The following is a 57671-nucleotide window of genomic DNA, read 5'->3' as shown; positions in this document are numbered from 1 at the left end:
TATTACGAGATTATTGGTAACCCGGTAACCAATACCGACTACCTGCGTTCGGCTTCGCCTGTTTTTCATGCGGACAGATTTAAATTACCCCTTTTCATTGCTCAAAATCCAAAAGATCCACGGGTAAATGTAGCCGAAGGTGTGCAATTTATTAAAGAACTTAAAAAGAGAAATGTTCCTGTGACTTATATTGAAAAAGAGGAGGGACCAAATCCAATTAAGAGGCAACAAGGTAGAACCGCCTTGTATAAAGCATTGGAAGAGTTTTTAAAAAATAATATCAGCAGGAAATAAGTTATGGCACTGGATAAGAAGAGTGGCTATCGCAAAAATTTCTCACTGGGTGTTACCTTTATCGTACTCATTTCGATCCTGTTTGTACTGTCTCTTTTTCTGGCTTTTAACTTCAGTAAGAAATCTATAGAGAATGAATTTGTATCAGAAAAGGTAAATGTGCTGGAACAAAGCATTAAGCCTTATAATGATTTTTTTCAGAACAAAATGCCTGAAATCTCTTATTACAACGGGTTTCTGGATTCTGCTACTGCATCCAAATTTGTAGATACCATAACACTTAAATATCCATTTGTATCAAGGGTAACTTTTTATGATACCGAAGTTAAAAACGTACCTGTAAAAGATGGTATGAATGTAGGGAAGTTATCAATCGGGCCTAAATCTATCTTTCAGTTTGGCAAAAATGTAGCTCCTGATTCTATCAGGTTGTTTTCTGAATCTGATACAAAATCTTTTAAAGTTGGTGACGATTTTAATGCGATGGCTTATAAACTGGTTACTTTTGTTGATCAGCTGGATACCCTTGCTGTGCCTACACAAGAAGAACTGTTTACTAACTTTTCTGTCGTTAATTCCAATAAAATTACCTACCTGAATATTCCAAGGAGAGAAGACTTAAAAGTTTATAAGGATATGATGCGGCGCAGGTTAAATCCTTCACCGGTTTACCAGCAGGATATGCTCGTTTTTCAGCTCAATCCAAATAAAATCAAGGTGATCAATACCAGGCCGCTGCTGTATCAGAAAATTCAGGTAGAGCCGTTAACATATGATCCAATTGATACTTCAGAAGAAAACATGACCACTGAAATTGCGTTACCAGGCGCTTTTTCTGATTTCAAGTTATACCTTACCAGTTCTAAATCTTACATTAAAAGGGAAATATTTATATACTTTATGCCTATTGCCCTTGTTTTGCTCCTAGTATATGGTGTGCTTCTTTTGGTTGCCTTTTTAATTTACCGTAACTTAAACATCAACAGTAAAATGTTTAAGCTGCAGTATGATTTTGTAAATAACCTTACACATGAGTTTAAAACTCCGGTAAGCGTGATTAAAATTGCAGGTAATAATATTAAAAGCGCCACTGCGCTAAGCCAGAAAGAGCAACAACTTTATGGTAAAATACTGGATGAGGAAGCCGATAAACTGAATGGTTTAATGAATAAGCTCCTTGCTTTTACGCAAATTGAAAATAAAGCCATAAAACTTAACCAGGAAACGGTTAATATTCGCGATTTTATTGAAAGTACCATTGAATCGCATACGTTAAAGCATCCGGATTTTAAGATGACCTACGAAGTGGTGGGTTTTAAAACCTTCATCACCGATCCCGTGTTATTAGGTAGTTTGTTTGATAACCTGGCAGAGAACGCATATAAATACTCGAAACCTGAAAATAAAAAGTTACATATGAGTGCCAAACTTATAAAAGGAGTTTTGGTATTCCGTTTTGCTGATAAGGGAATTGGGATTGCTTCAGGGGAATTGAATAATATCTTTAAAAAGTTTTTTAGAATACAGAACGAATATAATCAAATGGGAAGTGTTGGCCTTGGTTTGGCTTTTTGCAAGGAACTGGTTAACTTTATGGAGGGAGAAATCTCTGTTAAAAGTAAAGTTGGTTTGGGTACAGAATTTAAAATCGTATTGCCCTATAATAGTTAAAAATTGAATGTTGTAAAATTAAAATGTGATCATGTTGCCAGTAGCAACCTCAAAGCATTTAAACATTACCACCTTAATCACACATAGATGTCTAAAGAAGTAAAAATATTAATTGTAGAAGATGATGAAAATCTTCGTTTTTTAGTTGCACACCGTTTAAAAGCCGAAGGCTACACCGTTTTAGAAGCAAATGATGGAGAATCTGGTGAGCGGATTATTATTGCCGACCAACCTGATATTGTACTATTGGATTGGATGATGCCAGGTAAACAAGGTGCCGAAGTATGCGAAAATGTTCGTAAACAAGGCTTCGAGAACCTGATTATAATGATGACGGCAAAAGCCCAGGATGTAGATAAAATTGATGCGTATAATTTCGGCGCTTCTGATTATATCACCAAGCCTTTTAACATGGATGTATTAGTTGCCATGCTGGAAAGTAAGGTGAAGTTTATTGTAAATAAAGATACCGCTGAAATTCATCGTTTCGGCAATATGGAGCACCATCCCAACATTCATACCTTATTTAGAGATGGAAAGAAAATTGAGCTTACCATATTGGAAAACCGTATTTTACTGTACTTTTTGCGCAACCCTGGAAAAGTAATCAACCGTGATGAATTAATGCTGGTGGTTTGGGGTTACAACTCTGATGTGAACACCAGAACACTGGATATGCACATTGTTCGCTTACGTAAAAAGATAGAATTAAATCCTGATAACCCTCAGTTATTGCAAACCGTTAGAGGTGTTGGCTATCGCTTTAATGCGGGGTAAGTTTAATGAGTGAATGATTGAGGTTTGAATGATTGAATGTTTTGGCGTAATACCTTTCCATTCAATCAATCATTCCTTCAATCAATCATTCCTTCATTCAGTCATTTACTAACTCAGCCATTCCCTCATTTATTTCTTCAATCATTCTCCTATTAAGCTCTTTTCAAGGTGAATACCGTAATCTCTGGCAAAATTCCAACCCTTCCAGGATAGCCTAAAAAGCCATAGCCAACATTAACGTAAAGCTGTTGTTTTTGCTCCTGATACAATCCTGCCCATTCTTTATAAATATATTGTACCGGGCTCCACTGATATTCTTTAAGGCGAACGCCAAACTGCATTCCATGAGTATGCCCGCTAAACATGGCATCAATTTGCGGATACTTTTGTAATACCTCGCCACGCCAGTGTGAAGGATCGTGACTTAATAACAGTTTTACAGGTAAGTCATCGGTGTTTTGAACGGCTAATTCCATTTTTCCATATTTTGGAAAACGCCCCATTCCCCAGTTCTCTATGCCCAGAATCCCAATTTCTTCACCATCAACTTTAAGTCGGCGGTGATCATTCATCAACAAATCATAGCCCATGATTTTGTGTACATCTACCATGTCTTTCAGGTTTTTTACTTTCGCCGGAGATGACTCCTTCCCAAAATAATAATCACCATAATCATGATTTCCAAGGGAAGAATAAACCCCAAGAGGCGCTTTAACCTTTGAGAAAATATCCTGATAATCCCGAACCTCATTAGTAAGGTTGTTCACTAAATCGCCAGTAAAAAATACAAAATCAGGTTTTTCTGCCAACAGTAACTCTACGCCACCTTTTACAGCAGTCTTGTTGTAGAAACTGCCAGAATGGATATCAGAAATCTGCGCCATGGTAATACCATCAAAAGCTTTCGGGAGGTTAGGTAAAATCAAGTTTACTTTCCTGATTTGGTAATCATATGCGCCAGAAATAATGCCCCAGCTTAAAGATGTAAGTGGAACGGCCGCTGCAACTAAACCTGCCTTAACCAAAAATTCTGATCGTGAAATCTGATCAGTTTCGCTGATAGGCTGATCTTTAACTATTGTTTTTTTTCTAAAAACTTTGATAAAGAGCCTGCGTAAATCATCCAGCACTAAAAAAGGTAGCATAGCCATTTTGCAGGCAACTGTTAAAAAGAACGCCACCAAAATGATTGCCCTGAGGGTGAGAAAGAGATTGAGGTAAATGCCTGCAAAAACCCCTATAATAAGTAGAATGCTATAGGCCCAGTATAAAATGGAAAAGATTTTTTTAGTGGTAGGCTTCCACTTTTTAAAAACAGCAATAATTGCCCTGAAACAATAAATATCGAAAATGATGATGAAAATGCAGGCAGCTATGATAAAAGGTAATCTTCCCATGAGAAAAATTTGATAAAGAAAAAGCTTTGATAAATTCTCTCTCAGTGGAAAGAATTTGTCAAAGCTAAAAAATTATAGATTAAAATTATCTGAAATCATCTTCATCTTCTTCCTCATCAAATTCGGCATTAAATAAGCTGCCAAACATATCAGAAAAACCAAAGCCACCATTTAGGTAATTTTTACTCAGTTGAGAGTATTCTGCTAAACCATGTAATACAAATTCCATTAGCAGTAAGGTTTGATTTTCACTTAATTTTGGATGGAATTTTTTAACGGTATCATACAAACCCGGTACCAGCATTAAGGCTTTTTTATATTGTGCATTGCCTAAGCTATCTGTTACATCTACATTATTTCCCTCTGTAAACCACTCTGTAATTTCAGTGTATGGATTGGCTGTCTTTGTTTTCTTGGCTTTCTCAGGATCAGGAAAATAGCGGGCAAATAAAGTTTTAACAGCTTTACCAATTAAAGTTGTTGCCACATGTGCAGGACCTTCCAATTCACCTTCGTAAACCAGTTCTATCTTTCCGGTAATGGCAGGAATTATTCCAGCTAAATCTGATAAGCGAACAAATGTGTTTTTCTCGCCAGAGATAAGCATTCTGCGTTCAGCAGTACTGATTAAATTTTCATAAGCTGAGATGGTCAGCCTTGCTGAAACACCAGATTTCTGATCAATGTATTCACTTTTACGTGCCTCGAATGCAATTTGTTCGATCAGGTCTTTTAACAAACCATCTGCTTCAATAGTCGTTCTCTGAGCTTCAGTCAGTTTAGCTTCCTGAAAAGTAATTTTGCGTGAAATTTCAATACTTTTCGGATAGTGGGTTAAAATCTGACTTTCAATCCTATCTTTCAGAGGCGTTACAATACTACCACGGTTGGTATAATCTTCCGGGTTTGCAGTAAATACAAACTGAATATCTAAAGGTAAGCGTAATTTAAATCCACGGATTTGGATATCCTTTTCTTGCAGCATGTTAAACAAAGCTACCTGAATCCTGGCTTGCAAATCGGGCAACTCATTAATCACAAAGATACTTCTGTGGGCCCTTGGGATCAATCCAAAGTGAATTACACGCTCATCGTTATAAGTTAATTTTAAAGTTGCTGCTTTAATCGGATCAACATCACCAATTAAATCTGCAACGGTAACATCAGGTGTAGCCAGTTTTTCTGTATAGCGTTCGCTGCGGTGTAACCAGGCAATTTCTGTAGCATCACCTTTAGTGGCAATTTCATTTTTGGCATACCAGGAAATAGGATTTAATGGATCATCGAATATTTCGCTACCGGCTACATATGGCACATATTCATCCAATAAATTAACCATTAAACGTGCTATCCGTGTTTTGGCTTGTCCGCGTAAGCCCAAAAGCAGAATGTTGTGGCGGGAAAGAATGGCCGTTTGTAATTCTGGAATTACGGTTTCATCGTAACCAATTATGCCTTCAAATTCTGTTTTTTTATCTCTTAAAACTTTAATCAGGTTTTCTCTCAATTCTTCCTTTACTGATCTTGATTGATATCCTGTGGTTTTTAATTCGCCTAATGTGGTGTTTTGCATATAGTTATGTTACGTGTTATGAGTTACAAGTTAAATGTGAAATTGGTTAAATTTAGGAGCATAATAGATGTCTGCAACTCACCTCGTAACCCATAACTTATAACCCTTAACTCTATTTTACTGTTTTTCTTCTATTCTTAATGTAATCTTCAAAAATGTATTCACCCAATCCGTTTAATGAACTATAAAACGCCCGGCCACCATTTATTTCGGTAAACTGACGTACAAATTGTTGCAGATAAGGGTCTTTGGCAATCATGAAAGTCGTAATTGGGATTTTTAATCGTTTGCATTGGGCCGCCATATTTAGGGTTTTGTTAATTACCTTTCTATCCAGCCCCATGCTGTTTTTATAGTACTTTCCATTTTCTTTCAAACAGGTAGGTTTCCCATCCGTAATCATGAAAATTTGCTTATTATGTGTTTTCCGGCGGCGGAGTAAATCTGTCGCCAGTTCTAAACCAGCAAAAGTATTGGTATGGTAAGGCCCCACCTGGAGGTAAGGTAAATCCTTAACGGTAATTGGCCAGGCATCATTTCCAAAAACCACAATATCGAGTGTATCTTTTGGGTACTTGGTTTTAATCAATTCTGCTAAAGCCATTGCTACTTTTTTAGCAGGCGTAATCCGGTCTTCGCCATACAAAATCATAGAGTGCGAAATATCTATCATTAACACTGTAGAAGTTAAGGTTTTAAAATCCTTTTCTTCTACTTCCAGATCACGGTCGGTTAAAGTGAAATCACCTATACCATGGTTGATTTGTGCATTCTGAATCGATGCCGTCATATCAATCTGGTCTAAACTATCACCGAAGTTATATTCGCGGCGATCGGCATTTTTTTCTTCACCAATACCAGATTGATTGCTGTTGTGATTTCCACGGCCTGATTTTTTGAGCTTGCCAAAAATTTCATCTAAGGCAGATTTGCGAATGGTTTGCTCAGTTTTAGCCGTAATTTTAAATTCCCCGGATTGATTGTCTTCTGTTAGATAGCCTTTATCTTTCAGGTCATCAATAAAATTCCCGATACCATAATCATTATTGGTTAATTTATATTGTTTATCGAGTTCGTTGAGCCAGCTTAAAGCTTCTCCCGCATCACCCGCTGTGTAATTCAACAATTCGCTAAATAATTTTAACAACTCATCAAACCCACCCTTTGGCGTATCGCCAGGCTTATAATCAGAAAAACGGAAACCTCTCATGTGCTTGTATTAACGATTTATCGAAGATAAAAGTTTCGATTTGCATTAATTTAAGTGTGATGTCATATTTGGACGTGAAGCAGAAAGATTATAGTAGAAATTGAAGGATGGGGAATAGATAGTAGGAAATAGATAGTAGATAGTAGGAAATAGATAGTAGGGAGTAGGGAATAGATAGTATGGAGTAGATAATAGGAAATATATAATTGAACCGAAGCTACAAATGTTCTAAAATAAAAATAATCGCATGATTGCTCAAGGCTTCAAATTCTACTTGTGCTACATCCCAAAGTGACAAACCATCTCGGGCATGTAATAGCCTGCCTTCAACTTCGAAAGCACCATCAATAATAAAGCAGAAGAATTTGTTTTCCAGGTTTTGAAGTTGATAGGTAGTTTCTTCTCGTCCGGCAAAAATCCCTGCACTTAATTTAAATGATAATTTCGGGCTGGAAATGATTTCTATCAGCTGATTTGGATGTTTTTGGAAATCAAAATTGAACAGCATCTCGCTCGCCCGGAGTAAAAACAGATCTGTATTAAGCCCAATCTGTATATAATTCACTGTATCATCTGCATAGGGATTACTGATTTCCAAAACCTCGCCTTTCCCTAGATTTAAAACCTGTACCTGGCCAGTTTCAATGGAAAATTCTTTGCCATTCTGCACAATATCCAATCCACCGGTAACCGGAAAAAATAGCTGGTAAGAATCTTCTCTGGATAGAAAAAAGGTAAGTTTGTTTCCGGAAATAGATTCATCATTACACATAAACAGCGCTCCTGAAGCTTGCTTGTGTTCATTGTAATACTTTTCGAAGTTAAAAGTACTGTATCTTTTCGCAATTGAGGTTTCTATAAGCCCCCTTTGATCAGCAAGATATATTTTTCCCGAAGTGATGTCCATAATTATGAGATGTTTTTGATCGCATGAATGCTAACAAATGGTTGAATCTGAAACAGATTGGTAAAAGTTTCCTCTGCAGTTATTTCTTTAAATGGTGAAACCAGCAGGTATTGATCAATGCTATCGTGCCATAATAAGGGCCTGGAAAAGAAATTTATTGCCACCTTGTGTTTATCAATTTGATTAAAATCTGAATTGATAATTTCAAATTTAAAGTTTTCAAAAGTAAGAAAACGTCTGCCAAGATTATCCAGTACATCTGGAATAATTCCATTAAGCTGCTGCAGATAGCCCATAATTGAGGCGCTAACCAGGAAATGAAGTTTTTCTGAACCGGGTACATTTAAAATGATCTCGGCAAAAGTGCTGTATTTTCCTTCCTGATTATAGAACTGCGATTGCATTTTCAGCTCGGTAAAACTATCCTCATAAATAAATTTATCCCATGGATTTGTGGCTGTTGAATCGATAATTTTTCGATAACATAAGGTAATTACTTTTTGTGGCATGGCATAAAATTAAAAAAGACGCCGGGAGTTCCCAACGTCTGAACAAAATAAAGGGTTTAAAGCCATTATGCTTTAACATTTAACTTAAAATTTAATTCGAAACCTGCCGTTAAAGAACCTGTTACAGTAGCAATTTCAATACCTGTTTTATCATCACTAAAAACATTATCAGCATTATTATAGGTATATCCATTCATTCCCTTACTATAGCCATTTACCAAGGCTAAAGCAGTACCAGAGCCTTCTGGGAAAGCAATTTGTGTAATACTCAATGATGTTCCGGCGGTATTGTAAATGTGTACGTGAATGTGCGTAGCCCTGCCGCTATACCAGCCTGGAAAAATTGAAGTAAAGGTAACCAATCCGTTAGCATCAGTAGTTTGCCTGCCACGTAAAAAATGGACGGATTGATAGTTGGTTGATTGCATCCCTGAGCCACCATATTCAGAATAATTGCCTTCTGCATCGCAATGCCAGATATCTACAATTGCCCCAGCCAATGCAGCACAACTGTTATTAATATTTCCAATAGCGATTTTAGTGGTCAATTTATAACCTGTTTTGCCATCGGTAATATCACTGCGTACAAACGAAGCCGGAGTTTTGGTCGGAAATGGTCCTTCGGTTTCTGTAGGTGCCACCGTGCAAGATCCGTTTGTACTGGTTGTTGTTCCCGCAGTGCCTGAACCAGATGTTGTGCTGCCATCTGTACTGGTTTTTTTGCAGGCATCAATAATAACAGGAGTGGAGATTGCCCCAATCATTAAACTCCTGATAAAATTCTTTCTTTCCATAGCCTTTAAATGATGTTTTTGTTAGTTCAATAAAAGTGCTTAATATGGTAGCAACAATCAAACATGTGTCGATTAGCTAAATGGAAGTATCGGTAAATGAAAAACCTGTTAAAAATTGTTAAGGTTTAACTTTGCAATTGTTGCCAATCCTCAATAAAAGATGCATAAGTATTGCTGATGGGAAGGATTTCGCCATTTAAAAGTTGGGCTTTTCGGTTTAGTATAGATTTTACCTTGCTTACTGGTACTACATAGCTCCGGTGAATGCGTTTAAATTTGTCTTCAGGTAATTTTTCCAGTAACCTTTTTAAGGGCATTAAACTTAAGATCATTTTGCTGTTTTGGATATGTATTTTTACATAGTCTTCCAAACTTTCAATATACAAAATGTCTTTTAAGTCAATTTTAACCAATCTGTATTCGGAGTGCACAAAAATACTTTGTTCCACAACTTCCTTTTGGTTAGTTTGCTGATATTGATAAAAATCGATTGTTTTATTAATCGCCTTTTTAAAGCGCAGGTATTCTATTGGTTTAAGGAGATAATCTATAGCGTTCAGTTCAAATCCTTCAAAAGCAAAATTCTTATAAGCGGTAGTAAAAATAACCATAGGTTTCTGAATCAATGATTTATATAGATTAATGCCCGTGATATCAGGCATGTTGATGTCTAAAAACAATAAATCAACAGAAGTGTGAGTTAAATATTCAGATGCGGCGATGGCATCTTCAAAAACCTGTACCAATTCAAGGTTTTCATTAGCCATAATATAACTCTGAATCAGGGATAGTGCCAGAGGTTCGTCATCAACTGCAATACATCTTAAACGCATCATTTTTTAAAGGTGGATAGTAAGGTTTACGGTAAAAAAGCCATCATGATCAGAAACGTTTAATACATGTTTATCAGGATAAATATATTGTAAACGCTTTTTAGTATTCTCTAAGCCAATTCCTGTTCGCTCTGTATTTTTCTTATCGGGATAGAGCACATTTTTGCAATAAAAATTTATTGAAGTATCCGTTATGTTAATATGAATCACTAGATCGCCACATTTATGGTTGCTAATGCCATATTTAAATACATTTTCTACAAATGCCATTAATATTAAAGGCGCAATCTGCTGGTTTCCTATTAATCCTTCCAACCGATATTCCAGTGTGGTTTTTTTGGTTAGGCGTAATTTCTGTAAACTGATAAAATCGGTAATGCAGTCAATTTCATTTTGTAAACTCACAAAATCATGATTAGCCTCATCAGTAATGTACCGCATAATATTGGATAACTTCATAATAGATGGCCCGGTGTGATCATCTTTAATAATGGCTAATGTGTAAATATTATTTAGCGTATTGTACAGGAAATGCGGATTTACCTGAGCCTTTAAAAATGACAATTCTGCCTGTGCCTTCTCTGCTTCTGCCTGTAAGGCTCTTTTAGTGGTTTCCTGTAATTTCTTATTGGTTTCTTTAATTACACTGATCACAATAATTAAAAGGTAAAGAAAAACACTGATGATATCAGCTCTGGGTTTCATTGGGGGAGGAATACCTTTCTTTTGAAAATTCCATGGTGGAGGTGGCATTTCTCTGGGGGGCTGCAATCTGTTTTTGCGCAGCATGAAGGTATCAAATGGTCTTGTTACCATAAGAAAAATTAAAATAACAATCAGGCTTGAAAAGTATAATAAATATTTTTTCTGAAGATAAAGTTTTGGGAATAACAAATAAGCATGTAAGAAGTATATCCCTATAATGCAAAAGCAAAATAGCAGATGGGGCACTAATAAATCTGCTTGGCCAACTAATAATGAATCTTGTCTGGATAGCATTAAAAGTGGTAGCGACAGTATAAACAATGCCGCAATAAACTCTATTAAAATTTGAAAGACCGCTTTCTTAGACATGCTGCAAATAGAAAATAAACTAAATAAAAAAACGAATTGTATCGATAATATAAAGTTTTCTGTAGATGATTTGATTTATCACTAGCAATATAACTGATATTTTAGAATATATCCTTAATTTTAGCCACTAATAACTGCCAAACTGACTAGCACAATACAATGGCTTGGTTGTTGTAACACACCATTTTTTAAAATAAATACGATTTAAAACATAATGTTAGGATTTTTAGCGAAGGTTTTCGGAAGTAAATCAGAAAGAGATATTAAGGCTATTCAGCCATTGGTTGTTAAAATCAATGAACAGTACAGCAAACTTTCAGCGCTCAGCAACGATGAGTTGCGTGGTAAAACAATAGAATTTAAAGGTAGGATATCTGCTTTTTTAACCGAAATAGATGGTAAGATCTCTGCTTTAAAAGCTGACGCAGAAAGCGAAGCGCTGGATCTTCATCAAAAAACTGCCATTTACGATCAGGTTGATGCTTTAGGGAAAGATCGCGATACTGAATTGGAAAAAGTTCTCTTGGAAATTCTTCCAGAAGCTTTTGCCGTGGTAAAAGAAACATCACGCCGTTTAAGTGAAAATGATTACCTGGAAGTTACTGCAACACAATTTGATAGGGATTATGCCGCACGCAAAAGTAACGTTAAAATTGTAGGCGATAAAGCTCAATGGGCAAACCGTTGGGATGCTGCCGGAACTGAAGTGGTATGGAACATGGTTCACTACGATGTACAGTTAATAGGTGGTATTGTTCTGCATAGTGGTAAAATTGCCGAAATGGCTACAGGTGAGGGTAAAACCTTAGTGAGTACTTTGCCTGCATATTTAAATGCACTTGCCGGACAAGGTGTTCACATTGTAACTGTGAATGATTACCTGGCCCGTAGAGATAGTGAATGGAATGGTCCTTTATTTGAATTTCATGGTTTAAGTGTAGATTGTATTGATAAACATGAGCCAAACTCTGAAGAAAGAAGAAAAGCTTATGCTGCAGATATTACATATGGAACTAATAACGAGTTCGGTTTCGATTACCTGCGTGACAATATGTCGCAAACTCCAGATCAATTGGTTCAGCGCAAGCAACACTTTGCCATGGTGGATGAGGTCGATTCAGTATTAATTGATGATGCCCGTACACCATTAATTATTTCAGGCCCGATCCCTCATGGAGATCAACATGAATTTTATGAGTTAAAACCACGCATTGAGCGTTTGGTAAATGCGCAAAAAGCATATGTTTCTCAAGCTTTAAATGAAGCTAAAAAATTAATTAATGCAGGTAACAGCGGAACGGAAGAAGGTGAAGGTGGTTTAGCACTATTACGTGCTTATCGTGGTTTGCCAAAAAACAAAGCTTTAATTAAGTTCTTAAGTGAAAGTGGTGTTCGTGGTTTATTGTTAAAAACAGAAAACTACTATATGGCAGATCAATCTAAGAATATGCCTAAGGTAGATTCTGAATTGTTCTTCTATATTGATGAAAAAAATAACCAGGTAGAATTAACAGAAAAAGGTATTGAGTTAATTACCCAATCAGGTGAAGATCCTCACTTCTTTGTTTTGCCAGATGTAGGTACAGAAGTAGCAGAGCTTGAAAAATCAGACTTGCCTTTAGAAGAAAAAGTATCTACCAAAGATGCCCTGATGCGTGATTACTCTGTGAAAGCAGAACGCATTCACTCTGTAAATCAATTGTTAAAAGCATATACCCTTTTCGAAATTGATGTAGAATATATCATCGATGAAGGAAAGATCAAAATTGTTGATGAGCAAACTGGTCGTATCATGGATGGCCGTCGTTATTCTGACGGATTACACCAGGCGATTGAGGCGAAGGAAAACGTTAAGGTTGAAGATGCAACCCAAACTTATGCTACCGTAACTTTGCAAAATTATTTCCGTATGTATCATAAGCTCTGTGGTATGACGGGTACGGCGACTACTGAAGCTGGTGAGTTTTGGTCTATCTATAAACTGGATGTTGTTGAAATTCCAACAAACAGAAATATTTCCAGACAAGATCATCAGGATTATGTTTACCGTACGGTTCGTGAAAAGTACAATGCAGTTGCCGATGAAATTGTGAAGTTAACACAGGCTGGTCGTCCGGTATTAGTTGGTACAACTTCAGTTGAGATTTCGGAATTGTTAAGTCGTATGCTTAAACTTCGTGGAATTAAACACAATGTATTAAATGCTAAAATGCACCAGAGGGAGGCAGATATTGTTGCCGAAGCTGGTCAGGCAGGAACAGTTACCATTGCAACCAACATGGCTGGTCGTGGTACGGATATTAAATTAGGTGCAGGTGTGAAAGAAGCAGGCGGTTTAGCCATTGTGGGTACCGAGCGCCATGAATCGCGTCGTGTTGACAGGCAGTTACGCGGTCGTGCTGGTCGTCAGGGTGATCCGGGTTCTTCACAGTTCTTCGTTTCCCTTGAAGATAACTTAATGCGTTTATTTGGTTCTGAAAGAATCTCTGGTATTATGGTGCGGATGGGTATTGAAGATGGTGAAGTAATTCAACATTCGATGATTACCAAATCTATTGAGCGTGCTCAGAAAAAAGTAGAAGAAAATAACTTTGGTATTCGTAAACGTTTATTGGAGTACGATGATGTGATGAACTCTCAACGTACTGTAATTTATGCTAAACGTAAAAATGCTTTATTTGGCGAACGTTTAGACGTGGATATGAACAACATGGTTTTCGATGTTGCTGAAGATATTGTAACAGAATACAAAGAAGAAGCTAACTATGACGGTTTTAAACTGGAAGTAATTAAAAACTTCTCTTTAGATACCGCCATTACCGAGAAAGAATTTGCATCAACCAATATTGCGCAGCTTACTGAAAAACTATTTGATGAAGCAGAGGCTTTCTATGCCCGTAAATCAGAAGCAGTAATTCAGCAGTCTTTACCTGTTTTAACCCAGGTTTACGAAGAGCGTGGTGAGCATATTGAGCAAATTGTTGTTCCATTCACAGATGGTATTCGTGGGATTCAGGTTGCTGTAGATTTGAAGAAAGCTATCGATAATAAAGGAAAAGAGATTGTTCGTTCATTCGAGAAAACAATCGTTCTGGCCTTAATTGATGACAGCTGGAAAGAGCACTTACGTGAAATGGATGATTTGAAACAATCAGTTCAAAATGCAGTGTATGAGCAGAAAGATCCATTGGTAATCTATAAAATGGAAGCTTTTAACCTATTCAAAAACATGCTTAATGCAGTAAACAAAGAGGTTGTAAGTTTCTTATATAAAGGTGGTATCCCGGTTCAGCAAGAAGCTGAAGACTTGAGAGAAGCACCAGCACCAGTAAAACAACCTAAGTTACAAACCACCAAACAAGAGTTTGGCAGAGAAGAACCAGGCATTGAATTTGGTGATACCCGTGAAGCTGTTCCACAACAACCTATCCGTAAAGAAGCAACAGTAGGCAGAAATGAACTGTGCCCTTGCGGAAGTGGTAAAAAATACAAAAACTGCCACGGCGCAAATTTGTAAGATAAATTATATAGCACATTATTGAGGCCTTGACTTTCGTCAAGGCCTTTTTTGTACAAATAGGTTTTTAATGCTCAGATTTAATACTATATTTATTGACGTAGACTTTAACTCATCTACTTGTTCTAATCAACACAATCCTTAAACGTATTTACAAGCTATTGATCAATTTCGAAGTTGGTAGGCAACTTCTTTATGCTGTTAATATAAAAGCGGAGCTGAACCGTAAACAGGGCGGAACTGAAAAGCCATAAGAGTAGGGACACACAACACACACACACAAAATGAAAAAAGTATTTACCCTTGTTGCCATCTCGGCAACATTGCTGCTTTCGAGCTGCGCAACCATCTTCACCGGAACAAAACAAAACGTTCAGATTAATTCTACCCCCCCAGCTGCTGATATTGAAGTTGATGGTGTTAAAGTAGGTGTTACACCAATGGCAGTTCCATTGAAAAAAGGATTTTCAGGGCCAATGGTTAGCTTAAAACTTGATTGTTATGAAACCAAAACCTTTCAGCCAACGCCAGCATTCAATCCTGTTGCAGTATTAAATTTATTTGGGCTGATTGGTTGGGGAGTTGATGCCGCTACTGGCGCCATGATGAAATATGATCCTAAGGTTTATGAATTAAAGTTGGATCCTAAAAAATAATAGAAATAAATATCATTCATAAAAAGCGGCAATTTTTGTTACGAAAATTGCCGCTTTTTATTTATAGAGCTACTCTAAAGTTTTATTGCTCATAAACATATAACACTAACGATGATCTGCTCATTGCGGTAAATATCCCTAAACCATTTTTAATATTGGTTGGCGGATTTGTTAAATTCAATGAGCTGGTAGAACTGCTGTTCACAATGTTATTGTATTCTATATTAATGTGGTACAGGTAAACATTGTAATAACCAGAAAATTCAAAACTTCTGCTTTGCGTTTTGTAGGTAGAAACCTGACCCAAATATTCTTCTCTGTCTTGATACCCATTACGGCGGCCAAAACCACTTCCTATCCTGTTGGGTGTTTTATCGTGATTTTCAAAAACCATCAGGTAATAGCCTTTCTCATTGTTATTCCACGAAAAATCAACAGGTACAAAAGTTGTTGAAGTCGAGTCCGGATCAGGATTAGGTACGCCCTGCTGAAGAGCGGAAGCTGTAAAAGAAACCGGTGTGCTTGGAACTGAAGTTTCTCCTGATGTTGTTTTTCCATTATAAGCGAAATTAAAGGAACAGGTATTGCCTGCAATGATCAAATCCGTTTCTGAGCTGGTGTAAGTACCTTTAGAAGATTCCTGGAGTGTTATATTCTTAACGCCATTATTAAAGGTGATCGCTAATCCTGAAATGGCGGCACCGTACTTCGCCGTATCCAGCAGTCCTTTTTGCTCGTATACTTTAAGGCTTACCGCTTTCCCATTGGTGAGGTAAGATTCTATTACCGGACCATCTGCTATGGCATTGTCTCCGCCATCCTTTTTACAGGAAGACGAAACAATTACAAGAACCAGATAGAAGAATATTTTTTTTAGAGTAGTTGTTATTTCCATTTTAAGCTGAAGGTAATGTTAGGTGTAAAGCCCAGATAATTTACATTTGTAGTAATGACCTGATTGTTGTAAATGGTATATTCCTTATACCAAACATTGGTTCTGTTGTACACATTAAAGAGAGAGAAACTGATACTGCCTGTTTTTCTATTGTCGATTTTAATTAAATCCAGTGTTGCTGCAAGGTCTAAGCGGTGATAGGCTGGCATTCTTTCTGTATTTTTTCCGCTGATGGTTAAATAGGTTTGATTGTTTCCGCTGGCGTTATCAAACGTATAACTGGCTATTGGTGCAGTGTAAGGTTTGCCTGTTGCAAAAATCCAGGTGGCAGAGAATGTCCAGTTGCCAAGCTTGTACATGTTAACAGATTTAAATTCATTACGGGCATCCTGATTGGCAGAGTAATAACTTGCACCATAATCATCAAACTGATTGCGGGCAATGGCCATCGTATAACTGATCCAACCGGTATATCTTCCAGCTTTCTTTTGCACCAGAAATTCAATTCCGGAAGTATAGCCACGGCCGTTATAAAAATGTTCTTCTAAAGTAGAAGACATGAGATTGCCAGTTAAGCGTTGTGAGTATTCAGTTAAGCCATTCAGCGTTTTATAATAGCCTTCAACATCGAATAAGTATTTATCGGTTTCATAACTGAAGCCCGCTATATAATGGTTTGCGCTTCCAACCGGAATACTTGTTCCATTGGCTAATACCCAGAAATCCCGGCTGCCTGAAAGGATATCCTCACGCACAACGCGGTTAATAAACTGATAGAATTTACCTGTGGCCGCTTTTAATGTGAAGCGATCTGTTAAAGTGTATGTTCCTGAAAAACGTGGCTCAAAATATGTTTTTCCGGTAGGGGAATAATAAGTTTCACGAACACCACCCTTAAACTGTAGCTTTTCCCACGGACTAAATTCACCTTCTGCATAAGCGGTGGCGGTTTTAGCGTCTTTAGATTGATCAATCAAGGTGCTGGTATCGTTCTGACTGTATTTGTAAACTACATTTTGTGCAGATCCATAAGCGCCAAATAAAAACTTCACTTTATTGTTAATCTGATATTCCCAATCCGATTTGAAACTCCAGTCTTTCAGTCGGTTGCGCTCAATGGTGCCGGTACTCACTTCGGTTTCAGTTCCATCAGCATTCGTTACACCGATGGTGTTGGTTCGGTTTCTATCGCTGTGGTAGCTGGAATAGCTGACTAATGTATTGGAATATAAATCACTGTTCCATCTCCTAGACCATTTCAGGCTTGATCCTAAATTGCCGTAAGTTGTTTTATCTGTAATGGTTGGACTGATCGATGAACTGCTTGTACTAATAAACGATGGTATGCTAATGGTTCTGCTGTTATCAGTATCGTCATCACCCTGGTAAACGCTCAAAGCCAGCAAGTCTTTTTTACCTACGTTAACTGTATATTTTGCATTTAAATCATAGAAAAAAGAAGTTGGCGTAGTTGCTGCCTGCGCACTACCACCAAAACCTCTGCCACCGCCCATACCAGTGGTTACTTCGCTTGTTTTGTTAAACTGACTAAATATTTTGTTATAAAGCGGTCCCTGATATGATTTACGGGCCGCAAATAAAAATGATCCATTCTTTTTAACTGGTGTTTCAAAGTAAATGTTAGCAGAAAGTAAACTTAAATCACCGCCTACATTCCAATCTTTTTTGGTTCCTTCTTTACCTGTAATTTCTGTAACACTAGATAAACGACCACCGTATTTAGCTGAAAAGCCACCCTTAAAAAGTTGTACGTCTTTTATGGCATTACTGTTAAAGGCACTGAAAAATCCATAAAGGTGATCTACCTGATACACAGTGAAGCCATCAAATAATACTAAGTTCTGATCGGGGGTGCCTCCACGTACATAAGCTCCTGACGATGATTCATTACTCGCACTTACCCCAGGCATTAACTGAAAAGAGCGTAAAATATCTTTTTCTCCTAAATTAGGAAGTTCGGCAAGTTTGGCTGGTGATATTTGCAAAACACTTACTTTGCGCTTATCTGTACTCATAATGCCATCATTTTTGTTGCCTTTAATGGTGATCTCCTCCAGGTTATTTCTGGTAATGGTTAAACTAAGGATTAAGATTTTGTTCGGATCAATTGAGGTTAAAGCACGCCTGTCTGTTAAATAACCTACATAAGAAGTTGAAATGACACAGGTATCTGCCGGGATATTATTCAGGGTGAAAAAACCATCAGCATTAGTAGTGGCCCTTATGGTTGTATTTTCGATATGTACAACAGCTCCTGGTAGCGATTCGCCATTCATCTGGTCTATCACCTGACCTGTAAGTTTAAAGGCTTTTTGGCTGACTTTTCCGCCCCTTTTGATCGTGTCAATTTTTTCGGTAGTAACGGTTTTCAAAATTTGGCTAGCAGTTTTTTGCTTGTTCAGCTCTGATCTTTGCAAACTTCTTACTTCATCTGGTGTGCGCACAACATAAATGGTTCCGCTAGATTCTACCCAGTAATTTAATTCTGCCGACTTACATAAGGTTTTTAAGGCTAATTTAAGGGGGACATCATTAAAGCGCTCTGAGATGAGTTTTTTTTCGGCCAGATTGCGATCAAATATAATTTTCAACTGATGCTGTCTGATCAGCGAATCCAAAACCACATCTAAAGTGGTCGTGTAAAAGCCATTTATTTTTATGTCGCTTTGAAGCCGTTGCTGTGCATGGGCAAAATGTAGGAAAATAAAAGTAAATGCAAAGGGAAAGAGTATTTTTCTAATCATAATTGGCAATAAATTTAACAGCCTGCCAACTATTCCAATTAAAATATCGGTAGATGAACGGTTTCTATCGATAATTCCTATATGTTTTAACATTTTTTAAGAAATGCAATTTAATAACAGGAAATATTCTGCATTTCAGCATTAAAAACTTAAGAAATTCCAAATGAATTTCTCTTGAAAACTACCATTTGCACAACCCATAAAGAATGCCGAATTTTGCGGGGAATTCGGCATTCTTGTTTTTAAAACAATTTTCGTTTGTCTACTGTCATATCATCATGAAAATATTTTATACACTAATCTTCAGTTTCTTTTTTTTCAATATCGCTTTTGCTCAAAAGGGAGAGGTTATAGTTATAAAAGATCCCTTAATTGATAGTTTGATTGCCAAAAGAGTAGATGTATACCGGACATCAGGTGAGGTAAAAACCGGGAAACCTATTGTTTCATCATATGGATACCGTGTTCAAATTTTCTATGGTTCCGATCGGCGAGAGGTTTTTAATCAACAGGCACGCTTTAAAACATTATATCCAAGGCTAAATACTTACCTGATTTATAAAGAACCAAACTATTATGTTCGGGTTGGCGATTTTAGAACAAGATTAGAAGCCCAGCGATTAATAAGCGAAATCAGACCAACCTTCCCAACATTATTTATTTTTAGGGAAAAAATTAATGCACCACAATTAGATATGACTACTGATGATCAAAGATAAAATTAAGAATTTAGCGGCAACCATTTTTGATGATGTAGTAGGCTATCGTCAGCATTTACATGCAAACCCAGAATTGTCTTACCATGAATTTGAAACCGCTGCATTCGTTAAAGACAAGTTAACACAATGGGGAATTGAGTTTACCAGTTGTGCCAATACAGGTGTTGTGGCCTTGTTAAAAGGAGATTTGCCATCTGATCAGGTAATTGCTTTGCGTGGTGATATGGATGCCTTGCCAATTACAGAAGTAAGTGATAAACCTTATGCCTCTAAAAATCCCGGCGTGATGCATGCCTGTGGACATGATGTACATACTTCATCCCTTTTAGGAACTGCATATATTTTAAATCAACTGAAAAGTGAATTTGCCGGTACCATTAAGTTTATCTTTCAGCCTGCAGAAGAATTGCTTCCAGGAGGAGCAAGTATCATGATTAAGGAAGGTGTTCTGGAAAACCCAAAACCAGCTTATATTGTTGGTCAGCATGTAATGCCTTTAATAGATGCTGGCAAGGTAGGTTTCCGATCGGGAATTTACATGGCATCAACTGATGAGTTATATGTTACCGTAACCGGAAAAGGCGGACACGGTGCTCAGCCACATCAAAATATCGATCCGGTGGTTATTGCCTCACATATCATTATTGCGCTGCAACAAATCGTAAGTCGTAATGCAGATCCACGGATACCTTCTGTTTTATCCTTTGGTAAGGTAACAGCCAATGGTGCTACAAATATTATCCCGAACGATGTTAAAATTGAAGGTACATTCAGAACCCTTGATGAGGAGTGGAGAGCTGAGGCGCACGTACGCATGAAAAAAATGGCTGAAGGTATTGCCGAAAGCATGGGGGGAAGCTGTGATTTCGATATCCACAAGGGTTATCCGTTTTTAATTAATGAGGAAAAGCTAACCGCAAATGCTAAATCTTTTGCTGAAGATTTTTTAGGCAAAGAAAATGTTGTTGATTTGGATATCTGGATGGCTGCAGAAGATTTTTCATTCTATTCACAGATAACAGATGCCTGCTTTTACCGTTTAGGTACAGGAAATGTCGCCAAGGATACGCAATATTCTGTGCATACTCCAAAATTTGATATCGATGAAGATGCCTTGAAAATTTCTACGGGATTAATGGCATACATTGCATTAAAACAACTAGGCAACTAAATTAAATGTCGCCTTTAATTAATGTTTCTTAAATTAATTAAGGCATCGTTTTTGCCAAGCAACACAAGCATGAAGAAAATATTTTTAATCCTGGTGATTACCGCATTCTATTTTACAGGTTTTACACAGGAAATTCCTCGTTTCAATCCTGATACGATTAAAACCATTACGCTGGATTCTACCGTTAATATTAAAGCCGAAAAGCTGAATATTGAAACGTTCATTAATAAGGTAATCAATGATACGTCATTTTATCAATCCTTTAGAAACATGAAACGTTATAGTTTCATTGCTGAAAATAGGATTTACACTTATGATAAGAAAAATAAGGTTGACGGAAAGATTTATCGTAAAATTAAACACAACAATAGCGGCCCTTACAAAATGGAATACCTGGTGAAGCAGGATACTGGCAAGGTTTACAAGAAAAACGGAAAGTATCAGTTGTATACCGTTGAGATGTTTGATTACATTTTTATGAATGCCTATAATACCGACTTCGTACCAAATGCGCCAACAGGCGATGGTAAAGGAGGAACTAATGAAGGTTATAAAGACAAGTTGAAAACCCTGATCTTTAACCCTGGCAGGCCCGTTAAAGTACCTTTTATTGGAAGTAAAACTGAAATTTTTACTGCAAATATGCGTCAGTATTATGATTATGCTTTCACCAGTGGTACTTACCTGGATTCTATTCCGGTGTATCGTTTTAAAGTTTCAGTAAAACCAGATTTAAGTAGCTGGACCAAGGATGGTATCATGATCAAAGAACTGGTTACCATATTTGATAAGCGGAATTTTAATATTCTTGGAAGATATGTCGATATGAAGTATGGCAATATGTTATTTGATTTTAATGTACAGATGAATATTGAAATGGGCTATTTTGGTGAAGATAAATTACCTACTAAAATCACCTATCAGGGAAATTGGGACTATCCGTTTAAAAAAGAGGAGCGGGCGAGTTTCCTTATTGTACATAAAGATTATAAGTTGGAAAAAGGGAAGTAAGAATGGCTTGCGTAAAAGATTTATTATCTTTAAGCCATTATTCAAACCCGTAAAAATGAAACTTCCTTCCCTTCTTAAATTTAAAATTCTTATTGCCCTGTTACTTTGCAGTGGCGTTAGCTTACAGGCTCAAATCCTATCTTCCATTCAAATTGATAGTTTGGTTGAAAAGACCTTAACTACATTTAATGTTCCTGGAATAGCCGTTTCTGTGATTAAAGATGGTAAGATAATTCATTTGAAAGGTTATGGCGTTCGCTCTATAAAAACCAATAAAAAAGTAGATGAAAATACACTGTTTGGCGTAGCATCTAATACAAAGGCTTTCACCGCAGCTGCGATAGGCATGCTGGTTGATGAGAAAAAAATTACCTGGGATACAAAAGTTACTGACGTGATTCCAGAATTTAAAATGTATGATGCCTATGTAACCAGTGAATTTACCATCCGTGATTTATTAACACACCGCAGTGGCTTAGGCCTCGGAGCAGGCGATTTAATGATCTGGCCTGATTCTTCTACGGTAAATAAAAATCAACTGATTCATAATCTCCGTTATTTAAAACCTGTATCTTCTTTCCGTACCAAATACGATTACGATAACCTGATGTATATTGTTGCAGGTGATGTGGTGGCCAGGGTTTCGGGAATGACTTATGAAAATTTTATTGAAAGCAAAATTATCAAACCTTTAGGAATGACTAAAACTGCTGCTTCATGGTATCGGTTAAAAGATAAATCAAATGTAATTGATGGCCATGCGCCCTATGAAGGAAAGTTATTGCCTGTTGGGTTAAGTTTTGGTGAGGTAGCAAACGCTGCAGGCGGTATTTATTCGAGTGTAACAGATATGAGTAAATGGGTTCAGGCGATGATTAGTGGCGGTAAATATGGCGAAAAACTTGATCAGAAATTATTTAGCGATGCTGTAGCCCGCGAACTATGGACACCTCAAACCATTATCGCAGCTGGCAATCAGGGCAGCTTTAATAGCTATGGATTGGGTTGGTTTTTGAGTAACGTGAATGGTAAGTTCCAGGCTACCCACACTGGTGGCTTGTCTGGAATTGTAACGCAAGTAACGATTTTACCAGAATTAAAATTAGGAATCATTGTTTTAACCAATCAACAATCTGGTGCAGCATTTAACGCCATTACCAATTCCATTAAAGACGGTTATTTGGGCATAAAGGGAAAGGATAGAATTAAGTTGTCTAATGATAGCCGCCTGGCCAATGAGAAAGAGGCCAGGGAAATAGTGACTAAAGTTTGGGCTGATATTGCTGCACAGCAAAAAGCAGTTTCTTCAAAACCTGATGCTAAAAGCTATTACGGAACGTTTAATGATGCATGGTTTGGAGAAGTAACCATAAGCGAAGTAAATGGTAAAATGCATTTTCAGGCGAAGAATGCACCAAAATTGCGAGGTGATATGACTTATTATAAAGGGAATACATTTATTGTGAAATGGTACGATAGAAGTTTAGATGCTGATGCATTTGTCAATTTTAGCTTGAATAATAACGCCGTTGCGGATGGATTTAAAATAGAAGCCATTTCTCCGCTAACTGACTTTAGTTTCGATTTTCAAGACCTTGATTTTAAAAAGAAACCCTAACCGATAAAAAATTATGAGAAACCTGTTTAGCACTTTAATTTTAATAGGCTTTTGCCTGGTGATTTTCACATCAATGACGTTAAAACCAAAACGAATAATTTTTTTCGGTGATTCAATTACTCAACAAGGCGTATCTAAAAACGGGTATATTACCTTACTCAAAAAAAGGCTGGATTCTACAAAATATGAAGTAATTGGTGCAGGCATCGGTGGTAATAAAATCTACGATTTATATTTACGTTTAGAGGATGATGTATTAAATAAGAAACCAGATTTGGTGGTGATTTATGTAGGCATTAATGATGTGTGGCATAAACAATCTTCGCATACCGGAACGGATTATGATAAGTATTTAAAATTTTATCAGGCATTGATTAATAAAATTCAGGGTATTGGAAGTAAGGTGGCACTGTGCACGCCTTCTGTAATTGGTGAAAAAAAGGATGGAACGAATGAAATGGATGCCGACCTAAATAAATATGCCGCTGGAATAAGAGAACTGGCAGCAAAGAACAATTTACCAGTTTGTGATTTGAGAAAGATTTTTGCTGATTACGAGGCACAAAATAATCCTGAAGATAATGAAAAAGGGATTTTAACCGTTGATAGAGTACACCTGAATGAAACCGGTAATAAATTAGTAGCTGATCAGTTATTGCCATTGGTTAAATAGAACATATTAGTCATTGCGAACTGAAGGAAGGGAATGTGCCATGGAGTGAAGCAATCTATACCTGCAAAGCTTTAATGGTTTGAAAATGAATGAATAGCAAAAAAGATTGCTTCCTTGGCTGATAAAGCCTTCTCGCAATGACGATTTTGTATTGCTGCGGATAGAAGAAAATATTTTATATTAAAGAAAGGTAAAAGCCCTTTTAGGGGTTTGGGGTTATGATCAACCGCGAAACGATAGATAAGATAATGGATACCGCCCGGATAGAGGAGGTAGTAGGGGATTTTGTGCACTTAAAAAAACGTGGAACCAGTTTAATTGGTAACTGTCCTTTTCATGGCGAGAAAACACCTTCCTTTCACGTATCTGTAACCAAAGGCATTTATAAATGTTTCGGTTGCGGCAAGGGAGGCGATTCGGTGCGTTTTATTATGGATCATGAGAAATACTCTTATCCGGAAGCACTTAAATTTTTAGCCAATAAATATAACATTGAAGTAGAGGAAGCCGAACTTTCTCCAGAGGCAGCGGAAGCGCAAAGTGCAAAAGAAAGTCTCTACATCGTATCTCAGTACGCTGCGGCTTTTTTTGTGAAACAACTTTGGGAAACAGATGAAGGTAAAGGGATTGGCTTAAGCTACTTCAAAGAACGTGGATTTAGAGAAGATATATTAAAGAAGTTTGAAGTCGGCTATTCTCCGGATGTTTGGGATGCTTTAACACAAAACGCTACCAATGCTGGCCATAAACTTGAATTTTTAGAATCAACTGGTTTATCCATCAAGAATGATAACGGGAAAATTTACGATCGTTTTCGCGGCCGGGTGATGTTTCCCATTCATAATTTTACTGGTAGAATTATTGGCTTTGGTGGCAGAACTTTAAAAACCGATAAAAATGTTCCGAAATATGTAAACTCGCCCGAAAGTGAGATTTACCATAAATCAAATGTTTTATATGGCTTGTTTCATGCCAAGAAAGCCATTCGTGATTTAGACAACTGCTACCTGGCAGAAGGTTATGCAGATGTGCTCTCCGTTCACCAAGCCGGAATAGAAAATGTAGTAGCCTCTTCGGGTACTTCATTAACCGTAGAACAGATTAAGCTGATTGGTCGTTTTACGCAAAACATTACCATCCTGTTTGATGGAGATGCAGCCGGAATAAAGGCTTCACTCCGTGGTCTGGATATGATTTTGGAAGAGGGGCTCAATGTTAAAATTGTTTCCTTCCCCGATGGGCATGATCCGGATTCGTACATGCACCATGTAGGGGCAGGGGCATTTAAAACTTACCTGGAAAATAACCGGAAGGATTTTATCCTTTACAAGGCAAATGTTTTACTGAAGGATGCTGGTGACGACCCTATTAAACGGGCTGGCATTATTCGAGACATTGTAGAAAGTATTGCTAAAATTCCAGATCAGATTAAAGCTTCTGTTTTTATTAGAGAGAGCAGCAGTTTGCTACAGATTGAAGAAAGCGTTTTGCTTTCAGAATTGAACAAAATACGCTCTGGAAAGGTTAAAAAGAATTTTGAGAGCAACCAAAGGGCTAATGCGCAAAGTAGTCAACCGCAATCCTATTCATCAGGTGCACCAGAACCACTTGGGCCTCCCGATGATTTATGGGATGATAATGCCGGGCCATCTGGATATGGAGAACCAAAAGTTGATACTGATGAGATCCAGGAGAAAGAAATAGTAAGGTTGCTGCTTGCCTACGGACACGAATTTGTGAACTGGGATAATATCGATGACATGTACATTGGCTCATTTGTAATGCAAAATCTGGCCGATGTTGAATTTGAAAATCAACTTTGTAAAAGCATTATTGATTACTATAAGTCAGAAATTGATGATGGCAGGTTACCAACAGCCAATCATTTTATCAAACATGAAGATCACAGTATTGCTGATTTGGCCATTACCTTATCGACATCAGAATATGCATTAAGTGAAAATTGGCTAAATAAGCACTTAATTTATGTAAAGGATGAATCCATGAATCTCAAAGCCACTATTTTGGGGGGGATCTTCCACCTGAAGAAAAGGAAAGTCGATAGGATTTTAACCAACCTTTTGAAAGAAATTAAGGAGGAAAAGGATGCCGATAATCAAATGATTCTAATGCAGAGATATAGTGTAATTAAAGGTGTAGAAAGAGAGATTAACAAATTTTTAGGTTCAGTAATTGTTAAATAGGTTAAAAATTTCAGGTTCTAAATTACGAGTTGGGGTATTTATTTAAAGTTAGGTCTTTTAATCATATATATCTTACATGTACTTCGACTTAACATTCAACTTAGTAACATATAACACGATTATTAATTTACATTCGTTTTGCCTCATAACTTTTAACTTGCAACCCATAACTTACTCTCAATTCTCTACTCATGGCTATACATAACGATTTAGGTAAACATGGTGAAGCAATTGCCAAAAATTATCTCGAGGAGAATGGTTATGAGATTTTGGATGAAAACTGGACATATGGAAAGTCTGAAATAGATTTAATAGCTTACAAAAATAAAATTATGGTTTTCGTGGAGGTTAAAGCCAGAACATCAGTAGCATTTGGTCAACCTGAAGATTTTGTGAACGAAGCCAAACAAAAACAGATGGAACTGGCCTCTGCGGAATATATAGAAATCATGAACCATCAAAATGATATTCGTTTTGATATTATTGCCATTACCTTTACAAAAAATAATATTTACACATTAAACCATATTGAAGATGCTTTTTGGCCTGAAGACTAAACAAATCAGCACATTTATACTTATTGGAGTTACGATTGCCTTTTTAGGTTCTTGTAAAGACGATGCTCCAAAAACTTATCGGTCTTTGATTTCACCAATGATGGGACTTAACGTTGCATCAGGAAATGATTTTGAGGTTAAAGCCCTGTTTGGTAAGGAAGGAAAGGTAGATTCTGTAATTTACCTGATGGATAGCGCCAAGGTTGCAGCCAAAACCGATACAATGGCCATTAAAATGAAAACTGTTGGTTTGAAATTGGGCAATCATTTAATTACGGCTAGAATTTACGGCGATGGAAAATCAGAAGATCTTACCTCAAATGTTAACATATTGGCTGCTCAGGCTCCGGTAGAATATAGCTATAAAATAATCAAAACACTTCCCCATGATACTTCCTCATATGTAGAAGGTTTAGAATATCATGATGGTTTTTTCTATGAAAGTGCTGGCGATTATGGTCATTCTAGTTTACGGAAGGTAGAACCTGCTACAGGAAAGGTTGTGTTAAAAGCCGATCTTGATAAGCAGTATTTTGGAGAAGGAATGACGGTGGTTGGAGATAAAATTGTTCAGTTAACCTACCGTGAAAAAACCGGATTTGTTTATGATAGAAAGACTTTCAAAAAATTATCAGAATTTACCTATAATGAAGGCACGCAGGAGGGTTGGGGATTAAACTTCGATGGACAAAAAATCTTAAAAACCGATGGTTCCAATACCATATTCTTTTTAGATAAAAACACCTATAAAACAATTGGCGAGATTGATGTTTTTGACAATAAAGGAGCGATTCAACAACTAAATGAATTGGAATATATTGATGGAAAAATTTATGCCAATGTTTATACTACAAATCATATCTTAATCATTAACCCGGAAACTGGTGCTGTTGAAGGCAAAATCAACCTCAGTGGTTTATTGGCAGATGATTATTTTAAAACTGATGATGAAAAAGCAAATAACGTATTGAATGGAATAGCTTATGATCATGCTACCAAAAAACTTTATGTAACAGGCAAAAAATGGCCGCACATTTTTGAAATTAAATTATCAAAGCAATAAAATATTTCAGTGCACTACTCAATGAAAAAGCCAGATTTAGTTCTGGCTTTTTTAATCTTTGTCTTTTTTCTTTGTTTCACTTAAATAACCATTAAAGTTAATGGGTTGTTTATTATTGCCACTGGCAATTAAGTTTGCATAGCCATTTTCGGTTACGTTTAAAGTAAGTCTGAAATTTTCTCGTGAAACATCTTTCGTGCTAATCTGAATGGTATATGCACCCTTTTTATTTTTCGATTCCTTATAGCTGAAATCTTTTGAGGTAAACTTAATGCCACCTTCACTCGGATTCATCGGTGCACTAAATGAGCGTCCATAATAGGGTAAATAAGCAACCACGCTATCTTTTGTTACCTTTAAATCGTATTGACTACCTGTTAAATTGATTGTTCCTCCACCTTGATTACCGGGCATGCTGGATAAAATCCTGGAAACATCCATGTTCGCCATAGGCATGGCTGAATTGGCTACGAAGGTGTAATTTTTTTCACTCAATATTTTTACAGTAGTTTCTTTATTTGTTTGTGCTAACAGTTGTAAACTGCTTACAACTAAAGCCATACCGAATACCCATTTTAAATGTTTCATATTGCTGTTTCTTAATGATATAACAATTTAAAGATGTATGAGTTTCAAAGATTCCATAACCCTGTTATCATTATAATTTAAAGTTACACAAATAAAAAAGCCATCGCATTTTGCAAGGCGATGGCTTTATAAATAATATCCTTAAAGAATTTGTGTTATCTCCAGGCTTTGTATTGATTAATTAAGCCATTGGTTGAACTATCATGACTGGAAACTGATTCGTTTCCATCCAATTCAGGAAGAATTTTCTTAGCCAGCTGTTTTCCGAGTTCAACTCCCCACTGGTCAAAACTAAAAATATTCCAGATAACGCCTTGAACAAATATTTTATGTTCGTACATGGCTACTAAGCTGCCTAAGGTATAAGGTGTTACTTTTTTTAATAGTATAGAATTGGTAGGGCGGTTACCTTCAAACACTTTAAAAGGTGCAATTTTAGTCATTTCATCTGCTGATTTGCCATCTTTTTTCAATTCTTCGGTAACCTCTTCTTCTGTTTTGCCATTCATGAGCGCCTCTGTTTGCGCAAAGAAGTTAGAAAGTAAAATTGGGTGGTGATCACCAAGCGGATTTAAGCTTTGTGCTGGGGCAATAAAATCAGCAGGGATAATTCTGGTTCCCTGGTGAATCAATTGATAAAAAGCATGCTGGCCATTTGTGCCCGGCTCACCCCAAATAATTGGTCCGGTTTCATAATCCACCTCATTACCATTTCTATCTACATGTTTACCATTGCTTTCCATATCTCCCTGTTGGAAATAAGCAGCAAACCGATGCATGTATTGATCATAAGGTAGAATTACCTGTGTTTCTGCATTATAAAAATTGATGTACCAAACACCCAATAAACCTAAAATTACAGGCAAGTTGTTTTCAAATTCTGCAGTTTTAAAGTGATTGTCAGTGGCATGTGCACCAGCTAATAGTTCCTTAAAATTATCAAAGCCGATGCTTAATGAAATGGATAGACCAATGGCGCTCCATAAAGAGTAACGACCGCCAACCCAATCCCAAAATTCAAACATATTTTCAGTGTCTATACCAAAAGCAGATACATCTTTTGCATTGGTAGATAATGCAGCGAAGTGTTTGGCAATATCACTTTCCTGTCCGCCTTTTTCTAAAAACCATGAACGGGCAGAATGTGCGTTAGTCATGGTTTCCTGGGTAGTAAAAGTTTTTGATGCCACTAAAAACAAGGTGGTTTCGGCATCTAATCCGGATAAGGTTTCCGCAATATGCGTTCCATCGATATTGGAAACGAAATGTATATTTAAATGATTTTTATAGTGCTTCAAAGCTTCAGTCACCATTACCGGGCCTAAATCTGATCCACCAATACCAATGTTTACCACATCTGTAATGGCTTTGCCGGTGTAACCCTTCCATTCGCCACTAATTATGCTGTTGCTAAACTTTTCCATCTTGGCCAATACTGCATTTACATCCGGCATTACATCTTTACCATCTACCAGGATTGGGGTGTTACTCAAATTTCGCAAGGCGATATGAAGAACTGAACGATCTTCAGTTTCGTTAATTTTATCACCAGCATACATCGATTTTATGGCTTCATCCATTTTACACTCACGGGCCAGTTGCATCAACAATGCTAATGTTTCATCGCTAATGCGGTTCTTGCTATAGTCTAATAAAATATCTTCAAAAAAAACAGAAAACTTGTTGAAACGATCTGCATCTTCAGCAAAAAGATCTTTAATGCTTTTCTGGTTAATATCAATAAAATGATCGGCCAAATACTTGTAGGCCGCTGTTTCTGTAAAATTTATTTTTGGTAACATAATCTTTGTTTTTTGTAAAAGTAATAAAGCAAAAATTTAAAATGGTCTTTTTAATGTTCAAAAATCATTATGATTTCTTAATGATTTGATTCGTCATTCCATAGCTAAGTAAGTTTATGATCATAAGGATATTGGTTATTGCAATTTTGCATTGAAATGCATAGCTTAGGTTATCTTAAACTAAACTTCAATCCCTTTTCATGAAATACATCTACCTCGCTGGCTTATCTTTCATTTCCATTGGCTTATTTGCTCAAAAATCACCTTTAAGGGAAGGAGTTTCTAGAAAAGCTGATGCTATTGAACAAAAGGTAATTACCTGGAGAAGAGATTTTCATGAGCACCCAGAACTGGGCAATCAGGAAGTTCGTACTGCAGGAATTATTGCTCAATACTTAAAATCTTTAGGTATTCAGGTTACAACGGGAGTTGCTAAAACAGGCGTAGTTGGTGTTTTAAAGGGTGGTAAACCCGGGCCAGTTGTTGCTTTACGGGCTGATATGGATGGTTTACCTGTAATCGAAAGGGTTGATGTTCCCTTTGCTTCAAAGGTCAAAACACAATATAACGGGCAGGAAGTTGGTGTGATGCATGCCTGCGGTCATGACAGCCATGTGGCGATACTCATGGGGGTAGCAGAAGTGCTAAGTGCAATGAAAAAAGATATTCCCGGAACAGTGAAGTTTATTTTTCAACCTGCTGAAGAAGGCGTACCTGCCGGTGAAGAAGGTGGAGCAGCATTAATGATTAAGGAAGGTGTTTTGGAAAACCCAAAAGTTGATGTGATTTTTGGCTTGCACATCAACTCTCAAACTGAAGTTGGAAATGTCACTTACCGCCCGGGTGGAACAATGGCAGCGGTAAACGATATGAAAATTACGGTTACAGGTCGTCAGGCACATGGTGCTTACCCATGGAGCAGCATTGATCCGATCGTGACTTCAGCTCAGATTATCAATAATCTTCAAACCATTGTAAGCCGAAACCTGAATGTAACTGAAAATCCTGGTGTAGTTACTATTGGTGCTATAAATGGTGGGATTCGATCCAATATTATTCCAGAAAAGGTAGAGATGTTAGGCACTGTGCGTAATTTCAGTAAGGAAGATGAAGCGATGTTTATTGAGCGAATTAAAACTATTGCCATTAAAACAGCGGAGGCAAATGGTGCAACTGCTGATGTAAAGATACCTTACAGTAACCATTATCCGGTTACTTTCAATAACGTGGCACTTACAGAAAAAATGCTTTCCAGTATGCAGATGACAGCTGGAAAAGATCATGTGCTATTAAGGCCGCCCGTTACTGGAGCAGAAGATTTTTCTTTCTTCCAGGAAAAAATTCCAGGCTTGTTTGTGTTTTTAGGTGGAATGCCTAAAGGTAAAGATCCTTTGAAAGCGCCCTCACATCATACTCCAGATTTTTATCTGGATGAAAGTGGTTTTGTATTGGGTGTAAAATTGCTTTCTAACTTAACGCTTGATTACATGGCGATGAAGAAGTAGGTGAAAATGCTGATATCAATGTTTTAGCGCTTTTGCCATGCATGATGCTCAGTTCGATTTTATATATTTGCGGGTATGACAAAAGAAAACTTGCAGGATTTAAGGGATAGAGTAACGTCCCTGAGGAGGCATCTTTGACGTTGATGAGCTCCTTTACGCTATTCGCGAAGAAGAAAAATTAACCATGGCACCCGATTTCTGGGATGATCCAAAAAAAGCAGAAAAAATTCTTGCTGAAATCAGTTCTAAGAAAAAATGGACAGATGGTTTCAATGATACCCATAATGCTGTGGAAGATGCTGCGGTAATGCTGGAGTTTTTCCAGGCCGGCGATGCTTCAGAAGCAGAAATGAAAGAACAGTTCGAAGCCAGCACCAAAGCTGTTGAAGAACTGGAGCTGAAAAACATGCTGCGCAACAAGGAAGATCAGCTTTCTGCGGTGATGCAAATTACGGCAGGTGCTGGTGGAACGGAAAGTTGCGATTGGGCTTATATGCTCATGAGGATGTATATCATGTGGGGTGAGAAAAATGGATACAAAATAACGGAACAAGATAGTCAGGAAGGGGAGATTGCCGGAATCAAATCGGTTACCCTCCAATTCGATGGTGATTTTTCTTATGGATACCTGAAAGGCGAAAATGGCGTTCATCGTTTGGTGAGGATTTCACCTTTCGATTCTAATGCCCGCAGACATACCTCTTTTGCTTCGGTATATGTTTATCCTTTGGTAGATGATACGATTCAGATCGACATTAATCCGGCAGATATTGAATTTGAAACCTTTAGGGCAGGTGGTGCAGGCGGACAAAACGTAAACAAAGTAGAAACTGCTGTTCGTTTATACCACAAACCATCTGGCATTATTATTAAAAATCAGGAGTCAAGATCGCAATTACAAAATAAAGAAAACGCCATTCGATTATTGAAATCGCAGTTATATGAGGTAGAGGAACGTAAACGTAATGAAGCCATTGCAGCGGTAGAAGGGTCTAAGAAAAAAATAGAATGGGGTTCGCAAATCAGAAGTTATGTGTTGGATGACAGGCGGGTTAAAGATCACCGTACGAACTACCAGACCTCAAATCCTGACGCAGTATTAAATGGTGATATCAACGACTTTTTGAAAGCTTATTTAATGGAATTTTAACATCAATAAAATGGTTAAAACATCAATTCTCATCACAGTGTTGCTTATGGTTTCTGTATTTTCAAAAGCCCAGGAAATTATTCCCCTTTATGTAGGAAATATTCCTGGTTCAAAACCAACTCCATCAGATTATGTAGAAAATACCGAAACGCGTGCGAATGGTACTTTAAGTATTACCAAAGTTTCTGTACCCACACTTACGGTTTTCGAAGCGCCAAAAAATATAGCTACAGGTACGGCCGTAATCATTTGTCCGGGTGGTGGTTATGGTGCTTTGGCTTTTAGCCATGAAGGCATTGATGTAGCCAAACGTTTCAATGCCATTGGTGTTACCGCTTTTGTGTTGAAATACCGTTTGCCAAGTGATCAGATTATGGTGGATAAAACTTATGGGCCATTACAGGATGCGCAACAAGCTATTTATCTGGTGAGGAAAAATGCCAGGAAATATGGCATTAAAAAGAATAAAATTGGTATCATGGGGTTCTCAGCAGGAGGGCATTTTGCTTCCACATTGATTACTCACTATAATGATTTAAAAATTGCTGATCCAGAAAAAATAGATCTCCGTCCAAATTTTGCTGTGCTGGTTTATCCGGTGATTAGCTTTGAAGAATCTGTTCATACGGGTACAATGAAAAACTTACTAGGCGATAACCCTACAGATAGTTTAAAACATTATTTCTCGGCCAATAAAAACGTAAACCGGAAATCGCCACCAGTATTTTTCGTTCATGCAAAAGATGACAATGCGGTTCCTTATGCCAATAGCATTTTAATGAGTGATGCTTTGAAGACCAATAATGTATCTTTCGAAGTTTATCTTTATGAAAAAGGTGGTCATGGTTTTGGCCTGATCAATAAAACTTCAGATGTGGATTGGTTTAATTTGATGGTAAATTGGCTTAAAAAACAAAAGTATTGACATTTGGCAATTGATAAAGCTTTGAATTTATGATTGCAATGTATGCACGTGATTATTTGTGTTAATTTTTAATATATTTGCGGCCAGTCGTTTACGCCTCAGTTTATAAAAATGAATAACCAAATCAAATACATCATGGTGGCTTTCGTTGCCATTATTTCAATTGCAAGTTGTAAAAAAGAAATTGATTATAGTGATCCAAACAGTAATGGATGCCAGTTAAAGAGCTGGAAAGTAACCAGCGGTTCTGGGGAACTTGCGCTTAATTTTGAATATGATGCCATTGGTCGGGTAATTAAAGAAACTAATTCAGATGGTGATACATATTCCACTGTATATACCACCAATAAAATTACGGCAACTGATCAGGATGGGATCGTAGATGAGCTTATTTTATCAAATGGAAAGGTGATATCCAGCGGTAGCGGTGGGATCATAACAGCCGGAATCTTAAAATTTGAACGGACTAAAAAATATGATTATAATGCAGATGGATACCTTACTCAGGTTAGAGGTTATGAAAATGATATCTTAATCAGTACCACTGTATTAACCTATTCTGATGGTAATTTAGTTAAATCTGTAGCTACTGACGCATCAACTGGTGATATGCTAAGCACTACAACATTTAGATACAGAAGCGAGACGGCTGTTAATATTTCCTGGGCAATGGATCCACTTACTAAAATTGTAGATTATTATACCGGTAGCTATTTTGGTAAACCATCAAAAAATTTCCTGGCAGCAGAATTTTCGACAACACTTGATCCAAGTGGAAATCCTTATTTAATAGATAATTCCGCATATGCTTATCAGTTTGATGCAAAAGGTAACGCAACGGCAATCAATATAACAAGTACGAGTACATTTTATAATGGTGGTGTTGTAGGTACAACTGATACTTCAATTGATAAGTATGAATTTACCTATAATTGTAAATAGGAAGACATTTTAAAGCTGCAGTTTTTCATTGCGGGTTTATTTTTTCCAGTTCTGCGTCAATAACATCAAGCAATCCATTTTTATAAGGATCATCATTCAATTCCCAAAACATGATCCCGTTTAGTTTTTGATCGATAACATATCTGGTTTTTAGTGCAATAGATTTCTCATCATCAAATGTTACCAAACGTTTAGTGGTGGCATTGTAATAATATGGCGCTTTAGCTACATCATCCCAATAGTATTGATAGCCACTTTCCTTACTAAAAAAGGTTTTGTAATCTCTGGAAGAAACGCCATCCAGAAATTTAGTAGGCTGATACAAACCATGATTAGCATCTGTGGTATTTTCAAATATTCTCCCATAAAATGCCGCACCTAAGGCAATTTTATTAGCTGGAACACCATATTTAAGCATTTCTTTAATGGCATAATCTGCAGATGACTGTTGCTGTGGAGTAGAATAAAGTGGTGTATGGTGACCGCTGGTTTTTGCATAGCCACCTACCAGATCGTAACTCATTAAATTAACACGATCAACCAAAGGCATTACTTTCTTCCATTCAAAGCATGAATCCAGACAGTTTTTGGAGCCACCAGCAGCGAAACTGATTTCAGCTTTCTTGCCTAGTTGATCTCTTAATGCTTTAATCAGCAAGGTGAAATTTTGTTTGTCAGCCTCCATATACTTGTGGCCTGGATAGCCTTCAACTGCCGGGTATTCCCAGTCGATATCGATTCCATCAGCTTTAAAGTAATCCAAGAGCGACTTGGTTGTTTTAGCGAATGTCTTTCTACCATCTGGCCTGCTAAAAACTTCGGAACAATTGGGGCAGGCACTCCAGCCGCCCATGGCAATCATTACTTTTAAATTGGGATTTCTCTTTTTTAAGCCTACCATTCTGGTAATTAATGCAGAATCTTTAGCTGAACTGATATGCATACTATCGCCTTTTAAATGGCCAAAACTATAAATCAGGTGACTAATCTTTTCAATTGGGAAGCTATCGATCACTGTTCCATTGCCAGTGTAATAGGCAATTACATTAGGTTTGGATGGTTTTTGAGCAAAGAGATGAGTGCTCAAAAATATAGCGGCGAAAACAAGAAAGTAAAAAAAATGTGGTTTAATCTGCATCTTGGGGAATTTTAATTTGTATTGGGCTCTTCTTTAAGAATTTCTTGTAATTCGTTTAGTTCTGCTACCTTTTCTGTTGCACCAGCATTTTCATAAGCAGAAATCAGGTTTCTGATTACCCTGCGAATGATATCTGTGTTACTGCAAGGCTTGTAATATTCGGGGAGCGGTTCTAAATTTAGCTGACGAAGAAATTGGTCAACATCATGCTTACCAAAAATATTGCCACGGTTAAATGCGTTGATATAGAATAAAACGCTATAATCCGTTCCTTCCTGTTTGCTATCATCAATATAGCCTAAAATAAAATGTTGGGGCAAATTAATACCGTAAACAGGCAAATCCAGTTTCTGAGCCAAGGTAGAATAGATGATAGCCAACGAAATCTGATTGCCTTTTTTACTTTCTAAAACCTGGTTTAAATAAGAGTTTTGAGGATCATGGTGGTTTTTCGTGTTGCCACCAAAGCCATATTGCTGATAAAATACGTGGTTGATGAGTTTAACCTTTTCTACAGAACTCATCTCATATTGTAACCCCAGCCAGATATCGCGTTTAATTTCTTCCATCTGAATGATGATTTTCTGTTCATCCAGATCAGGATATTGGTAGCGGTTGATAATCATGGCGCCTTGAAGCAAATCGAACGCACCACTTAAATACCAGAGGTTTAAATCTTCTTTTACTGTACTAAATTGAATTTGATGTACAATATTTTCGATACGTTCTTGTAAAAGCCCATCAAAAGACTGCTCCCAGGCATTTTCAAGGTAATGGATTACCTCACCACCGTATTCGAGTAATTTTTTTTCAACATGATGATAAACTTCCTCATCAGGATCGTCAAGTAATTTAACTAAAGCACTTATCTCTGTGATATTTTCCATAAAACATATAACCTGTATGCGGCGATTAATTACTTTTGCAATATGCTATTTCAATTTATCACCGATTATCTTAAACACCGATTAACAGCGAAAACCAGACACGGGACACACTCACCATTTGTGTACAAGCTTGCCGATGAGGTAATTTACGATTTTACAGACAAATCTGAATACAAAACAATCGAAGCGCAAAGAAAAAAACTTTTTTCTGACGAATCTACCATAACCGTTACAGATTTAGGTGCCGGGTCTCATCTGAATAAAAATCGCACGAAGAAAATCAGTGAGATTGCGAAGAACGCCTTAAAAAGCCCACGTTTAGCCAAATTGATTTATCGTTTGGCAAAAGATACCCAACCTAAAACAGCCATTGAACTGGGAACTTGTTTAGGTATCACCACGTCTTATTTATCAAAAGCTTGTCCGGAAGCTGAAATCATTACCATTGAAGGTTGTCCGCAAACAGCTGAAGTGGCTCAACAAAACTTTAAAGATCTTGATCTGCAAAATATAGAACTTCATGTTGGAAATTTTGATCTCATTTTGCCCGACATTATTGGTAAACAACCTAGTCTGGATTTCGTTTACATCGATGGCAATCATAGAAAGGACGCAACACTAAATTATTTTAAGTGGTGTTTGCCAAAAGTAACTGAAAACTCATTGCTTATTTTTGATGATATTTATTGGAGCCAAGGCATGAAAGAAGCCTGGGAAGAAATTAAAAGCCATCAGGATGTTACCGTTACCATAGATTTATTCTGGATCGGGTTGGTTTATTTTAAAAAAGGGCAGGCTAAAGAACATTTTAAACTAAAATTTAAACAGTGAAAATAGAACCGAAATTAAAAGGCATTCAAAAGTTATCTGCTTTATATATATTGCTGATTAGTCTTCTTATAGGTGTCATTGGCTACTTTGGTGCTATGCCGCTTCAATTCGGAACTTTAACACACATTATGTTTGGCTGGGATATCTTTTGCCTGGTTTTGATTATCCTGCATTGGTATATGTTTTTTAATACTTCTGTTGCTGAAACCCATTTAAAAGCGGTTAAGCAGGATGAAACCAGGGGAGAGATTTTTGCTATTGTAGTCGTTTCTACCTTTGCAGGTCTGCTTGCAGTGGTTTTATTATTAATTGATCAGGATATTAAGCCATTCGATCTGATCATTGCCATTTCTGGAATGTTTTTATCATGGTTTCTGGTGCATACCACCTTTAGTATGCGTTATGCTCACCTTTATTATGAAAATATTGATCGGACTGATGAGGAGAAAAAAGGCTCAGGATTGGATTTCCCAGGGAACGAAGCTCCTGATTTCATTGATTTCGCTTATTTTTCTTTTGTACTCGGCATGACTTTTCAGGTTTCTGATGTTGAAATTTCCTCGAGAACCATTCGTAGGCTTTCGTTGCTTCATAGTTTAATTGCCTTTGTATTTAATACGGTTATTGTGGCGTTAACTATAAATGCATTGGCAGGGTTAGGAAAGTAAGTTTTCTCACTTGGCATGGCCCATCAGATCAAGATATTCTCTGAAAATATTCCTATTTACCTGAGTTTAATAATGGACCTTAAAATACTATTTAGAGGTTTCGCTATTAAACCCCTATCCGCCTATCGGCACCTTTCCCCTGAAAGGAAAGGGCGTAAAAAAGGTAATACCCTATTTCAGACTATCATGTGGACACCATTAATTTGTAAAGATTTTTTGTCCGCTCTTTGCCGCGGAGGCATGGTAATTTTTCACAGTTAATATTGTTTTTAGCGGTGTTCAAGAATGCTGCGCATTTTGGAGCACCAAAGTACCCAAAGCGCTTTGTCAATCCAACTAGGGGCCTTTCACAAATCCCATACACATCAAAAAACAGCGGTCACTTCGTTTTGTGTTCAGTATTCTTTTAAGCTTTAAACCTGCAATTATGAACACAAAACCACTGCGTTTAAGGTTTGTTAGTGCTATATATACTATTGTACAACTGTTTTTTGATTTCTCTGGGCCCTTGGGATTGACGGCATTCTTCGGTAAAGCTTATGTTTATTAAAGTTAGCTAGCAAAATGTATAAAAAACCACGTCCAAAAGATGTGTCCATACGATAGCATTTCATAGGATTGGTCGCAGACTGGGGTGTTATAATTAATTCATAATTATCGAATTCAGGTTATTGAGATTACAGGATTATCCACGAATGTTTTATGTACAAAGAAGAAATTCTGCTTATTAACCTTAGCCAAATGCCAATTGAACCACCTCGCTAAGAATTAGCGAATTATAGCAATCCTAGACATTTGATGTCTTTAGATATATCATTATGAGTGCTATACCTTATTGATTAATACCCAGACTTGTGTTAGGAACAAGCAGAGCAGGTATGAAGCATAACTGGCTGAAAGGTGGATTTAATGCGGGCTTGAGGTGGGGTAAAGGTGGAGTAAGAAATCAATAACCAAATTGATATACAAGATAGGTGAGCTTTTTCAATTATGCTAATATAAGTAATCGTTGTCTCACAATCTTAAAAAGCTTCCGCTATACTAATGTAAAATCCGCTCTGGCGTTTTTCATTCAGATTCTTTTCGCCAATACCATAATCTAAACGTACGCTGATACCTTTCTCAGGGTCAAAGAAATACCTTAAACCTGCGCCATAATTGGGCTTAAATGAACGTGCAGAAAAACGATCAATTCCCCAAACAGTTCCAGCTCCGCCAAAAGCAGTTGCTCCAAAACGATTGCTGTAACGATAACGCAATTCGGCCTGAAAAGCTAATAAATTCTCATCTCTGTATCGGCCGCCATAGTAACCCCGCATCATTTCGTCATTGCCCATTTGTGGAAGGAGGTAAATAGGTGTGTTTTTTCCGATAATAGTATTGTATAATCCTTGAACGCCTATGGCAAAACTTTTATTTAACTTCCAGAAGTTTCGTGCATCGATTTTAATCTGACTACCTGTAAAATTTTCTGCAGAGAAAACAGGTGGAGCATATTGGTAAGTTCCCCTTATAAAAAAGCCTTTAGTGGTATAGTTATTATTATTCCTCGAATCATAGCTTTGTGAAACACCTACATAAAAAACACTTCCTGTTCTGTTATTGTAGTAAGCGTCTCGACTAAAAATGCCATCGGCTACTAAATCACGGTATTTATAATTCTCGAAGCCTATAGAAACACCAGTATAGGCTTTTGGTAACAATTGTTTTTCTGCCTGAAGCAATACTTTAATCTGTTGTTGAATCAATTTATCTTCATTCGCTTCTTCTGTACTATTGCCGATGCCATAAAAATTAAATGGCATCCGCTTAAAACGTAACTCACCAATATAATGTAGTTTGTTGCCTTTTCCCCAGATATCAATCATTGAACTCATGTTGTATGCTTTCAACGTGGAATAATTTAAATTCAAGGTTAAAGAGGAAGGGCGGTTTGTAGTATCTGCCCGATCAGTATAAAAACCTACAATGGCTCCAATACCAAATTGAAAGCCCGTTTCTTGCGCATACCCGAAAGAGGGGAGGGGTAAAAAGCTGGCTTTGCGTAAAGTATCTTTCTCATTAGATAGTAGCTTTTTAATTAATTTCATTTGTGCGAATGAGCTTACAGAAATTAAGGCCAGAACAATGATTAGGTAGTATTTTTTCATTGCCGCAAATTAACTGAATTTTTATTTAAGATTTATCGGTTCATTGGTCATTACTTCCCGGTTCATTGTTGATTTGCTCGACGGTTATTGATGACTGGGGTGGCTGTTATTGAGATCAGAAAATTTTACTTTGCTTGCTTTGCGAAAAACTTTGTGGCCTTTGCGGTTAAATTTCAAGCTAAATACCTATTTTTGCGCCAAATAAGACAAAACAAAATGAGCAATACAAGAGGACCTATATCTCAGTTTATGGAGCGTAATTACCTCCATTTTAATGCTGCAGCAATGATGGATGCGGCTAAAGGTTACGAAACGCATTTGGATGAAGGTGGTAAAATGATGATCACACTTGCTGGTGCAATGAGTACTGCAGAATTGGGTATTTCACTTGCAGAAATGATTCGTCAGGATAAGGTGGCTATTATTTCTTGTACTGGCGCCAACCTGGAAGAAGATATCATGAACCTGGTTGCCCACTCACATTATAAACGTGTGCCTCATTATCGTGATTTAAGTCCGCAGGATGAATGGGATCTTTTAGAAAACCATTACAACCGCGTTACAGATACTTGTATTCCGGAAGAAGAGGCTTTCCGTCGTTTACAAAAGCACATTCAGAAAATCTGGATGGATGCAGAAGCTGCTGGCGAACGCTATTTTCCACATGAATTTATGTACAAAATGCTTTTAAGTGGTGATTTGGAACAATATTATGAAATTGATCCGAAAAATTCATGGATGCTGGCTGCAGCTGAAAAAAATTTGCCAATTGTTGTACCAGGATGGGAAGATTCTACCATGGGTAACATTTTCGCCTCTTATGTGATGAAAAAAGAGCTTACTGCAACCACTGTTAAAGGTGGAATCGAATATATGGGTTGGTTAGCTGATTGGTATATAGCCAACAGCGGTGGCAAAGGAATTGGTTTCTTCCAGATTGGTGGTGGTATTGCGGGTGACTTCCCAATTTGTGTTGTGCCAATGTTGTATCAGGATATGGAAATGGAAAATATTCCTTTCTGGAGTTATTTCTGTCAAATTTCAGATTCTACCACTTCATACGGATCTTATTCCGGTGCGGTACCAAATGAAAAAATTACCTGGGGTAAATTGGATATCCATACACCAAAATTCATTGTAGAAAGCGATGCAACGATCGTTGCACCACTAATGTTCGCCTGGATATTAAAACAATAATAAGTAAAATCGATTTTTGCAAATTGATTTGGTAATGCCCATTGGAGATAATGATCAAAAATGGGCATTTTTCTTGCCTGAATGGCCAGAATCGACATTTGTTTAGAATGATTATAAATTGTATTTCCAGTCACTATTATGTCATGGGATTTATTAATAAGTTATACTTTTGTTCAAGTTTTGATGGGGCTACCTTAGCTCAGGCATCAATTTCACAACAAAAAGTAAATTAAATAAGTATAAAGTGTTCATTATGAGAGATATCTCGATGATTTTAAAAAGCGTTTGGAAGTCGTTATTCGTATTTTCAGCAATTTCTGTAATAGCGGTTTCGACTGTTAACGCGCAGGATGCTAAAGAGGGGAGAACACTTTTCAGAGCTAAATGTTCGTCATGCCACGCCTTAGATGCGAAACTAGTCGGTCCGGCCTTAACCGGAGTAACCGATCGCCATTCAGAAGAATTCCTTTTAAAATGGATTCCTAATTCTCAGGCATTAATTGCATCTGGAAATCCAGAAGCCGTTAAATTGTTCAATGATAACGGAAAAGTGGCCATGACTTCTTTCCCTGAATTGGACGAAACTAAGGTTAAAGATATCTTAGCGTACATTCAGGAAGGTGAGCCAAAACCGGCTGCAGGTACTGAAGGTGCAGCAGGTGCTTCAGCTAAAGATGAGGGTACTTCGGGTTTATCTATTGCAGGTATCGTTGCTATTGTGGCTATCGCAATTGTGATTTTGGTTATTTTAGGTCGTGCCAGCAAATTACTGGAGCGCTTAATTCTTCAGAAACAAGGTATCGAAATCGAAGAAGATGTGCCATTGAATGTGGGTATCCGCAAGATGTTCAAAAACAAGAAGTTCGTAATGTTCTTCATCTTGTGTTTAATCATTGCATTGGGTTCATTCGGTTGGATGGGTATGTGGAATACAGGTGTTCACACCGGTTATCAGCCAGTACAACCTATTAAATTCTCTCATGAATTACATGCGGGGATCAATCAAATCGATTGTCAGTATTGTCACAACGGTGCTTTTAAATCTAAAAATGCTACCATTCCATCTTTAAACGTTTGTATGAACTGCCATAAAGCGGTACAGGCGAGAGATAAGTATGATGGTGAAATTTCTCCGGAAATCAAAAAGATTTATAATGCTTTAGGTTACGATCCTGAAACGCAGAAGTATGATGAAAGTAAATCAAAACCAATGGAGTGGGTACGTGTACACAACCTTCCTGATTTTGCTTACTTCAATCACTCTCAACACGTAGTGGTTGCTGAGGATGCGATTCGTAAAGCAAAAGGTTTACAGCCAAATGAACCAGTATGTTTCGCTTGTCATGGTCCGGTTAATACAATGGAAGAAATTTATCAATATTCTCCATTAACCATGAAATGGTGTATTAACTGCCACAAGGAAACTGATATTTCTGGTCAGAAAAATAATGCTTTCTACGCTAAGGTTATCGAAGCGCATGAGAAAATTAAAAAAGGCGAGAAAATCACACCAGCGTTATTGGGTGGTTTAGAGTGTGGTAAATGCCACTATTAATAATTAGAGTTTTAGTAAGAACGTTCGATAAACAGTAATATAGCTTAAATGGAAAGCAATAAAAAATACTGGAAAGGCTTAGAGGAGTATAACAATACACCCGATTTTGTTAAGAATAACAAAAACGAATTCGCCGAGCCACTTCCAATAGAAGATGTTTTAAATGAAGCAGGGTTAAGCACCGTTACCCCACGCCGCGACTTTTTAAAGGCGTTAGGTTTTGGTTTAGGAGCAGTTACTTTAGCGGCATGTCAAACAGCCCCGATTCATAAATCTATTCCTTACCTGGTAAAACCTGAAGAGGTTACGCCGGGTATTCCTAACTATTATACGTCGAGCTTTAATGGCCAGAGTATCTTAGTTAAAACAAGAGAAGGTCGTCCGATTAAAATTGAACCAAATCCTAATGCAGGTGAGTTCAATTGCGGAACAGATGCGAGAGCACAAGCTTCAGTTTTAGATTTATATGATGTATCTAAATTAAAGGCACCTGTTCTTAAAAAAGAAGAAACTACGTGGGCTAAATTAGATGGTTTTGTTAAAACTGAACTGGCTAAAGCACAAGCTTCTGGCAAGAAAATCCGTTTAGTAGCTTCTACTGTAAACAGTCCTTCTACCAATGCGGTTATTGCGCAATTTGTTGCTAAATATCCGGCAGCTAAATTGGTTCAGTATGATGCGGTTTCTTACACAGGAATTATTCAGGCCAATCAAAATAGTTTCGGAAAAGCTGTTTTACCAAAATACAATTTTGATAAGGCTGATTTAATTGTAAGTTTCAGTGCTGATTTTCTTGGTACGTGGATTAGCGGAGAAGAGTTTACTGCTCAATATACTGCTAACCGTAACTACAAATCATTAGCGAGCAAAAAAATGAGTCGCCACATTCAGTTTGAAAGTGGGATGAGTTTAACAGGTACGAATGCAGATACACGTGTTCCGGTTAAATTATCAGAAGAAGGGCCTGCATTAATTGCTTTATATAATGCGATTACTGGTCAATCTTTACCAGGCGGAATATTAGGTAATAACACTACTGCTGATAAAGTAATTAAGTTAGCAGCAAAAGAATTATCACAAAATAAAGGTAAAGGCCTTGTGGTTTGTGGTTCGAACGATGTTTCAACTCAAATTCTGGTTAATGCAATCAATGCTGCAATCGGCAGTTATGGTACCACCATTGATTTAGATAATCCGTGCTACTTATATGCTGGTAACGATGCTGAATTTAATGGCTTAGTTGCTGAAATGAGTCGTGGAGAAGTAGGAGCAGTTTTATTCTTAAACAGCAACCCGGCTTATGATTCTCTTGATATTAAGAAATTTGAGGCAGCATTAAAAAATGTTCCTGCAAAAATTTCATTTGCAGACAGAGCTGATGAAACGGCTTCACTTTGTGATGCTATTGCCATTAACCACAATTATTTAGAATCTTGGGGTGATGCAAACGCTTACGAAGGTTACTACTCAATCGTGCAACCAACTATTAACCCTGTTTTCAATAGCCGTCAGGCAGAGGAAAGCATGTTAATCTGGGCAGATGCTACCGTTAAAAACTATTATCAGTTTGTTCGCAGCAACTGGGAAACTAAAATGTTACCAGCTCTGGGATTAAAATGGAATGATGTTTTAGAAAAAGGTGTTATCAATGTGGCGCCTAAAACTGCTGCAGCATATTCGTTTACACAATCTGTAGCACCAGTTGCGGCTTCTATTCTAAACCGTAGTAAAGAACTAGGAAAAGGTGGTAACCAGGTTGAATTACAGGTTTATGAAAACATCCCAATGCGTGATGGTAAAAATGCTAATAATGCATTTTTACAGGAATTACCTGACCCGGTTTCTAAAGTAACCTGGGATAATTATGTAGCCCTTGCTCCAAAGTACGCTGAGAAATTAAATATTAAAGAATTTGATGTTGTTTCTGTAAAAGGAGCAAACGGATATTCGGTAGATCTACCTGTATTGATCCAGCCAGGACAAGCACAAGGAACAGCATCTATTGCATTAGGTTATGGCCGTACTAAAGTTGGTAAGGCGGGTAATGATGTTGGTAAAAATGCTTTCCCTTTTGTTTCTTTTGTAAATGGTACCATGCAGTATGCAAGTTCAGTAACCATCACCCCAACAGGCGGTTATTATGAATTGGCACAAACACAAACACACCATTCTTTCGAAGGTCGTGCAGTAATTAAAGAAGCTACTTTCAAAGAGTTCTTAAAAGATCCTGCTGCCGGTAACGAAAAAGGCGAACACAAAGATTATGATCTTTGGGATCAATACGAGAAACCAGGAAATAACTGGGTAATGGCAATTGATTTGAATGCCTGTACAGGTTGTGGTTCTTGTGTGGTAGCTTGTAATGTTGAAAATAATATTCCTGTTGTAGGTCGTGATGAGGTTCGCCGTCGCCGTGAGATGCACTGGATTCGTATTGACCGTTATTACAGTTACGAAACAAAAGATGGTGATGTAACCAGGGAAAAGGAAATTGCAAAGTTGGAAGACCTTGATCATGTTTCTGTTGTTCACCAGCCGATGTTATGTCAGCACTGTGACCATGCACCTTGTGAAACAGTTTGTCCGGTATTGGCAACGGTTCACTCATCTGATGGTTTAAACCAAATGGCTTACAACCGTTGTGTAGGTACCCGTTATTGTGCAAATAACTGTCCGTATAAAGTTCGTCGCTTCAACTGGTTCAACTACTGGAATGATTCACGTTTTGATAACTACTTAAATAACGAGTTTACACAATTGGTTTTAAATCCTGATGTAACTACACGTTCACGTGGTGTAATGGAAAAATGCTCGATGTGTATCCAACGTATTCAAGCAGGAAAACTAGCAGCTAAAATACAGAAACGTCCATTAAAAGATGGCGATATTAAAATGGCTTGTCAAGAAGCATGTTCAGCAAATGCAATTGTATTTGGTGATGCAAACGATCCTAATTCAGAAGTTTCAAAAGCTTTACGTTCTGAGCGTATCTACTACGTATTAGAAGAAATCAACGTGAAACCAGGTATCGGATATATGACTAAAATTAGAAATACAGATCCATCAGTACAAGCGTAAGCTTTAGCATAAAGAAAATACAAATTATGTCAGGACATAACGAATCAATACTTAGAGAACCATTAATTACCGGCGATAATATCACGTATGCTAAAATTACGGATGATATTTTAGGACCGGTAGAAAATAAGCCAAATAAAGCCTGGTGGATTGGGTTCATTTTTGCCTCATTAGGTGCTTTACTTTGGGTTGTAGCAGTAAGCTACACTTTTTGGAACGGTATCGGTGCATGGGGTTTAAATAAAACTGTTGGATGGGCTTGGGATATCACCGGTTTCGTATGGTGGGTTGGTATCGGTCACGCTGGAACATTAATCTCAGCGGTACTATTACTTTTCCGTCAAAACTGGCGTAACTCCATTAACCGTTCTGCAGAGGCGATGACCATTTTCGCCGTTATCTGTGCCGCCACTTATGTAGTATCACACATGGGCCGTCCATGGTTAGCATACTGGGTTTTACCATTGCCAAACCAATTCGGTTCACTTTGGGTAAACTTTAACTCACCATTGGTATGGGATATGTTTGCCATCTCTACTTACTTCTCTGTATCATTATTATTCTGGTACACAGGTTTACTACCAGATATTGCAACCATTCGTGACCGTGCAGTGGGTACCCGTAGAAAAATCTATTCTATCTTCTCTTTTGGATGGAGTGGAAGTGTTAAAACATGGCAACGTTTCGAAGCGGTATCATTAATCTTAGCAGGTATCTCTACACCACTGGTACTTTCGGTACACACGATTGTATCAATGGACTTTGCAACATCGGTAATTCCGGGATGGCACACCACCATCTTCCCTCCATACTTTGTAGCTGGAGCGATTTTCTCAGGATTTGCGATGGTATTAACCTTATTATTGGTTGCCCGTAAAGTATTAGGACTTGAAAACTACATCACGATGTTCCACATTGAGTCGATGAATAAAATCATTATCTTAACAGGATCAATTGTAGGTGTTGCATACTTAACAGAATTTTTTATTGCCTGGTATTCAGGATCTGAATATGAGCAGTACGCCTTCATCAACAGATCTACTGGTCCTTACTGGTGGGCATATTGGATGATGATGACTTGTAACGTTATTTCTCCACAGTTACTTTGGTTCAAAAAGATCCGTTTAAGCATTCGTGCAACCTGGATCTTATCAATAGTAGTAAACATTGGTATGTGGTTTGAACGTTTCGTAATTATCGTAACCTCATTACACCGCGATTATATCCCGTCAAGTTGGGCAATGTTTTATCCAACCTGGGTTGATGTAAGTGTATTCGTGGGTTCAATCGGCTTATTCTTTACTTTATTCTTGTTGTTCTTAAGGGTATTACCTTCAATTGCTATTGCAGAGGTTAAATTGTTATTAAAATCTGCAAGTGAGCAAGCTAAAATGAAACAGATTAAAGAAGGTCATGAGAATAAGGAGTACGTTGCTGAATACGTAGAGTCTTTACAGAAATTTGATAGTGTTAAACAAGAAGATTACGCAAAAATATAACAATGAGTAATATCAAATATATTTTAGGCAGTTTTGGCGATCCTGATGAAATGATGCATGGCATCGAAAAGCTTCAGGAAAATAACATCAGTATTCATGATGTATATACCCCAATGCCTATCCACGGAATAGAAGCCAAATTGGGAATTAAAAGATCTAGGATTGATATCGCAGCGTTTTGCTTTGGTATTACCGGAACTTGTGCAGCATTTGCATTGATTTATTTCTGTGCAGTGATTGACTGGAAAGTAAATATCGGTGGTAAACCATCTTTTGCCTTGCCAGATTTTATTCCGATAATGTTCGAGCTAACGGTACTATTTTGTGCTTTCGGTATGGTATTAACCTATTATGCATCTACGCATTTGTTTCCAGGAAGAGCTCCAAGAGTAATGGATCTTCGTGCAACTGATGATCGTTTCGTGATCGCAATTGATGCAAAAGATAATGCAGCACATACTGTAATTGATGGATTATTAAAAGATGCCGGTGCTTTAGAAGTAAAGTATAATGAAAGGAAGTACATTAGCTATGAATAAGAATAAATTTGTTTATACAGCGCTTTTAGCTATTGCTTTTGCAACTACCTTCACCGCTTGTAAAGATAAACGCAGTACTGGTTTAGAATATGCCAGGAATATGTATGATCCGATTGCTTTAAATCCGGATCAGCCAGTTGATACGGCTCACGTACCTAGTTTTAAAGGTCATGCGGCTCAGTTACCACCTGCAAACACGAAACCTGTTGGTTTTACAGAATACGATGAGTATCCAAATACAAAAGAGGGATATGAAGCAGCAGGTGTGAGTATGGTAAATCCATTACCTGTTGATACCCTTAACCTGGCAGCTGGTAAACATTTGTTCACCGTTTTTTGTAGCCCTTGCCACGGTGATAAAGGAGATGGACAAGGACACTTAGTAAAAATTGAGAAATTTAGTGGTGTTCCTGCTTATCAAACTGGTGCTTCTTCAAGAGGAGGCAACATGGTAGATCTTACCGCTGGTAAAATTTATCACACCATTACTTATGGTGTAAATAACATGGGCTCGCATGCTTCACAAATTACGCCAACAGATCGTTGGAAAGTAGTGATGTATGTTCAACAATTACAAAAAGGACAATAGTAAAGCAGAATATAAATGGGAACTCACAATATTAATTTTAGTGAACAATTTGAGTTTACAGGAAAAGTAAAAACTTTAAGTATAGTCGGTATCGCTTTAGGTATCGCTGCTGTTGCTTATGGTTTTATTGCTGGAGATAAAGTAATGCATGAGCGTACTTTTGCCAACCTGTTGCTTATGGGATACTACTTTGCATGCGTTTGTATGTCGGGTATGTTTTTCCTGGCTGTTCAATACGTAGCTCAGGCTGGTTGGTCTGCATCTATTTTACGTGTACCGCAAGCAATGGCTAAAACTTTGCCAATTGCAGCTGTAATACTAGTTGTAATTATTTCAGCAGGTTTATATACACATAATCTCTATCATCACTGGCATGCTGATGGATTAACGGATCCAAATAGCCCTAACTATGATTCACTGATTGCAGGGAAATCCGTTTTCTTAAACGTACCTTTCTTTTTAGGTCGTCAGGTTGTATTTTTAGGGGTGTATAGCATTTTCGCTATGCTTTTTGTTAAACTTTCCTATAATGAAGATTTAGCAGGTGGCCTGGAATCATATAGAAAAGGATTTAAAAATGCTTGTATCTTCTTAGTAATCTACGGTTTTACCACCCCAATTTTTGCTTTTGATACCATTATGTCATTAGAGGCACACTGGTTCTCTACCATGTTTGGTTGGTATAACTTCGCAGCCATGTGGGTAAGCAGTTTAGCCACTATCGCCATTATTCTTATCTTATTAAGAAGAGCTGGTTATATGCAATGGGTTAACAACAGTCATTTGCATAACTTAGGTCAGTTTATCTTTGGTTTCTCTATTTTCTGGACTTATGTATGGTTTGCACAGTTCTTACTGATCTACTATGCAAACATGCCTGAAGAAACTGTTTATTTCTACAAACGCTTTGAATATTACAAATTCTGGTTCTTCTTAAACCTGGCTATGAACTTCCTTGCTCCGGTATTATTATTAATGGACAGGGATAATAAAAGAACTGATGTGAAATTATTGTTCGTATCAATTGTAGTGTTGTTGGGTCACTGGGTTGATTATTATCAGATGATTATGCCAGGCGCAGTAGAAGATGGGCATAATGGATTTGGTATTGTTGAAATCGGAACTGCAATAGGTTTCGTAGGATTGTTTACCTTTACGGTCTTAACATCGTTGAGTAAAAAACCTTTGATTGCAAAAAATCATCCATTATTACAAGAAAGTTTGCATCACCAACTATAGCGGGTGACATTATAAGGGCAAATATTTATATTATTATTATAATTAGCAGTACAGCGTACTACTTTTAAGAAAATGAGTTTAAGAAAGTTTATCACGAATAAAACGACCGCAGCTTTAGCAGTACTACTTACTGTTTTCGCAAACACGAGCGCATTTGCGCAAGAGGCAGCAGCAGGTGCTGCAGCGGCACCGAAGGTTGATATGGGTGAGATTTATAAATCAGTAATTTTTTATATTCTGATTTTCCTGGCCGTATGTTTGTTCATTGCAATTATTGGTAAATCAATAAAGGTATATGAGTTAAGCCGCGAAGCACAAGGTAAGCCTGTAGGAATCAACTGGAACAGAGTTCATGCAAGTTTATTTGCCTTGTTCCTTGTTTTAGGTTTATATGGTGTGTATTGGGAATATACCGTTCATGGTTCAATGTTGTTACCGGCTGCAGCTTCTGAGCATGGTAAGAAAATTGATGAAATGTTTAATTTAACATTGATCATCACTACCATTGTATTTATTGCTACACACATTTTATTATTCGGATTTTCTTATATCTACAGATACTCTGCTAAAAGAAAAGCTTACTACTATCCACATAATAATACCATTGAAAAAATCTGGACAATTGTTCCTGCTTTAGTTTTAACGGTATTGGTATTAATGGGTTTCTTAACCTGGAGATCAATTTTCTTCAAAGTTGAAGATCCAAATCATAAGCCTTTACAGATTGAGGTTACTTCAGAGCAGTTCAAATGGTCTATCCGTTATCCTGGAGCTGATGGTATTGTAGGGACTAAAAACTATAAATTAACCACCGCTACCAATCAATTGGGTATCGATTTCAAAGACATTAACTCACGTGATGATGAAATGGCTGATGAAATGGTTCTTCCGGTTGGTAAGCCAGTAAAGTTGATTTTAACGAGTAAAGATGTGATTCATAGTTTTTATATGCCGCATTTCAGGGTACAGTTGAATACTGTTCCTGGTATGAAAACTTTCTTTGAATTTACGCCAACTAAAACTACTGCTGAGATGCAGCAAGAAACGAATGATCCTAACTTTAAGTTCATTATTTTGTGTGCTAAAATCTGTGGATCAGGTCACTACAATATGCAAAAAGTTGTAAGGGTAGTTTCTGATGCTGAATACAAAACGTGGATAGCTGAACAGAAAACATACTTAAATGATGATTTAAGAAAACAATTTAATTTGCCGGTTGCTCCTGCTGCTCCTAAAGCAGCATCAGATTCAACAGCTAAAGATTCGGCAGCTGTGAAAACTAACCAAATGGCTTTAAATAAATAATATTACCGCAGAGCGAAAGAATTATGTCAACAATAGCATTACACGACGAACACAATCACGATCACGCTGATCATGGACACCACAAGGAAACCTTGATTTCCAAGTATATCTTCAGCATGGATCACAAAATGATTGCTAAGCAATTCCTAATCACGGGTATTATCATGGCAGTTATTGCGATGGGCTTATCAATATTATTCCGTATTCAATTGGCATGGCCAGATCAAAACTTCCCTTTCCTGGAAACATTTTTAGGTAAATGGGCTGAAGGTGGACGTATTAAACCAGACTTTTATTTAGCGCTGGTTACGATTCATGGTACCATTATGGTATTCTTCGTATTAACTGCGGGTTTGAGTGGTACATTTAGTAACTTATTAATTCCACTTCAAATCGGAGCGAGAGATATGGCATCGCCATTCTTAAATATGCTTTCATACTGGTTCTTTTTCACCGCTTGTGTGATCATGATGTCTTCATTCTTTATTCAAACAGGACCTGCATCTGGTGGCTGGACGGTTTATCCTCCGCTTTCTGTTGTTGCTAAGGCAATGCCTGGATCTGGTATGGGGATGACCTTATGGTTAATCAGTATGGTACTTTTTGTGGCATCCTCTTTAATGGGTGGTATCAACTATGTAAGTACGATTTTAAACATGCGTACTAAAGGAATGGACTTGTGGAAAATGCCATTACCAATCTGGGCTTTCTTTTTAACCGCTATTTTAGGTATTTTATCTTTCCCCGTTCTTGTAGCAGGTGTGGTATTGATGGTATTTGATCGTAGTTTTGGTACCAGTTTCTATCTTTCTGATATCGTAATGGGTACAACCATATTACCAAATGAAGGTGGTTCTCCAATTTTATGGCAACACTTATTCTGGTTCTTAGGTCACCCTGAGGTATATATTGTAATTATGCCAGCATTGGGTATTTCATCAGAAGTAATCTCGGTTAACTCACGTAAACCAATTTTTGGTTACCATGCCATGGTTTATTCACTAATTGGTATTACTGTACTTTCATTTATTGTATGGGGTCACCACATGTTTGTAACCGGGATGAATCCATTATTGGGTGGTGTATTCATGATTACTACTTTGATTATTGCCGTACCATCAGCTGTAAAAACCTTTAATTATCTAGCTACTTTATGGCGTGGTAATATTCGTTTTACACCTGCAATGTTATTTGCTATTGGTTTAGTTTCATTCTTTATCTCTGGTGGTTTAACCGGTATCTTCTTAGGTAATGCATCTTTAGATATTAACTTACACGATACTTATTTTGTAGTAGCTCACTTTCACCTGGTAATGGGTTCTGCGGCTATATTTGGTATGCTTGCGGGTGTTTATCACTGGTTTCCAAGAATGTTTGGTAAAATGATGAATGCGAAATTAGGATACCTGCATTTCTGGTTAACCTTTATTGCAGCTTACTTAGTATTCTTCCCACTTCACTTTTTAGGTTTGGATGGTGTACCTCGTCGTTATTATGCCTTTACTGAATTTGAATTTATGAAGAAATGGTTAACTGTAAACGTGTTTGTTACCTGGGCTGCTATTATGGCTGCATTGGCACAAGTTGCGTTTTTATTCAACTTTTTCTATTCTATATTTAAAGGTAAGGTAGCACCTCAAAATCCTTGGGAAGCCAATACATTAGAATGGACTGCTCCGGTAGAACATATTCATGGAAACTGGCCAGGAGAAATCCCAACAGTTTACAGATGGCCATATGATTATAGCAAACCTGGTCATGATGAAGACTTTATTCCACAAACGGTTCCTTTCTCTCAAACCATGAGTTCTAATTTACCTCATGACTTTGAAGGAAACGCAGAAGCAGAAAAAATACAGCAGGATTGGGAATTAGCTAACCCTGTTGAAGAAAACAAAGGCTAATTAATAGTCTTCTATACAATTTAAAAGGGGTATCTGATTAAGTTTCTGCTTATCCAGATACCCTTTTCACATAAAAAGGTATATGATCAGCAGATCAGAACAACGATTTATCAGGATTAATTTTATTACCGTTATAGTTACTTTAATGGTGATATTTGCCGGCGGTATTGTAAGAAGTACAGGGTCTGGTATGGGTTGCCCTGATTGGCCGAAATGCTTTGATCGGTATATTCCGCCTACAGATATTTCACAGCTTCCGGCAAATTACAAACAGAAATATGTTGAAGGCAGGTTAAAAAAGAATGAAAAGTTTGCCAAGTATCTGGAAAGTATGGGTAAAGCCGAACTGGCTGATCGCATCAGACATGATAAAAGCATCACTATTCCTGAAGAGTTTAATCCAACCAAAACCTGGGTTGAATATGTAAACAGGTTAGTAGGAGTTTTAGCGGGTTTCTTTTTGCTACTCACTTTTGCTTATTCTTTTATTTACAAAAAAAGTGCAAAGCGCATTATCGTATTGAGTCTGTTAAATATCTTTGTTGTTGGATATCAGGCTTGGCTAGGATCAATCGTTGTTTCTACCAATCTGGCTCAGTGGGTCGTTACGGTACACATGTTACTGGCATTGGTTATTTTAGCGATTTCAATTTATACTTACAACTATGCTAAACAGCTAAACAAAACACCTTCGGTAATTATGTACCGGATACTTTGGCTTAAAGGATTTTTGTTGTTTACAGTATTAATTAGTATCCTTCAGATTGTGTTGGGTACAGAAGTAAGGGAATCTGTTGATGTTGTTGCTAAGTCATTGGCCACGGGTTTAAGAGATACCTGGATTTCAAAATTAGGTGCTATATTTTCTTATCACAGAGATTTAGCCATTTTGGTAATCATTTGCAATGGGATTGTATATAAGATGGTGATAGATCGTTTTAGTGGTAAGGCGGCACCTTTATTAACTGCCAGATTTATTTTAGTTACGCTTCTCATACAATTATTAAGTGGATTTGCATTAGCATATTTAGCCTTTCCGCCAGCAGCGCAGGCCGTGCATATTTTGTTTTCTACGTTATTATTTAGTTTACAGTTTTATCTCTACTTGTTGGTTTACCGGACAAGTACTTATAAGCAATAATATTTAAGGAAGTTGAAACAAGTTTTTTCAGATTTTTCTAAGCTCATCAAATTCAGACTGTCTTTTACGGTCGTTTTTTCTGCGTCTATATCTTTTCTGATCGGACAGAAAATGCAGGTAGGGAGAAATCATATTCCATCTATAGACTGGGGGAACTGGTTGATATTAATTGTCGGTGGTTTTTTAGTTACTGCTGCAGCCAATTGCTTTAATGAAATTATAGAGAAAGACCTTGACAAGTTAATGTCCAGAACAAAGGACCGTCCGATGCCGGCTGGTAGAATGACTACCGGACAAGGATTAATTTTAGGTGTTTTTATGGCATTTTTAGGTACCTGGTTATTGGGTAAACTAAATCTAGAAACGGGCTTACTTTCTGTCTTTTCAATTTTGTTATATGCTTTTGCTTACACTCCTTTAAAGAGAAAATCACCAATAGCTGTTTTTGTAGGGGCTATACCTGGTGCATTACCACCACTGATCGGTTATATGGCTGCTTTTGGAAGTTTGAAAGCTGAAATGTTTCATGAGATTGACTATTACATTGCCGGAATTTTATTTTTGATTCAATTTGTATGGCAATTTCCACACTTTTGGGCGATTGCCTGGGTATTGGATGATGATTATAAAAAAGCAGGTTTTAGATTACTACCCACTAAAAAAAGGGATAAAACGTCAGCATTGCTTACATTTTTAACCACATTAATTTTAATTCCGGTAAGCTTATTACCAACATTATATGGTTTCGGTGGTTATTATGTGGGTGGTTTATCATTAATTGCAGGTTTAATATTTAGCTGGCTTGCCTTTAAATTATTAATGAACAGGGAACTTGCTGATGCTAAGAAGGTGATGTTTTGTTCGTTTTTTTACATACCAGCTGTACAGCTGGGTTTATTATTAAATTTTATAGCCCAATAATTTTATGGTTCTAACAATGGAAAAGATCCAAGATACATTTGACCCCAAACCCAGAAAATTTATTGTCTGGTTGTTTGTGGTATCATCAACGATTATGTTTGGTGGGTTTACCAGTTATTATCTGGTATTTGCTGCATCAAAAGGCAAGGGGCATGGTTTAGTTTTGCCTGATGCTTTTATCTACAGCAGTTTAGTTATTATTGCCAGTAGCATTACACTTGTATTGGCCTCAAAAGCCATGCGTAAGCTAAACTTTAGTCTTCAGCGAAATATGCTTTGGCTAACGGTTATTTTAGCGGTAGCATTTGGTGTTATGCAGTTTAGCGCCTGGAGTAGTATGGTCAAAACCGGTGCTACTTTAGTGGGTAATAATGCTGCAATTTCGTTTATTTATGTGGTTTCAGGATTACACTTGTTACACATTATTGGTGGTGTTGGATTGATTATTAATGCGTTAGTAGGGAGCTACAAAAATATTTCTCCTGCTAAAAGCAATTATAGAATGGAAATTGCTTCTATTTTCTGGCATTTTATAGATATATTATGGATATATCTGTATGTTTTTTTACTTTTGAACCGTTAAATTTGTTAACAAACTATTATACTATTTCCAAATGAATTCAGTATCACAATTAGATCAAGTTAAAACCGGGCCATGGAATGGTGGCCGTTCTCCGTGGTCGGTAGAATATGGTAAAATCATGATGTGGTTTTTCCTATTATCAGATGCTTTTACTTTCTCCTCTTTATTGATCTATTACGGCGCACAACGCTTTTCTAAATTAACATGGCCAGATCCTGATTTGGTTTTCCAATCAATCCCAGGTATTAAAGATACTGGTGCACCATTAGTGTTTGTGGGTATCATGACTTTCATCTTGATCATGAGTTCTGTAACAATGGTTTTAGCTGTTGAAGCAGGTCATCGTCGTGCTAAAAAAGAAGTAATCTGGTGGATGGTTGCTACCATCATTGGTGGTTTCATGTTCTTAGGTTGCCAGGCATTAGAATGGACACACTTACATCATGAAGGTTTCTGGTGGGGTCAAATTCCAAGTGCTGAAGAATTAAAGCACTTATTTACCGGTGATGTATCTTTAGTTGCTGCACAACAGTTTGCAAACTTATTTTTTACCATTACAGGTTTCCACGGATTTCACGTATTTAGTGGAGTGGTCATTAACATTATCATTTTAATTATGACGATCAATGGTACTTTTGAAAGAAGAGGTCATTATTTAATGGTTGAAAAAGTTGGTTTATACTGGCACTTTGTTGATTTAGTGTGGGTGTTTGTATTTACATTCTTCTATTTGGTTTAATCTATCATCTTTAAAAATATTATCATGTCAGAACATCACGCACATACAGAAGGACACGAAGAGCATGCAGGTTTATCTAAAGGTAAAATCTGGCAGGTTTTTGGAATTCTTTTATTAATCACGGTTATAGAGTTTATTGTTGCCCTTTGGGTTTTGCCAAATGGTTACATGTCTCATTCTATTGGTAACTTCGTTTATATTGCCTTAACATTAGTCAAAGCATTTTATATTGTAGCCTATTTTATGCACTTAAAATATGAGAAATTAGGCTTACAGCTTTCACTAACCGTATCGTTCATTTTCATTATGTACTTTATTGTTTTAATGTTAATTGAAGGAGGATTTTTAAATCTCCACATGATGAGTCATTAATGAAAGGTAACTCCATCAAAAAACTTTTAATCCTGGTAAGCATTCTAGCTGTACCGGGATTTTTGTTTTTTTACTTATTACCACAGTTTGCAAAGAATAGGTATAAAAGTCTTCCTATATATGGAAAGAAAGTTGTTTCATCCACTTTTCATACTGTAAAGGGAAAAAAAATACCAGATACTATTTATCATCAGATTCCGGATTTTAAACTGGTTAATCAATCGGGTGATACTGTTTCCTGGGCATCTTTAAAAAATAAGATCGTGGTATTAAACTTATTCTATACGGAATCAAATAATACCAGTGTTACAAACTACATCAAACAATTATCTGAAGGTTACGAAAAGAAGCCGCTAGTTAGATTTGTAAGTCTTTCGGTAGATCCATCTGATCAAAACAAAATTAAAGGTTATGCAGCTAGCTTAAACGCAAAATCTAATCAATGGAATTTTCTGGCTGGTGATACGGCTGTCACTTATCCATTAATTAGAAGAGGTTTATTACTTGATGTTATTGAAGATGATAGAAAAGATAAG

The 57671-nt window shown here is 37.2% G+C and carries 49 protein-coding genes (2 of these 49 running past the window's edge); 34 read left to right on the top strand and 15 right to left on the bottom strand.

Annotated elements, in window-relative coordinates; translation table 11 throughout:
- The 3 genes from AN34_RS16095 to AN34_RS16085 form a co-directional block, all read left to right on the top strand.
- Positions 1–294: the final stretch of a prolyl oligopeptidase family serine peptidase gene (locus AN34_RS16095; protein ID WP_029286985.1), read on the top strand. Its footprint begins 1593 nt before the window's first position; only the last 294 of its 1887 coding nucleotides appear in the window; its start codon lies off the left edge, out of view; the stop codon is at positions 292–294.
- 3 nt (positions 295–297) lie between these two features.
- Positions 298–1965: a sensor histidine kinase KdpD gene (locus AN34_RS16090; RefSeq protein ID WP_029286984.1), complete on the top strand. Its 1668-nt coding sequence runs from the start codon at positions 298–300 to the stop codon at positions 1963–1965.
- 87 nt (positions 1966–2052) lie between these two features.
- A complete protein-coding gene (locus AN34_RS16085) occupies positions 2053–2742 on the top strand; it encodes a response regulator transcription factor (protein WP_029286983.1) in 690 nt (229 codons plus the stop codon).
- A gap of 152 nt (positions 2743–2894) precedes the next feature.
- Here AN34_RS16085 and AN34_RS16080 read toward each other — a convergent pair whose 3' ends face one another.
- The 8 genes from AN34_RS16080 to AN34_RS16045 all read right to left on the bottom strand — a co-directional run bounded on the left by AN34_RS16080 (position 2895) and on the right by AN34_RS16045 (position 10781).
- Positions 2895–4139, bottom strand: a complete 1245-nt coding sequence (locus AN34_RS16080) for a metallophosphoesterase (RefSeq protein ID WP_029286982.1) — start codon at positions 4137–4139, stop codon at positions 2895–2897.
- Between the two features lie 85 nt (positions 4140–4224).
- The gene (locus tag AN34_RS16075; protein ID WP_029286981.1) at positions 4225–5712 is read right to left on the bottom strand and encodes a sigma 54-interacting transcriptional regulator; all 1488 of its coding nucleotides are present in this window, start codon (positions 5710–5712) and stop codon (positions 4225–4227) included.
- Positions 5713–5824: 112 nt separating this feature from the next.
- A complete protein-coding gene (locus tag AN34_RS16070; RefSeq protein WP_029286980.1) occupies positions 5825–6922 on the bottom strand; it encodes a VWA domain-containing protein in 1098 nt (365 codons plus the stop codon).
- A gap of 217 nt (positions 6923–7139) precedes the next feature.
- Positions 7140–7829, bottom strand: coding sequence for a hypothetical protein (locus AN34_RS16065; RefSeq protein ID WP_029286979.1), 690 nt, complete (start codon positions 7827–7829; stop codon positions 7140–7142).
- Positions 7830–7831: 2 nt separating this feature from the next.
- Positions 7832–8338 carry a hypothetical protein gene (locus AN34_RS16060; protein ID WP_036677402.1) on the bottom strand — a complete coding sequence of 169 codons (507 nt, stop codon included), beginning with the start codon at positions 8336–8338 and terminating at the stop codon, positions 7832–7834.
- Between the two features lie 65 nt (positions 8339–8403).
- Entirely contained in the window at positions 8404–9132 is a 729-nt protein-coding gene (locus AN34_RS16055; protein WP_029286977.1) for an intradiol ring-cleavage dioxygenase, read from the bottom strand.
- A gap of 125 nt (positions 9133–9257) precedes the next feature.
- The gene (locus tag AN34_RS16050; RefSeq protein WP_231625569.1) at positions 9258–9968 is read right to left on the bottom strand and encodes a LytTR family DNA-binding domain-containing protein; all 711 of its coding nucleotides are present in this window, start codon (positions 9966–9968) and stop codon (positions 9258–9260) included.
- A gap of 3 nt (positions 9969–9971) precedes the next feature.
- A complete protein-coding gene (locus AN34_RS16045; RefSeq protein ID WP_197285545.1) occupies positions 9972–10781 on the bottom strand; it encodes a sensor histidine kinase in 810 nt (269 codons plus the stop codon).
- 472 nt (positions 10782–11253) lie between these two features.
- Between AN34_RS16045 and secA the strand changes: the two genes are divergently transcribed.
- Both secA and AN34_RS16035 read left to right on the top strand, forming a co-directional pair.
- Positions 11254–14556 (top strand): preprotein translocase subunit SecA, encoded by a 3303-nt coding sequence (gene secA / locus AN34_RS16040; RefSeq protein WP_029286974.1) that lies wholly within the window; start codon positions 11254–11256, stop codon positions 14554–14556.
- Between the two features lie 284 nt (positions 14557–14840).
- Positions 14841–15212, top strand: coding sequence for a PEGA domain-containing protein (locus tag AN34_RS16035; RefSeq protein WP_029286973.1), 372 nt, complete (start codon positions 14841–14843; stop codon positions 15210–15212).
- Positions 15213–15294: 82 nt separating this feature from the next.
- Here the strand turns inward: AN34_RS16035 and AN34_RS16030 are convergent, their stop codons facing one another.
- Positions 15295–16107: a DUF4249 family protein gene (locus tag AN34_RS16030; RefSeq protein ID WP_029286972.1), complete on the bottom strand. Its 813-nt coding sequence runs from the start codon at positions 16105–16107 to the stop codon at positions 15295–15297.
- The gene (locus tag AN34_RS16025; protein ID WP_231625568.1) at positions 16098–18965 is read right to left on the bottom strand and encodes a TonB-dependent receptor; all 2868 of its coding nucleotides are present in this window, start codon (positions 18963–18965) and stop codon (positions 16098–16100) included. Before AN34_RS16025 ends, AN34_RS16030 begins: the two co-directional genes overlap by 10 nt.
- Positions 18966–19150: 185 nt before the next feature.
- On the opposite strand from AN34_RS16025, the gene AN34_RS16020 reads away from it, so the two are divergent.
- From AN34_RS16020 to AN34_RS15985, 8 genes are all read left to right on the top strand, one after another.
- Positions 19151–19591, top strand: a complete 441-nt coding sequence (locus AN34_RS16020; RefSeq protein WP_051666682.1) for an SPOR domain-containing protein — start codon at positions 19151–19153, stop codon at positions 19589–19591.
- A complete protein-coding gene (locus AN34_RS16015) occupies positions 19578–20762 on the top strand; it encodes a M20 family metallopeptidase (RefSeq protein ID WP_029286969.1) in 1185 nt (394 codons plus the stop codon). The genes AN34_RS16020 and AN34_RS16015 overlap by 14 nt, the downstream gene beginning before the upstream one ends.
- Positions 20763–20831: 69 nt before the next feature.
- A complete protein-coding gene (locus AN34_RS16010; protein WP_029286968.1) occupies positions 20832–21773 on the top strand; it encodes a hypothetical protein in 942 nt (313 codons plus the stop codon).
- Positions 21774–21828: 55 nt separating this feature from the next.
- Positions 21829–23391: a serine hydrolase gene (locus AN34_RS16005; RefSeq protein ID WP_029286967.1), complete on the top strand. Its 1563-nt coding sequence runs from the start codon at positions 21829–21831 to the stop codon at positions 23389–23391.
- Between the two features lie 13 nt (positions 23392–23404).
- Complete coding sequence (locus tag AN34_RS16000; RefSeq protein WP_029286966.1) at positions 23405–24064, top strand: SGNH/GDSL hydrolase family protein; 660 nt, start codon at positions 23405–23407, stop codon at positions 24062–24064.
- Positions 24065–24282: 218 nt separating this feature from the next.
- Positions 24283–26268, top strand: a complete 1986-nt coding sequence (gene dnaG, locus AN34_RS15995; RefSeq protein WP_029286965.1) for a DNA primase — start codon at positions 24283–24285, stop codon at positions 26266–26268.
- 191 nt (positions 26269–26459) lie between these two features.
- Positions 26460–26825 carry a YraN family protein gene (locus AN34_RS15990; RefSeq protein ID WP_029286964.1) on the top strand — a complete coding sequence of 122 codons (366 nt, stop codon included), beginning with the start codon at positions 26460–26462 and terminating at the stop codon, positions 26823–26825.
- The gene (locus AN34_RS15985) at positions 26803–27888 is read left to right on the top strand and encodes a glutaminyl-peptide cyclotransferase (RefSeq protein ID WP_029286963.1); all 1086 of its coding nucleotides are present in this window, start codon (positions 26803–26805) and stop codon (positions 27886–27888) included. Before AN34_RS15990 ends, AN34_RS15985 begins: the two co-directional genes overlap by 23 nt.
- A gap of 51 nt (positions 27889–27939) precedes the next feature.
- On the opposite strand, the gene AN34_RS15980 is transcribed toward AN34_RS15985, so the two are convergent.
- Both AN34_RS15980 and pgi read right to left on the bottom strand, forming a co-directional pair.
- Positions 27940–28476, bottom strand: a complete 537-nt coding sequence (locus AN34_RS15980; protein WP_029286962.1) for a DUF4251 domain-containing protein — start codon at positions 28474–28476, stop codon at positions 27940–27942.
- Positions 28477–28631: 155 nt separating this feature from the next.
- The gene (pgi, locus tag AN34_RS15975; RefSeq protein ID WP_029286961.1) at positions 28632–30278 is read right to left on the bottom strand and encodes a glucose-6-phosphate isomerase; all 1647 of its coding nucleotides are present in this window, start codon (positions 30276–30278) and stop codon (positions 28632–28634) included.
- A 200-nt stretch (positions 30279–30478) separates the two neighbouring features.
- On the opposite strand from pgi, the gene AN34_RS15970 reads away from it, so the two are divergent.
- From AN34_RS15970 to AN34_RS15955, 4 genes are all read left to right on the top strand, one after another.
- The gene (locus tag AN34_RS15970) at positions 30479–31783 is read left to right on the top strand and encodes an amidohydrolase (RefSeq protein WP_029286960.1); all 1305 of its coding nucleotides are present in this window, start codon (positions 30479–30481) and stop codon (positions 31781–31783) included.
- Positions 31784–31858: 75 nt separating this feature from the next.
- A protein-coding gene (gene prfB, locus AN34_RS15965; RefSeq protein WP_197285544.1) for a peptide chain release factor 2 occupies positions 31859–32933 on the top strand; the annotation gives its coding sequence in 2 pieces (ribosomal slippage) (positions 31859–31918 and positions 31920–32933; 1074 coding nt in all).
- Positions 32934–32943: 10 nt separating this feature from the next.
- Positions 32944–33858 carry an alpha/beta hydrolase gene (locus AN34_RS15960; protein WP_029286958.1) on the top strand — a complete coding sequence of 305 codons (915 nt, stop codon included), beginning with the start codon at positions 32944–32946 and terminating at the stop codon, positions 33856–33858.
- A 111-nt stretch (positions 33859–33969) separates the two neighbouring features.
- On the top strand, positions 33970–34800 hold the full coding sequence (locus AN34_RS15955) for a DUF4595 domain-containing protein (RefSeq protein ID WP_029286957.1): 831 nt from the start codon (positions 33970–33972) through the stop codon (positions 34798–34800).
- 25 nt (positions 34801–34825) lie between these two features.
- On the opposite strand, the gene AN34_RS15950 is transcribed toward AN34_RS15955, so the two are convergent.
- The gene (locus AN34_RS15950) at positions 34826–35938 is read right to left on the bottom strand and encodes a glycoside hydrolase family 18 protein (RefSeq protein WP_029286956.1); all 1113 of its coding nucleotides are present in this window, start codon (positions 35936–35938) and stop codon (positions 34826–34828) included.
- A gap of 11 nt (positions 35939–35949) precedes the next feature.
- Entirely contained in the window at positions 35950–36825 is an 876-nt protein-coding gene (locus AN34_RS15945; protein WP_029286955.1) for a transglutaminase-like domain-containing protein, read from the bottom strand.
- Positions 36826–36867: 42 nt separating this feature from the next.
- Here AN34_RS15945 and AN34_RS15940 point away from each other — a divergent pair, with 42 nt between their 5' ends.
- A complete protein-coding gene (locus AN34_RS15940; RefSeq protein ID WP_029286954.1) occupies positions 36868–37656 on the top strand; it encodes an O-methyltransferase in 789 nt (262 codons plus the stop codon).
- Complete coding sequence (locus AN34_RS15935; protein WP_051666681.1) at positions 37653–38324, top strand: DUF1345 domain-containing protein; 672 nt, start codon at positions 37653–37655, stop codon at positions 38322–38324. Before AN34_RS15940 ends, AN34_RS15935 begins: the two co-directional genes overlap by 4 nt.
- A 1022-nt stretch (positions 38325–39346) precedes the next feature.
- Here AN34_RS15935 and AN34_RS15930 read toward each other — a convergent pair.
- The gene (locus AN34_RS15930) at positions 39347–40474 is read right to left on the bottom strand and encodes a hypothetical protein (RefSeq protein ID WP_029286952.1); all 1128 of its coding nucleotides are present in this window, start codon (positions 40472–40474) and stop codon (positions 39347–39349) included.
- Between the two features lie 216 nt (positions 40475–40690).
- On the opposite strand from AN34_RS15930, the gene AN34_RS15925 reads away from it, so the two are divergent.
- The 15 genes from AN34_RS15925 to AN34_RS15855 all read left to right on the top strand — a co-directional run.
- Entirely contained in the window at positions 40691–41671 is a 981-nt protein-coding gene (locus AN34_RS15925) for a deoxyhypusine synthase family protein (RefSeq protein ID WP_029286951.1), read from the top strand.
- 253 nt (positions 41672–41924) lie between these two features.
- Entirely contained in the window at positions 41925–43226 is a 1302-nt protein-coding gene (locus AN34_RS15920; RefSeq protein WP_029286950.1) for a c-type cytochrome, read from the top strand.
- A gap of 48 nt (positions 43227–43274) precedes the next feature.
- The gene (locus AN34_RS15915) at positions 43275–46304 is read left to right on the top strand and encodes a TAT-variant-translocated molybdopterin oxidoreductase (protein WP_029286949.1); all 3030 of its coding nucleotides are present in this window, start codon (positions 43275–43277) and stop codon (positions 46302–46304) included.
- Between the two features lie 26 nt (positions 46305–46330).
- Positions 46331–47803, top strand: coding sequence for an NrfD/PsrC family molybdoenzyme membrane anchor subunit (gene nrfD, locus AN34_RS15910; protein ID WP_029286948.1), 1473 nt, complete (start codon positions 46331–46333; stop codon positions 47801–47803).
- Positions 47804–47805: 2 nt separating this feature from the next.
- Positions 47806–48342: a DUF3341 domain-containing protein gene (locus AN34_RS15905; protein ID WP_029286947.1), complete on the top strand. Its 537-nt coding sequence runs from the start codon at positions 47806–47808 to the stop codon at positions 48340–48342.
- The gene (locus tag AN34_RS15900) at positions 48314–48931 is read left to right on the top strand and encodes a cytochrome c (RefSeq protein ID WP_029286946.1); all 618 of its coding nucleotides are present in this window, start codon (positions 48314–48316) and stop codon (positions 48929–48931) included. Before AN34_RS15905 ends, AN34_RS15900 begins: the two co-directional genes overlap by 29 nt.
- A 15-nt stretch (positions 48932–48946) precedes the next feature.
- Positions 48947–50170: a hypothetical protein gene (locus AN34_RS15895; protein WP_029286945.1), complete on the top strand. Its 1224-nt coding sequence runs from the start codon at positions 48947–48949 to the stop codon at positions 50168–50170.
- A gap of 72 nt (positions 50171–50242) precedes the next feature.
- A complete protein-coding gene (locus AN34_RS15890; protein WP_029286944.1) occupies positions 50243–51475 on the top strand; it encodes a cytochrome c oxidase subunit II in 1233 nt (410 codons plus the stop codon).
- Positions 51476–51498: 23 nt separating this feature from the next.
- Positions 51499–53379: a cbb3-type cytochrome c oxidase subunit I gene (locus AN34_RS15885; protein ID WP_029286943.1), complete on the top strand. Its 1881-nt coding sequence runs from the start codon at positions 51499–51501 to the stop codon at positions 53377–53379.
- Positions 53380–53461: 82 nt separating this feature from the next.
- Positions 53462–54520: a heme A synthase gene (locus AN34_RS15880; protein ID WP_029286942.1), complete on the top strand. Its 1059-nt coding sequence runs from the start codon at positions 53462–53464 to the stop codon at positions 54518–54520.
- A 12-nt stretch (positions 54521–54532) separates the two neighbouring features.
- The gene (gene cyoE / locus AN34_RS15875) at positions 54533–55441 is read left to right on the top strand and encodes a heme o synthase (RefSeq protein ID WP_029286941.1); all 909 of its coding nucleotides are present in this window, start codon (positions 54533–54535) and stop codon (positions 55439–55441) included.
- A gap of 16 nt (positions 55442–55457) precedes the next feature.
- Positions 55458–56024, top strand: coding sequence for a cytochrome c oxidase subunit 3 (locus tag AN34_RS15870; protein WP_082468439.1), 567 nt, complete (start codon positions 55458–55460; stop codon positions 56022–56024).
- Between the two features lie 31 nt (positions 56025–56055).
- Entirely contained in the window at positions 56056–56763 is a 708-nt protein-coding gene (locus AN34_RS15865; protein WP_029286939.1) for a cytochrome c oxidase subunit 3, read from the top strand.
- A 24-nt stretch (positions 56764–56787) separates the two neighbouring features.
- Positions 56788–57135 (top strand): cytochrome C oxidase subunit IV family protein, encoded by a 348-nt coding sequence (locus AN34_RS15860; protein WP_029286938.1) that lies wholly within the window; start codon positions 56788–56790, stop codon positions 57133–57135.
- Positions 57135–57671 carry the 5' portion of an SCO family protein gene (locus AN34_RS15855; protein WP_029286937.1) on the top strand. The gene runs 159 nt beyond the window's last position, so the window shows 537 of its 696 coding nt (coding positions 1–537); the start codon lies at positions 57135–57137; its stop codon lies beyond the right edge, outside the window. Before AN34_RS15860 ends, AN34_RS15855 begins: the two co-directional genes overlap by 1 nt.

Origin of the sequence: Pedobacter sp. R20-19, from assembly GCF_000708265.2 — a bacterium.
Lineage (GTDB): Bacteria > Bacteroidota > Bacteroidia > Sphingobacteriales > Sphingobacteriaceae > Pedobacter.
Note: the sequence above shows the minus strand (reverse complement) of the source record. Positions and strands in the feature narration are given on the sequence as shown.

What these genes read in the sequence shown, in the direction of transcription:
- AN34_RS16090 (WP_029286984.1), top strand. Translation starts at nt 298, where the DNA reads ATGGCACTGGATAAGAAGAGTGGCTATCGCAAAAATTTCTCACTGGGT.
- AN34_RS16085 (WP_029286983.1), top strand. Translation starts at nt 2,053, where the DNA reads ATGTCTAAAGAAGTAAAAATATTAATTGTAGAAGATGATGAAAATCTT.
- AN34_RS16080 (WP_029286982.1), bottom strand. Translation starts at nt 4,139, where the DNA reads ATGGGAAGATTACCTTTTATCATAGCTGCCTGCATTTTCATCATCATT.
- AN34_RS16075 (WP_029286981.1), bottom strand. Translation starts at nt 5,712, where the DNA reads ATGCAAAACACCACATTAGGCGAATTAAAAACCACAGGATATCAATCA.
- AN34_RS16070 (WP_029286980.1), bottom strand. Translation starts at nt 6,922, where the DNA reads ATGAGAGGTTTCCGTTTTTCTGATTATAAGCCTGGCGATACGCCAAAG.
- AN34_RS16065 (WP_029286979.1), bottom strand. Translation starts at nt 7,829, where the DNA reads ATGGACATCACTTCGGGAAAAATATATCTTGCTGATCAAAGGGGGCTT.
- AN34_RS16060 (WP_036677402.1), bottom strand. Translation starts at nt 8,338, where the DNA reads ATGCCACAAAAAGTAATTACCTTATGTTATCGAAAAATTATCGATTCA.
- AN34_RS16055 (WP_029286977.1), bottom strand. Translation starts at nt 9,132, where the DNA reads ATGGAAAGAAAGAATTTTATCAGGAGTTTAATGATTGGGGCAATCTCC.
- AN34_RS16050 (WP_231625569.1), bottom strand. Translation starts at nt 9,968, where the DNA reads ATGATGCGTTTAAGATGTATTGCAGTTGATGACGAACCTCTGGCACTA.
- AN34_RS16045 (WP_197285545.1), bottom strand. Translation starts at nt 10,781, where the DNA reads ATGGTAACAAGACCATTTGATACCTTCATGCTGCGCAAAAACAGATTG.
- secA (WP_029286974.1), top strand. Translation starts at nt 11,254, where the DNA reads ATGTTAGGATTTTTAGCGAAGGTTTTCGGAAGTAAATCAGAAAGAGAT.
- AN34_RS16035 (WP_029286973.1), top strand. Translation starts at nt 14,841, where the DNA reads ATGAAAAAAGTATTTACCCTTGTTGCCATCTCGGCAACATTGCTGCTT.
- AN34_RS16030 (WP_029286972.1), bottom strand. Translation starts at nt 16,107, where the DNA reads ATGGAAATAACAACTACTCTAAAAAAAATATTCTTCTATCTGGTTCTT.
- AN34_RS16025 (WP_231625568.1), bottom strand. Translation starts at nt 18,965, where the DNA reads ATGTTAAAACATATAGGAATTATCGATAGAAACCGTTCATCTACCGAT.
- AN34_RS16020 (WP_051666682.1), top strand. Translation starts at nt 19,151, where the DNA reads ATGAAAATATTTTATACACTAATCTTCAGTTTCTTTTTTTTCAATATC.
- AN34_RS16015 (WP_029286969.1), top strand. Translation starts at nt 19,578, where the DNA reads ATGATCAAAGATAAAATTAAGAATTTAGCGGCAACCATTTTTGATGAT.
- AN34_RS16010 (WP_029286968.1), top strand. Translation starts at nt 20,832, where the DNA reads ATGAAGAAAATATTTTTAATCCTGGTGATTACCGCATTCTATTTTACA.
- AN34_RS16005 (WP_029286967.1), top strand. Translation starts at nt 21,829, where the DNA reads ATGAAACTTCCTTCCCTTCTTAAATTTAAAATTCTTATTGCCCTGTTA.
- AN34_RS16000 (WP_029286966.1), top strand. Translation starts at nt 23,405, where the DNA reads ATGAGAAACCTGTTTAGCACTTTAATTTTAATAGGCTTTTGCCTGGTG.
- dnaG (WP_029286965.1), top strand. Translation starts at nt 24,283, where the DNA reads ATGATCAACCGCGAAACGATAGATAAGATAATGGATACCGCCCGGATA.
- AN34_RS15990 (WP_029286964.1), top strand. Translation starts at nt 26,460, where the DNA reads ATGGCTATACATAACGATTTAGGTAAACATGGTGAAGCAATTGCCAAA.
- AN34_RS15985 (WP_029286963.1), top strand. Translation starts at nt 26,803, where the DNA reads ATGCTTTTTGGCCTGAAGACTAAACAAATCAGCACATTTATACTTATT.
- AN34_RS15980 (WP_029286962.1), bottom strand. Translation starts at nt 28,476, where the DNA reads ATGAAACATTTAAAATGGGTATTCGGTATGGCTTTAGTTGTAAGCAGT.
- pgi (WP_029286961.1), bottom strand. Translation starts at nt 30,278, where the DNA reads ATGTTACCAAAAATAAATTTTACAGAAACAGCGGCCTACAAGTATTTG.
- AN34_RS15970 (WP_029286960.1), top strand. Translation starts at nt 30,479, where the DNA reads ATGAAATACATCTACCTCGCTGGCTTATCTTTCATTTCCATTGGCTTA.
- AN34_RS15960 (WP_029286958.1), top strand. Translation starts at nt 32,944, where the DNA reads ATGGTTAAAACATCAATTCTCATCACAGTGTTGCTTATGGTTTCTGTA.
- AN34_RS15955 (WP_029286957.1), top strand. Translation starts at nt 33,970, where the DNA reads ATGAATAACCAAATCAAATACATCATGGTGGCTTTCGTTGCCATTATT.
- AN34_RS15950 (WP_029286956.1), bottom strand. Translation starts at nt 35,938, where the DNA reads ATGCAGATTAAACCACATTTTTTTTACTTTCTTGTTTTCGCCGCTATA.
- AN34_RS15945 (WP_029286955.1), bottom strand. Translation starts at nt 36,825, where the DNA reads ATGGAAAATATCACAGAGATAAGTGCTTTAGTTAAATTACTTGACGAT.
- AN34_RS15940 (WP_029286954.1), top strand. Translation starts at nt 36,868, where the DNA reads ATGCTATTTCAATTTATCACCGATTATCTTAAACACCGATTAACAGCG.
- AN34_RS15930 (WP_029286952.1), bottom strand. Translation starts at nt 40,474, where the DNA reads ATGAAAAAATACTACCTAATCATTGTTCTGGCCTTAATTTCTGTAAGC.
- AN34_RS15925 (WP_029286951.1), top strand. Translation starts at nt 40,691, where the DNA reads ATGAGCAATACAAGAGGACCTATATCTCAGTTTATGGAGCGTAATTAC.
- AN34_RS15920 (WP_029286950.1), top strand. Translation starts at nt 41,925, where the DNA reads ATGAGAGATATCTCGATGATTTTAAAAAGCGTTTGGAAGTCGTTATTC.
- AN34_RS15915 (WP_029286949.1), top strand. Translation starts at nt 43,275, where the DNA reads ATGGAAAGCAATAAAAAATACTGGAAAGGCTTAGAGGAGTATAACAAT.
- nrfD (WP_029286948.1), top strand. Translation starts at nt 46,331, where the DNA reads ATGTCAGGACATAACGAATCAATACTTAGAGAACCATTAATTACCGGC.
- AN34_RS15905 (WP_029286947.1), top strand. Translation starts at nt 47,806, where the DNA reads ATGAGTAATATCAAATATATTTTAGGCAGTTTTGGCGATCCTGATGAA.
- AN34_RS15900 (WP_029286946.1), top strand. Translation starts at nt 48,314, where the DNA reads ATGAAAGGAAGTACATTAGCTATGAATAAGAATAAATTTGTTTATACA.
- AN34_RS15895 (WP_029286945.1), top strand. Translation starts at nt 48,947, where the DNA reads ATGGGAACTCACAATATTAATTTTAGTGAACAATTTGAGTTTACAGGA.
- AN34_RS15890 (WP_029286944.1), top strand. Translation starts at nt 50,243, where the DNA reads ATGAGTTTAAGAAAGTTTATCACGAATAAAACGACCGCAGCTTTAGCA.
- AN34_RS15885 (WP_029286943.1), top strand. Translation starts at nt 51,499, where the DNA reads ATGTCAACAATAGCATTACACGACGAACACAATCACGATCACGCTGAT.
- AN34_RS15880 (WP_029286942.1), top strand. Translation starts at nt 53,462, where the DNA reads ATGATCAGCAGATCAGAACAACGATTTATCAGGATTAATTTTATTACC.
- AN34_RS15870 (WP_082468439.1), top strand. Translation starts at nt 55,458, where the DNA reads ATGGAAAAGATCCAAGATACATTTGACCCCAAACCCAGAAAATTTATT.
- AN34_RS15865 (WP_029286939.1), top strand. Translation starts at nt 56,056, where the DNA reads ATGAATTCAGTATCACAATTAGATCAAGTTAAAACCGGGCCATGGAAT.
- AN34_RS15860 (WP_029286938.1), top strand. Translation starts at nt 56,788, where the DNA reads ATGTCAGAACATCACGCACATACAGAAGGACACGAAGAGCATGCAGGT.